Here is a 56,105-nt window from a genome sequence, read left to right on the forward strand (position 1 = left end):
TTGGAGCGCCAGATGGCACGCGGAAACTTGCCCGCGATGCGCTCGAGGTCGGCGAAGACACGATAGCGCCGCTCCGCGTGGAGCTGGTCGATCGCTTCTTCGAAGAACCGCTGGTAGTTCATGTCCGAACTCCTTTTCTGTGGAACGATCGCAGGTGTCGCCGCACCGGTTCCTCGCTCATTTGGCGGGGCTAGACGTAACCCCTTGCGGGAAGGGGCGACCTTGATTCAGGTCAACTTCAGGGGCGAAGGTGTTTTTGCTCAGTTCGATATGAGTCGATGCAGCGATCCGCTGCGCAGCACAGAATGCGTCACGCCGCCAAAGGCCATTTCACGGACACGGCTGTGGCCGTAACCGCCCGCAATGATCAGATCAGCCGTAAATCTGTCGACCAATCTGAAGGGCTGCCCACCCGGCAAAGGTCAAAGGGCTTGATCCTGATCAACGACCCCGAGGCGAATGGCATTAGCGTTGCGGCATCTCGCAACGGAGCAGCCGATCATGCACAGCTATCCAGGACCGCCGCGATCCGGCACGCAGCTGCTGCCAATGGCGGAAAATGGCCAGAAGGCGGTTCTTGCCGCCGTGTCACTCCAGGCGCACGCCTTCAAGGCGATGATGCGCTATCAGATCGAAACGCTTGCCTTTCTGAGGCATCGTTGCGAGCAGGATATCAAGCTGGCGGACGATCTCATCGGTGGTCCTGAATTCAATGATGCCTTCGAGGTCGTCTCCACCTTCCTGCAGAATGCAGCCTCGGACTATGTCACCGAAGCCGGCAAGGTTGCGACACTGACGTCCAAGCTTGCATCGGAATCGGCCGGGCTGGTGCGCAAGGAAGCCAGAACCGCGATTGAAGACATAGCGGCGAGGACAGTCGCTTGAGCGGAAATGCGGAGGCTGGCAGCCATGAACACCCGTATGGACAATAGCAGCCGCAGATATTGCGCGGCGATTTCCGTGTTGGTGGCGGTTTGGCTTGGCTGCGCACCGCCAGCCTTGGCAAATAGCTCGGTCGAACGCGGCAAGGTATTGGTTGAGTTCAATTGCGCCGGATGCCACGCGGTTGGCAGAACCGACAAGAGCAGCCATCCGGATGCGCCCGCCTTTCGCACCTTGTCGAAGCGCTATCCTATCGCGGATCTCGAGGAAGCTCTCGCGGAAGGCATCTCGACGGGACATCCGGACATGCCCGAGTGGGTTGCGAGCCCTGACCAGATCGAGGCGATCATCGCCTATATCAGCAGCCTGCAGCAACCGTGATCGAGACACCAGCAGAGTAGGCAGAGCTGGGGTGGATCCGATCAGGAGCGGCAAGAACGACCTCATTCCGACGGCAATCGGGGCGATTCCAGAAAATGATGCAGATCAAAGCGCGGCCCATCGTTTACGGACATCTTGATACGATGTGGAAGCCAATCCTAAACGCTCCGTTTGGTCGCGATCTCGAACTTGCCGTCCTTGACGAGGACGGCGCGCACGCGCTTGTATTTCCCTGCCAAAGGGTGGGGGAGGGTTGGAAGAACGTGACCACCGGCGCGCGTGTCGATATCCGACCGACCCATTGGCGCGACTGGGCGATGGAGAAAACGCTCAACGAGGAAGACGGACTTCAGCCTGGCCGATAAGTCTAGGATTTGGTCTCCACGATAAGTGCCATGCGCACGAGGTGTGACAGGCTGCCTGCCGCCATCTTGCTCATGACATTGGCCCGGTGGATTTCGACGGTGCGCGGGCTGATGCCCAGATCATATGCGATCGTCTTGTTCGGCAGGCCGGACACCAGCCCATCCAGCACCTGGCGCTCGCGCTCCGACAAGGTGGACAGGCGATCGCGGATATCCGCCGACCTGGGATGCGCCGCATGCGCCTGGTTGCGGTTGGCCAATGCGGAACGGATCGATTCGATCAGCATCTCGTCATCGAACGGCTTCTCGATGAAGTCGGCGGCTCCCTCCTTCATCGCCTGGACGGCGAGCGCCACATCGGCATGGCCTGTCATGACAATAACCGGAATCGTATGGCCGCCGGCTCTGAGCTGCCGCAGGAACTCGATACCGTCTATACCCGGCATGCGTACGTCGGTGACGATGCAGCCCTCGAGCCTGCCCGTTGCCGTTGACAGAAAAGCGGTGGCCGATTCGTACAGGCGCACCGCAAAATCCGCTGTCGCCAGAAGAAAACCGAGCGACTTGCGAACGTCCACATCGTCGTCGACCACATGCACCAGATCACTATCGGCCATTTGAGACCTCTTCCTTCTCCACGATACGCAAGGTGAACCGGAAAGCCGTCCCGCCGGTCGGCATTGCCTCGGCCCATATGTGACCGCCATGCGATTCAACGATGGTGCGGCAAATCGAAAGCCCGACGCCCATGCCGTGCTTCTTGGTGGTCACAAAGGGCTGGAAGAGTTGCGCCGAGACCTCCGGGGCAAGGCCTGGGCCAGTATCGATCACGCTCACTTCGGCCATTCCATCATCGCGGGCGACAGTTGTGACCTTCAATTCGCGGCGCGGCGAGCCTTGCATTGCCTCTACGGCATTGCGCATCAGGTTGAGCAGAACCTGCTGGATCTGGATGCGATCGGTCAACACCAGTTCGGCGGCACGGTCGAGCTTGTAGCTGACGAGGACGTTTATCTCCCGTGCTCCGACCAGTGCCAGGGACGAAGCTTCCTCGATCAGCGTCGGCAGTCGTTCGACCTGGCGCTCGCTTTCGCCTCTTGCAACGAAATCCCTCAGATGCCTGATGACGTTTCCCGCCCTCAGGGCCTGCTCGGCGGCTTTATCCACGGCATCCCGCAGCATTGGCGCATTTTCTTCCTTGCTGTTTTCGAGAAGTCGCCGGCTGCCTTTCAAATAGTTCGTGATCGCCGTAAGCGGCTGGTTGATCTCATGGGCCAAGGTGGAAGCCATTTCGCCGAGAGCGGTAAACCGCGCCATATGGAGAAGCTCCTGCTGCTGCTCCTGGATTCTCGCTTCCGCCCGGTGGCGTTCGGTCAGGTCGCGGCAGAAGCCCGTGAAGAAGCGTCCGGTTCCCGGGTGCATCTCGCCGACGGAAAGCTCCATCGGGAAAGTCGTGCCGTCCTTGCGTGCCCCGGTAACGGTGCGGCCGAGCCCGATGATCCGACGCTCTCCTGTCGTCAAATAGCGAAGCAGATAGGCATCATGCTCGTCGCGATAGGGCGAGGGCATCAGCAGATTGACGTTTTGCCCGATGACCTCGCTTGACTGGTAGCCGAACAGCGATTCGGCAGCGGTGCTGAAGGACTGGATCCGCCCCTGTTCGTCGATGACGACCATGGCGTCGGGCACCGTGGCCAGGATCGAACGCAAATGATCCTCACGCAACCGAAGGGCGGCGTTGGCAAAGGAGAGTTCGCTGACATCCGTGCCTTCAATGAAGATCGCGGTGATCCGCCCGTCATCGCCCTTGATCGGCTGATAGACGAAATCAAGGATGCGCTCTTCGATCGGCCCGTCTTCATGGTTGCGGAGGCCGACCTTCACACCTTGTCCCCTGTAGGGCACGCCGGTCTTGTGCACCTGATCCAGATGTTCGAAAAATTCGTGTCCCTCGAGTTCCGGAAAGGCATCGCGGATGGACTTTCCAACGACTTGCCGGTCTCCGATGAGCCTTTGGTAGGCCGCATTGGTCAGTTCGAAGACATGGTCTGGTCCTTGCAGCAGCGCCATGAAGCCCGGGGCCTGCTCGAACATCTGCGACAAGACGGATTTCAGCATCGTCCCGTCGGCCGACAAAATAAGCGCTTCGTCTTGGCTCACCTGCTGACGCCCCTGGATTCGAAAGACTTGCCGAAGGCGTAGTTATCACTTCTCGCCACACACGCAAAACGGATCGGGGCTTCCGCGTGGAATGCCAGCGTCGGGTCATTTGATGCGCATCAAGGTGCCGGGCGCCCGCGAATGCAATTCATCGCGCATTCCTGCGTTTCAGAAAAGAGGCCGGCAATGTGCTACAAGTCGATCATCGTAAACCTTGCGGTGGATGCACCTCCCGCACCGATCGTAAACGTTGGGGTCGAACTGGCGGAACGGTTTGGAGCCCGTCTCATCGGTCTGGCGGCAGCGGATGTTCCGCCCCTGGTCGCGACTGGCCAGGGCATGGTCTACGAAGGCGAGATCATGCAGATCCAACGGACGGAAATCGAAAAGCGGCTTGCAGAACTGCGAGCCGAGTTCGAAAGGCTGGTTCCGGCTTCGATCTTCAGCGAATGGGGGCAAGCTGTTTGCAGCCCGACCCGGTTCCTCTGTGTTTCCGCCAGAGCGGCCGACCTCGTCGTTACCGGCCAGGCAGGAGACAATGTGTTTCGCGCCGTGGATGTCGGCAGCCTGACACTGGGCACCGGGCGTCCGGTCCTGGTCGCCGCAACCAACGTCGAGCACGTCCTTGCAAAAACCGTTCTTGTCGCGTGGAAGGACACCAGGGAGGCGCGGCGGGCGATGGCTGATGCGTTGCCTTTCCTGGCCAAAGCCAGCGAAGTCGTGATTGCCACGATTGACACCGACCGCGACGAAAGCATTCGCGACAGCCTCGCCGATGTCGCGGTCTTTCTCGAGCACCATGGCATCAAGGCGCGAACCGAGCTGATCGCCGGTGAGGCTGATGGCGACCGGTTGCTGACATTCGCACGCTCGATCCAAACGGACCTCATCGTCTCGGGCGCCTATGGCCATAGTCGCTTGCGGGAATGGGCGTTCGGCGGCGTTACCCGCACGCTGATCGAAGAGAGCGGCATCAACCGCTTCATGTCGTATTGATGATAGGCGAGGCTGACCAGCGATCCGTCTCACCAGAGGACGGTGCCTATTGGTCGATCGAGACCAATGACCTCCTGCTACGCCTTGAGACCTCAGTCTCGGGGCTTGCTTCGTCCGAGGCGGCATCGAGGCTCGCAAAATTCGGCCGAAACACACCCGCGTCGACGTCAAGCGCGTCGGCCATGGCAGTGTTTGCCCGCCAGTTCCGCAGCCCGCTGGTCCTAATCCTCATTTTCGCGGCCTGCGTATCGGCCTTCGTCGGGGATGGCCAGGAGGCTGCGATCATCGGCGCGATCGTGCTGGCAAGCTGCGTCCTGAGCTTCACCCAAGAGTACGGTGCGTCGCGGGCGACCGAAGCACTGAAACAGCGTATTTCGCGCAAGGCTATTGTGTTGCGCGACGGCGCCGAGTGCTCGGTCGCCGCCGACGACATCGTGCCGGGCGACGTGATCCGGCTTTCGGCCGGAAACCTCATCCCAGTCGACGGTATCATTCTGGAAGCGCGCGATTTCAATGTCAGCGAGGCCGTGCTGACCGGCGAGACCTTTCCCGCCGTGAAGACACCGGGACGCTCGGCGCCGGATGCCGCGCTCACGCTGCGCACCAACGCGGTCTTTACGGGAACATCCGTCCGTAGCGGCACCGCAACCGTGCTTGCAGCAGCAACGGGCCCCCGCACGGAATTTGCGTCGATCGCCGCGGCCCTGGAGCGACAAATCCCCGAAACAGGGTTTGCCCGGGGCATCAGGCTGTTCGGCTATCTGATGACTGAGATCATGCTGGCGATTGTCATCCTGGTGTTCTTCGCGAACCTGATGCTGCATCGGCCGCTCATTGAATCGCTGCTGTTTTCGCTGGCACTGGCGGTTGGTCTTACGCCCGAACTTCTCCCGGCCATCATCAGCGTGACGCTGGCTCGAGGGGCTCGCGCGATGGCAGTCAATGGCGTCATCGTGCGCCGTCTCGATGCCATCGAGAACCTGGGCAGCATGGATTTGTTGTGCACCGACAAAACGGGGACGCTGACTGAAGGCGTTATCCACCTGGATGGATGGCTCGATGTCGACGGCAATCCATCAACCGATATCCTGCTCTGGGGACGTCTCAACGCGACCCTGCAGACCGGACTGAAGAATCCACTGGACGAAGCAATCGCCGGTGCGCCAGGCGAGGGCGCATCATTGGCGGCCTTCACGAAAGTCGACGAAATCCCCTACGATTTCATTCGCAAGCGACTATCGGTCGTGGTGCGGAACAAGGACGCCCAGGATCTTCTGATTACCAAAGGTGCCGTACAAAATGTCCTCGAAACCTGCAGCTTCGTCCGAACAGCCAAGGGGCTGGAACCTCTCAATGAAATGGACCGGGCGGCAATCGAGGAAAAATTCCGACGCTGGAGCGCGGACGGCTACCGCGTTCTGGGCTTGGCAATCCGTCGGTTTGAGCGCCAGAAAACGTTCAGCAGGAAAAACGAGATCGATCTCGCCTTCGCGGGCTTCCTGCTTTTCCTCGACCCGCCAAAGAGAGGCGTCAAGGAGACGCTTGCCGAACTCGCCCAGCGCGGCATCGCGGTAAAGGTCATTTCTGGCGACAACCGTTACGTTGCCGCGCATCTCGCCCAGGCGATCGGCTTGCGGGCCGACAGGATCATGACCGGCGAGGAGCTTTCGAAATTGACGAAGAGCGCGCTCTTCGCAGGCGTGCAGCACACCGACCTCTTCGTCGAGATCGACCCCAACCAGAAGGAGCGCATCGTTCAGGCGTTGCGGAGCAGGGGCCGTGTCGTTGGTTACCTGGGCGACGGCATCAATGATGCGCCCGCCCTTCATGAGGCAGACATAGGCATCTCGGTCGACAGCGCCGTCGATGTCGCGCGCGAGGCGGCCGATATCATCCTTCTCAAGCAGGATCTCGGCGTGCTGGTGCGCGGCGTCGACGATGGCCGCAAGACCTTCGCGAACACGATGAAGTACATTTCCATCACCACCAGCGCCAATTTCGGCAACATGATCAGCATGGCTGTCGCCTCACTGTTCCTGCCTTTCCTGCCGCTTCTGGCCAAGCAGATCCTGCTCAACAATTTCCTTTCCGACGTTCCTTCACTCGCCATTGCAAGTGACAACGTCGATCCCGACCAACTGCACAGACCTCGCCACTGGGATATCCGTTTTGTGCGGCGGTTCATGATTAGCTTTGGCTTGGTCAGTTCGCTGTTCGACTTCGCGACCTTCGCATTCCTTCTGTTCTTCGCGCATGCCACGGAGGCCGCATTCCAGACCGCCTGGTTTGTCGAGTCGTTGCTGACGGAGCTTGCCATCGTGCTCATTGTGCGCACGCACAGGGCTTTCTGGGCGAGCCGTCCAAGCCCGTTGCTTGCCTGGCTTACATTGGCTGTCGGGATTATCGCGATCATGATCCCCTATCTGCCGTTTGCGGCCTGGTTCGGCTTCGTGCCCTTGCCTCTGCCCGTACTTGCCGGACTTGTCGCAATTACCGCGCTCTATCTACTCGCCTCGGAGGCGACCAAGCGCTGGTTTTTCGGACAAGAGAGTCGGGCCCGCAAGAAGTTGCTTGCCCGTCAGCGGTCCTTTCTCGATCGCCTTGTGGCCAAGGTTTAGCGCCATGCTCCCTGTTGGGGGCTCAGGGATCGGCAACGATGCCGCCTGTTGATCGAGATCAACGCCGCCTGCCGCCAACATGCCAATGATGGCCAGTAGGCAGGAGTGATCACCATGACCTTTCTCGATTACCTGATTTCAATTGATGCCAGAACCACCTTGATGGACCGCATGATGCGGAAGCTGGGCGTCGACAGACAATTGAAGGTCGTGGCAGACCATACCGCCGTCACCAACCGGGCGGTGGACCGCTGCCAATCCTGCGGGCACCAGGACGAATGCTCGGTTTGGCTCGACGAACATCAGCAAGCCGATAACCCGCCAGACTATTGCCGCAACAGCGACCTGATCGCTCGGTTGCGGCATGCGGCCGGTCAACGGTAATCATTCGAATACTCAGCCTGGACGATGTCGTGCTGTCCGTGTTTTTGACGAGAGTCAACGCGAGCCACGTGTTGCAGTTGATAGGTTTACGTTCCACCGGGTGTGGCTTTTGCTGGGGCGGCGCTTCTGCGGAGGCAAAACACTGGCAGAAAAAGTTGCGGGCACGGCGCTTATTGCCTTTGCCCTGTTGCTCCTTCGACCATTGATACCCATGGTCGCGCCCTAGGCGCGGCGAAGCCTTGGGCGAGGACTGGCAACACAGAGGGCAATGGTGCCTTGCTGCGGATCAATGTCAGCTCCGCTACGAAACAAGGACGACCGACACGGGATCGGCGCAGAAGAGATTGTCCTTGACTGCATTGACGCCGGCGACGTTTTCGGCGGCGACTATTGCTGCCTGGCGCTCGCGTTCATCGAAGATGGCGCCGCTCAATGTCACCACGCCCTTGTCCACCATCACGTTGATCAAATCGTTGCCAGCCCATTTCTGCCTCGCAAGCTCGGTAGCGATGTTCTGCCGAATCTGTTCGTCATCGATGACCGTAGCGCCTCCATCCGGAAGGACGCCGAGCAATGCCCGCAGAAGATCAGAGCGGGTGATGATGCCAACGACTTTCCCAGCTTCTACGACGGGAATGCGTTTGACATGGTGACGCGTCATGAGCTCGACGACTTTCGCGAGTGATGCCGCAGGGGATGCCGTCACGACATCCTGCGACATCACCTCTTCAACCCGTCGACCATTGGCGCGGACATATTCGTCGGCGGCCTTTCCTGGGCTGACGAGAAATTCCAGCCAGCGCGAGCGCTTGCGCTCCGTACCCAGTTCCCCGCGTCGCAGGAAATCGCCCTCGCTGACGATCCCCACCAGCCTGCCGTCGTTGCGAATGACGGGGAGGCCGCTGAGCTTTTTGGAGAGCATCAACCCGGCGGCCTCGGCGATCGATGCTGACGGGTCTATGCCGACGACTGGCTTGCTCATTATGGCTTCGGCTTGCATGTTCGCTCTCCGGAGTTTCTCCAACGTCCGGCTTCTTTAGCTTTCATATGCACGAAGCGCCTTGATCTGAATCATTTGTCGGTGGAGGCAAATGGTCCAAGGCTGGAGCCGTGAATGACAGGGCGCGAACCGGTAGACCAGCTATCGCGGTCTTGGCGACGTTCACGCCAAGTTCGTAGACAAGCAGTCCACCGTGGTAGGCCGTCGCAGTGACCAGAAATGCACCGCAAATTTCGATCAGAGGAATGGCGATCGTTACAACCCGCGTGTCACGGTTCCGCGTCCAAAGCCAAGGCGCACAACCAGGCCGCCCTTGTGGCATTGCTGCGATCAAAGCCGGCCGGCACGTGGTTCACATCCCAAAGCGTGCTGCTTGGTCTTTGGAGATTGTGGACTCGATCTTCGACACGAAGTCCTCCACCAGAAGCGAATTGGCATAGGCCGTGACATGATCGCCGTCGAAGAACAACGGGTGTCCGTTCCTGAATGCCGAACATGTAACTTGTGGGCACAGCGTAGGCAAAGGGTCCCAGACGTGAACATTCGGCACAGCCGCTGATATCTCAGCGTAGCCCTTCAAAATTGGTGATCGAAGATTTTCTATCAGCTTTCGATCGATGTCGAATCCGTTGGTACAGGACGGGTTCATTGAATTGAACCAATCACTGCATCGAAAGGCCGGGGCCCTGAAGATTGGCTTTGGGCCTTCGAAAACAATCGACAGTCCCGCCTTGGTGAGGGGGGTAAGTTGATCGATAGCGTTTTTGACGGCTTGTTTCCTCTGCTGCTCGCTGCTCTGCGGGCTGCTGTCGGGGCCAGAAGCCCATTGAAGGCTAAGTCGAGTCAGCCGGAGCGAGGGCAGGAACAGCAGGTCGCGAGGCTTGGCAAGCTTGGCTATGTAGGCTGCACCGGCAGCCGTGGCATGAGCGCACGTCGGCTCAGTGTCGTGGCGAAGATCCAAGCTGACAAACGGGCAACCGGCGGTCGACACCACCACTGTTCGGATACCGGTTTCGAGCGTGAAGCGCTTCAGGAGAGGAATGTAGGCTCCCGCGTGAGAGTCGCCCAGCACGAACATGGTCTCGCTACGCCCTTCGGCCGGGCACCCACCTTTGGTGAAGAACAGTGCTTCTTCCACAGTTTCCGTGACGACGGCGCAACCAGGAGACTGGGGAGAGGTGTCTGGTGAGGTCGCATACCATTCGCCTCGATTCCTCATGACCGTGCTCAAGGCGATTTCATATCGATTGTCGCGCATCAGTTTGAAGCTAAAAAATGCAGCAACGATGACAGCCAGAAAGAGGGCGACAACGGCTATGTCGGGGGGCGGTTCTCAGAAGCCGCATTCGACGCGTGGGTGTTTCGATCCAGAAATACGAGCCGAGGCTGAACGCCACGGCGACCAGCAACGCCGCCAATTTTGTGGCGGTGGTTTCGGTGCCCATCGTCCATCTTGCGATCACGAAGACTGGCCAATGCCACAGGTAGAGAGAATAAGAGATCCATCCGACGAACCTGACGGGCTTTATTTCCAACACCGCAAAGTGTGGCGCACGGTCGCTTCCCAGGTAGTAGAGGCATCCGATCAAGACTGTTGTGCAGGCAACCGCAGCGATGTTCTCAAGCCCTTCGGAGCCCTGGCCAAAGTCGAGCGCGAACGTTGCCACGAGTCCTATCAGCGCGGTCGTGGCTGCAAGATTGCAATGCCTTTCGAAGCCCGTCCGTTCCCCTATCCGGCTGACAAGCTGAAAGCACAATATGCCGCATGCCAACTGCCAAAAGCGAGCATGGGGCATATAGAAGGCCTGAAGCGGATTCGCATCCAGTAGATGAAGCCATATCGCCACCGACGCGACGGCGAGCGCACCGTATACAAGCGCCGAGAATCTCTTCCCGCGCGGTCCCATGACCCAAGGAAAGAACAGCAGCGGGAAGACGACGTAGAATTGTTCCTCAACCCCAAGAGACCACGTGTGGGTGAATGGGTTAAACTCGGTCACGGGTGAAAAATAGTCGGTTCCCTTGGCCAGGAAGATGTTGCTCAGGCCGACGAAGGCCGAAGAAGCGGTTTTGCTGATTGATGTGCTCAGCCATGCGTCCGGAACAAACAGAAAGGTGGCGAGTGCACTGACCAATAAGCACAGCAACAGGGCCGGCATGATTCTTGTGAATCGGCGCGCATAGAATTCCAAGACAAAATGAAAAGCGGACTGGCCGCGGTAGCGCCTCGACACGGTATAGCTGACGACGAAACCAGAAATTACGAAGAAAACATCAACCCCTAAAAAACCATTGGGGAAGCGGTCGCCATACAGATGGTAGAACACTACTGACAGGATCGCGATGGCCCGGAGCCCGTCAAGGAAAGCCAGATAGTCCTTCGACGAGCGTTCCGACGTCGAACCAAAATTATCGGCCATTGGACGAAACACACGTTCTTGTAGGTAAGAAATCCGATCGGATAACGTTCCGGTTAAGGCCAGCCAGACGCCAGTTGAAGCGCGGCAGCCTGAACCTGCGGGCAATTACAGGATGTGCCGATCATGGGAAAGGCCGGACACAGGATTTGTTTCGTTCGAGGGCGTTGTGGGGCCGGTCCGTGGCTTTCGGCTGCAACCGAATGTCGCGAGGGAGGACATTCGCCTCGCTCGCAGGCCTCCGCAGCGCGTTGCGACCGACCGTTCAGCCGTTCCGCGACAAATGCACGTCCAGGACGGCAGCCTTCTTGGCGATCAGGCCTTCCAGATCCGCGTCCGATCGCTTGGTGCCGGTTCGTTCGCGCAGCAACGAGATCACTGCGCTCATTGAAAGCGGAGTAATTTGGGAAAGCGGGGTGTTTTGGGAAATCGGGGCGGTCTGGGTGGCCAGAATGGCATCCACCGCGCCGGCAACATCGGGAGTCTCCCTTGGTGCTCGCATGGTCGGTTCCTTTCTGCTCAGGTCGGCCACGGTGCCATCGGTCGGTGCTCTGACGCCACGATCGAAGACGACCGCAAGGCCGTTCTTGACGGCGACGGCGGCGACCATATCGTCGAGCTTACGGTCGGAGAGGGCTGGGTCCGCGGGTTTCAGGATCTTGCGGATCACCCTGGCGGCCAGATCCGTCGACACGAAGTCATAACTCCGTTTTCTGGCCTCGACATATTGTTCGATGATCATCCTCAGGCGGCGGGCTGCAATGTCCCTGGGTTCCTGCACATCCTTGGGTTCCACCGGAGCCTCCCTGGCCTGCCGTGCGCGCAAATTCGGCGGCCAAAAGGAAATAGGGCGGCTTGATCGGACATCAAACGTCCTTCGATCATTTCGTCGCACCCGCCAATGGGCCGGAACGATCCTGCGGCTGAAGCATTTCGTTCCATGACCAGTGCATTGAGGGAAGGCCGGGCCATGAAGGTCGCTCATGTCGCGCCGCTGTACGAATCCGTTCCGCCAAGGCTCTATGGCGGCACCGAGCGCATCATCTCCTACCTGACCGAAGCCCTCGTCGACCTCGGCCACGACGTGACGCTGTTCGCCAGCGGCGACACGAAGACCTCCGCCAAACTCGTGCCATGCCGCGAGCGGGCGCTTCGTCTCGATCCGCGCCCGCTGAAGTCCGAGATCGCGGCGCATCTGTCGATGCTCGACGAGGTGAGGAAACGCGCCGACGATTTTGACGTAATTCATTTCCACCTCAGCCATTTTCTGCATTTCCCGTTTTTCCGCGACATGCCGCAGCGCACGGTGACGACGCCGCATGGCAGGCTGGATTACGCGGATCTCGCGCAGGCCTATGACCGGTTCCCACGCTTCCCGATGGTTTCCATATCGCGCAGCCAGCGGGCGCGGTTTGCGTCCGCCAACTGGCTTGCCACGATCCATCACGGCCTGCCCGTCGATCTCTACGAACCCGATTTCGAGGCAGGTTCGGATGGCGGCTATCTTGCCTTTCTCGGCAGGATGTCGCGCGACAAGCGGCCGGACCGGGCGATCGACATCGCCCGCCGCACCGGGCTGAAACTCAAGCTAGCGGCCAAGATCGGCGATGGCGACCGCGCCTATTTCGAGGAAGTCGTGCAACCGATGATCGATGGCGACCGGGTCGAATATGTCGGCGAAATCGGCGAGGACCAGAAGAGCAGGTTTCTTGGCAATGCTGCCGCCCTGCTGTTTCCGATCGATTGGCCCGAACCCTTCGGTCTTGCCGTGATCGAAGCCATGGCCTGTGGAACTCCGGTCATGGCCTGGAGTTGCGGCGCCATGCCCGAAATCGTCGACTATGGGGTTACCGGCTTCGTCGTCGAGACCATCGAGGATGCGGTCGCCACGATGCCGGCTCTCCTGCAGCTCGACAGGCGGCGCATAAGGGCGGTGTTCGAAAGGCGGTTTTCAGCCGACAGAATGGCCAGGGACTACGTCGAGGCTTATTCCCGGCTGCGCAACGGCCATGAGCAAAGCAGAGCTTCGTAGGCCTTCACCCGTCCGAAAAACCCAGCACGGGACAATCCTGTTGACCATCACCCAACTCGACGAGCGCAAGCTTGATCCTGCCATAGCTCTGGCTTCCCTGGACGAAACCGCGCCGAGGGAGCCGCATCGGCTGTTCGCCCTCAAGCATGGCGATTGCTTTGCCGTAGCCGATGCCTATGGCGACATACGCGGTGTCGGCGATGGGTTCTTCCGCGACGACACGCGCGTGCTCTCCGAATTTCGCCTCACCGTCGGCGGGCGGTCGACGTCGTTGCTGGGCGCGTCGCTCAGCCAGGACAACGTGCTCTTCACCACCAACCTCACCAATCTGCCGATCGAGAGCGCCGCTGGCCGCCAGATTCCGCAAGGCGCTATGCATATCGAGCGCGTGCGGCTGTTGTGGGAGGAAAGGCTGTATGAGCGCATAACACTGTCCAACTACAGCCGCGAGCATTCGACGATCCTGCTATCGCTGCGTTTTGCCGCCGATTTCCGCGACATGTTCGAGGTCCGCGGTTCGACCCGCTCGAAGCGTGGAACCGCCCATACGGCCGAGATCACAGGGAATGCGGTCGTGCTTCGCTACGAAGGCCTGGACAAGGTCGTGCGGACATCGGCGATTTCCTTCTCACAGACGCCCGATCAACTGACTTCCGAGCGCGCCGATTTCGTCATCGCCGTCACCAAGCGCAGCAGCCAGACGCTTTATGTGGAAGTGGGCAACGCGACGGACGATCGCCCCGAAAGCCGCCGGTTTCGCGCGGCTGCCGCCCGCGCTCGCTTCGGCATGCGCGCCAAGCGCCGGCATGGCGCGACGCTGCACAGTTCCGGCCGCGTCTTCAACGACTGGATGGAGCGGGCGCGCGCCGATGTCGCGCTGCTCACCACGGAACTGGCGACCGGGCCCTATCCCTATGCCGGCATTCCCTGGTTCTCCACAGCCTTCGGCCGGGATGGTGTGATCTCCGCCTTGCAGATGCTTTGGCTCAATCCCGGCCTGGCGCGCGGCGTCCTGGCGTTTCTCGCTCAGCACCAGGCGACCGAAACCTCTCCGTTCAGCGATTCCGAACCTGGCAAGATCATGCACGAGACCCGCAAGGGCGAGATGGTGGCGCTGAGCGAGTTGCCGTTCGGCCGCTATTATGGCGGCGTCGACACGACGCCGCTCTATATCCATCTTGCCTGCGCCTATGCTGACCGCACGGGCGACACGGCCTTCCTTGATACGCTGTGGCCCTCACTGTGCGCCGCGGCCGAATGGATCGAAACGGCGAGCCGTTCGACTGGATTCCTCACCTACCAGCGCGCCGCGGAATCCGGCCTTGCCAACCAGGGATGGAAGGACAGTTTCGATTCCGTCTTCCACGCCGATGGCCGCATCCCGAAGGGGCCGATCGCGCTGGTCGAGGTGCAGGGCTACGTCTTCGCAGCGTTCCAGGGGTTGGCGAAGCTGGCACGGCTGCGTGGCGAGGCGGAACGCGCCGAGAGCTGGGAAATACGCGCCGACGCCATTCGCCAAGCAGTCGAGCGCCATTTCTGGATGGAAGACCTCGGCTACTATGCGCTCGCGCTGGACGGCGATGGTCAACCTTGCAAGGTGCGCACGTCCAATGCCGGTCACCTGCTCTATGTCGGCCTTCCCGACCCGAATCGCGCGCGCATGGTCGCCGACCAGCTGCTGTCGGCCTCGTTTCATTCCGGCTGGGGGCTGCGGACGCTGGCGGACGATGCGATCTTCTTCAATCCGATGTCCTATCACAACGGCTCCATCTGGCCGCACGATACAGCGATCTGCGCTGCCGGACTGGCGCGGTACGGCAGCCGCGACAGCGTCGTGCGGCTGATGAGCGGCACCTTCGAATCCGCCGTCCATTTCAACATGCGGTTACCGGAACTGTTTTGCGGTTTCACGCGCGCGGCCGGCGAAGCGCCGATCGCCTATCCGGTGGCTTGCCTGCCGCAAGCCTGGTCCGCCGGCTCGGCCTTCATGCTCATGCAATCGTGCCTCGGCCTGCAGATCGACGGCTGGACAGGCGAGATCCATGTGACCCGGCCGCGCCTGCCGATCGGCATCGACAACCTCGTCATCCGCCATCTTTCGGTGGGGCAGGCGGCAGTGGATCTGACGTTCCAGCGCGTGGGAGATCGCGTCGGCGCCTTCCTTGCCGAACCGCATGAGGGGCTGGTGCCACTCGTGGTCAGGAGCTGAAAAATCGGAACCATCCTGCACCGTGAGCGTTGGACCACCACGCCATGGGATGCCGAAACTCCAGTCCATAAAGCCGCAGCAGTATCCCATTGAAAGGTAATCGATTTCAATGCCCGACAACAGTTCGTATCTAGTCGTTCCCGTATTCGCATTGTGGCTCTTTGTTGTTGCAGCCCTCGGCGTCCTGGTTATTGTGCTGGTGACGATGGTGTTGCGGGCGCGCAAGGGCGGCAGGTTGGCCGCTGCGGAGGTTGACCCTGCTCGCGGCCCATTGCCGGAATTCGCGAAGAACGGGCAGTCGGCGGCCGCGGCACTGGTACAGTGGTCGCCCGAAACGCTGCGTCACATCCTGGCGACCGAACTTCCCGATGCCCAGGTGATCGTCGTCTCAAACCGTGAGCCGTATATCCACAACCGCGAGGGCGACGACATCCAACTGGTCGTACCCGCGAGCGGGCTCGTCTCGGCCCTGGAGCCGATCACGCGCGCCTGTGCGGGCACGTGGATCGCCTATGGCGGCGGTTCGGCCGACAAGCTGGTGGTCGACAAGAACGATCGGATCGAGGTGCCGCCGGACAATCCTTCCTACACGCTGCGCCGTGTCTGGCTGAGCGAGGAAGAACAGCAAGGCTATTATCTCGGCTTTGCCAATGAAGGACTCTGGCCGCTGTGCCATATCGCCTTCACCCGGCCGATATTCCGCGCCTCGGATTGGGAGGCCTACGAGGCGGTCAACCGCAAATTCGCCGACACCGTCATCGCGGAAGCCCGCAACGAGCGGCCGATCGTGCTGGTCCAGGATTATCATTTCGCGCTGCTGCCGCGAATGATCCGTGAGTGTCTGCCGGAGGCGATCATCATCACCTTCTGGCATATCCCGTGGCCGAATTCCGAAGTGTTCAGCATCTGCCCATGGCGCGAGAGGATTCTCGAGGGCCTGCTCGGCAGTTCGATCGTCGGTTTCCACACCCAGTTCCATTGCAACAACTTCATCGACAGCGTCGACCGTTTCCTGGAAAGCCGGATCGAGCGCGAGGATTCGGCCATTTCCTATGGTGGCCAGATCAGCCTGGTCCATGCCTATCCTATCTCAATCGAATGGCCGCCGGCGCAACTGGGCAAACTGCCTGACGTGGCGCAGTGCCGCCGGCAGGTTCAGGAGAAATTCGGCCTGGCCGAAGATGTCAAACTGTGCGTGGGCGTTGAACGTCTCGACTACACCAAAGGCATCCTCGATCGCTTCAATGCACTTGATGAACTGCTGACGCTTCATCCCGAATGGATCGGCAAGGTGGCGTTCCTGCAGATCGCTGCGCCCAGCCGGGGCACCTTGCCAGCCTATCAGCAACTCTACGAGGAGTGCCTGCGCCATGCCGAGGATCTCAACCGGCGCTATGGTCGCGACGGCTACACACCCATCCTGATGATAACGGAACATCACTCGCAGCAGCAGGTCTACGAAATCTACCGTGCCGCCGACGTTTGCATGGTCACCAGCCTGCATGACGGCATGAACCTGGTCGCCAAGGAGTTTGTCGCGGCGCGCGAGGACGAACAGGGCGTGCTGCTGCTCAGCATGTTCGCCGGCGCCTCCAAGGAGCTTTTGGACGCACTGATCGTCAATCCCTATGACGCGGCGATGATGGGCGATGCCTTGCTGCAGGCCTTGACCATGTCGCCGGAAGAGCAAAGCCAGCGCATGCGACGCATGCGCGAAATCGTGCGCGACAACAATGTCTATCGGTGGGCGGGCAGCATGCTTCTCGATGCGGCGCGCTTGCGCAAGCGCGACGCCGTCGATCGCGCCGTTGCCACCGCTCCAACGGCCCCAGGCAATGTGATATCGCTGCTCGATCGCAGACGCGTGGCGGCGCTATGATGTCGATCTCGCCGAATCTCGCCGTGCCTGTCGTTCCGCAAGGGCCATGGAGCCTGTTCCTCGATATCGATGGCACGCTTCTCGAACATGCCGCGCATCCCGATGCGGTGGTCGTCGGTGACGAATTGCGCACGCTGCTGGTGCGGCTCGAAGCGCAATTGGATGGAGCGCTGGCGTTCATCACGGGACGGTCGATCGCTGCCGTCGACCATCTCTTCCAGCCTCTCAGATTGCGCGCCGCGGGGCTTTATGGCCTCGAGCACAGGCTGGCGCGCGATGGTCCGGTCGAGGCGGCCGACGAACCGGCTGATATTGCCGCGCTCGCCAACGAAATCGCTACGGAACTGGACAATGCGGATGTCTATATCGAGCGCAAGGGACCAATCCTGGCCATTCATACGCGCGCGGCACCGCATCTGCTGCAGCGAGCGACCGAGTTGGTCGAACAGGCACTGGACAGATTGCCTGCGGGATATCGGATCCTGGCCGGAAATGCCGGTGTGGAACTGATGCCGCTGGAGGCGGCGAAGGGAGCGGCCATCCGGCGCTTCCTGCAAGTTCCGGCCTTCAGGGGACGGCGCCCGGTGTTCCTTGGGGACGATACATCCGACGAGAACGGGTTCGAGACCGTCAACGAATTGGACGGCATTTCGGTTCGCATAAAGCCGCAGGGATCGACAGCGGCGCCTTTTTCGCTGGCTGGCGTGGATGCGGCCCTGGCCTGGCTGAACGAGATGAGCAGACGCGAGACCGCGAAAGCGGCGACGCTTGCCGCAACGTCCAAATGAACCGGACTGCCCTAATTGCCGGTTCACGCGCATGGAAGAAGTTGCAATGACCCAACTGACCAGCCTCATCGAGGAAATCATGCCCGTCTGGCTCCGGCGGCAATCCAAGACGAACAGCCGAGATCGCCAGGCGACAGCTGAGCCGCTGCGTCCCGAAGATGCGGACGCAGTCTGGCGCAAGGCCGTAGAAAACGATCTGTTTGGAGCCAACACGCCGGATTATGCCGACACCGGGGAGAAGAAGCCTAACCGTCATTGACGGCCGTGCTCAGCCTTCCCCGAAAATCAGCGAAACATTACCGCCGGCATGGCGTTCGAGCCGGCCAGCGAGGTCGAGTTCCAGCAGAACCATGAAGACCTGGGCCGGGTGAAGGCCGGTGTGGCGGATGATGTCGTCGACTGGCACCGGTGTCGGGCCTAGCGCTTCGATGACCTTGGCGCGGTCGCTCTCGCCGGGTGGCGGTGTGGCCGAAAAGTCGGGCGGGTCCTCGAATGGTGGCACGGCAGGCGCCCGCATGCCGGTCAGCGGCGCGATCGCCCTGGAAATGTCCGATGCCTCGGTGACCAGCGTGGCGCCGTCCTTGAGCAGGCCGTTGGTGCCTGCGGCGCGCGGATCGAGCGGGGAGCCGGGCACGGCAAAAACCAGCCGGCCCATTTCGCCGGCAAGCCTGGCGCTGATCAGCGAGCCCGAACGCTGGGCGGCCTCGACCACCACCAGCCCGAGGGCCGCGCCAGCGACAAGACGGTTGCGGCGTGGAAAATCCTGGGCGCGCGGCTGCCAGCCGAATGGCATTTCGGAGATGATGGCGCCACGCTCGGCGATTTCCGCGCACAGGCCGGCATTTTCGGGCGGGTAGGGAAGGTCGAGGCCTCCGGCCAGCACACCGACTGTGCCGGTTTGCAGGCTGCCCTGATGCGCCGCCGTGTCGATGCCGCGCGCCAACCCCGAGATAATGCCATAGCCGTCGCCGCCAAGCTCGGCCGCCAACATGCGCGCCATCTTGATGCCGGCAAGCGATGCGTTGCGGGCGCCGACGATGGCGACCCCAGGTAGCCGGAACACAGCGGCATTGCCCTTGACCGCCAGAAGGGGCGGAGGATTGTCCATGCTTCTCAGCAGCGGGGGATAGTCGGGCTCGCCGATGCCGACAAAACGCGCGCCTACCCGGCGGGCCGCCTCGAGTTCGGACTCGGCCTCGGCGATTGACGGAATGCGGGCGATCCGGCTGGCGCCGCCCGAAATCATCAGTTCCGGCAGGATTTCCAGCGCCACTTCGGCCGAACCGAAGCGGTTGATCAGGTCGCGAAAGGAGGCGGGGCCGACATTCTGGGTGCGGATCAGCCGCAGCCAGCTCAGCCGCTGCCGGTCGCTGAGGCGCGGCCCGGCGGCCGGCTCGCTCATCCCTTGGCTCCGATCTTGCCCTCTGTGCCGGCAAGCAGCCGCGAAATGTTCGCCCTGTGCTTGATAAAGACGATGATGCTCATCACCACGAACAGAACGGCAATCTGCGGTGCGCTCATAAAGTAGAGGGCTATCGGCACGACGACGGCCGCTGCAAGTGCCGCAAGCGACGAGTAACGGAACAGGAATGCCATCGCCAGCCAGATGACGGCGAAGATCAGCGCCACCTGCCAGGCAAGGCCGATCAGCACCCCGAGATAGGTCGCGACGCCCTTGCCGCCCTTGAAGCCAAGCCAGACCGGGAAGAGATGCCCGAGAAAGGCGCCGAGGCCGGCCCAGACCGCCGTTTCCGGCGCGAAATGGCCTGATATCACCACGGCGGCGGTGCCCTTCAGCGCATCGAGCAGCAAGGTCGCGGCGGCCAGGCCCTTGTTGCCGGTGCGCAGCACGTTGGTGGCGCCGATATTGCCGGAGCCGATCTTGCGCACATCACCAAGGCCGGCGGCGCGGGTCAGCAGCAGCCCGAAGGGAATCGAGCCTAAGAGGTAGCCGAATACCAGCGCCAGGATCAGGCCGTAAGTCATTGTTTCCCCCGCATTTCCCCCAACTAAACCCGATCGGGCGCGACGCCCGTTGCCGGTCTATGCCGAGAACACTGTGCGGCCCGCCACCAGCGTTTGCAAGACCTTGCCTTGCAGGCGCGCGCCTTCGAAGCAGGTGTTCTTCGAGCGCGAGCGGATGCCGCCTTCACTGACGATCCAGGGTTCGTCGAGATCGACGAGCGCGAGGTCGGCGACTGAGCCCGGCTTCAGCGCGCCGCCGGGCAGTCCGAACAGCCTTGCCGGCGCGGTGGACAGCGCTTCGACCAGCCGCAGCAAGGGCACGTCGCCATTGTGGTAGAGCCGCAAGGCGGCACCCAGCAGCGTCTCCAGCCCGATCGCGCCGGCCGCGGCATCGGCGAAGGGCAGGCGCTTGGTGTCGACATCCTGCGGATCGTGCGAGGAGACGATGATGTCGACCGTGCCGTCCCTGACCGCCTCGATCATCGCCAGCCGGTCTTCCTCGGCGCGCAATGGCGGCGTCAGGCGGAAGAAGGTGCGGTACTCACCGACATCGTTTTCATTGAGCGACAGATTGTGGATCGACACGCCCGATGTCACATCAGCGCCATCGGCTTTGGCGCGCGTCACGGCGTTTGCGGCCATCGCCGTCGAAATCTTGGCCGCGTGATAGGAGCCGCGCGTCAGTCGCGCCAAAGCCAGATCGCGCTCGAGCGGGATCGACTCGGCTTCACGCGGAATGCCGGAAAGGCCGAGCCAACTGGCGTAGAGACCTTCATTCATCACGCCGGACGAACCGAGATCTGCATCCTGCGTCTCGTGCACGATGGTGGCGCCGAAATCGCGGGCATAGGTGAGCGCCCGGCGCATCACCAGCGAACTGGCGATGGTGTGGCGGCCATCGGTGAAGGCGACGGCGCCGGCCTCGCGCAGCAGGCCGAACTCGGTCATCTCGCGGCCGTCGAGCCCCTTGGTGATCGCCGCCGCCGGGAAGATGTTGACGATCGCCGTGTCCTTGGCGGTGCGCAGCACGAACTCGACCAGCGCGACATTGTCGATCACCGGATCGGTGTCAGGCATCATGACGACGGAAGTCACGCCGCCGGCGGCTGCGGCGACGCTTGCCGAGGCGATGGTTTCGCGATGTTCGCCGCCCGGCTCGCCGATAAAGACGCGGCCATCGATCAGTCCGGGAATGATCGCCTTGCCGGCGCAATCGATTGTCGTGGCGCCATCGGGCGCGCCCTGGTTCAACGCCGCTTTGCCGGCGGCAACGATCTTGCGGCCCTCGACGATGACGGAGCCGACTTCGTCGAGGCCGCGCGAGGGGTCGACGATGCGGGCGCGTTCAAAGACTGTCGTGCTCATGCGCCGCGACCCTCTTGATTGCGGCCCTCTTGGTTGCGACGGGGGTCGAGCAGTGCTTCCATCACCGCCATGCGCACGGCGACGCCCATCTCCACCTGCTCCTGGATCACGCTTTGCGGGCCGTCGGCTATTTCCGAGGCGATTTCGACGCCGCGGTTCATCGGGCCGGGATGCATCACCAGCGCGTCGTCCTTGGCTGCCTTCAGCTTTTCGGCGTCGAGGCCGAAATAGCGGAAATATTCGCGCACCGAAGGCACGAAGGCGCCTTCCATGCGCTCGCGCTGCAGGCGCAGCATCATCACCACGTCGGCGTCCTTGAGGCCTTCGGCCATCGAGCGCGTGACGATAACGCCCATCTTCTCGATGCCGGACGGCAGCAGCGTCGAAGGCGCCACCACGCGCACCTGCGCGCCAAGCGCGTTGAGCAGCATGATGTTGGAGCGCGCCACGCGCGAATGCAGGATGTCACCGCAGATCGCCACGATCAATTTCGACAGCGGCCCCTTGGCGCGGCGGATGGTCAGCGCATCGAGCAGCGCCTGGGTCGGGTGTTCATGCGCGCCGTCGCCGGCATTGACCACCGAACAGCCGACCTTCTGCGCCAGCAGGGCGGCGGCACCCGCCGACTGATGGCGGATGATCAAGATATCGGGCCGCATGGCGTTCAGCGTCATCGCCGTGTCGATGAGCGTTTCGCCCTTCTTCACCGAAGAACTCGCCACCGACATGTTCATGACATCGGCGCCGAGCCGCTTTCCAGCCAGCTCGAACGAGGACTGCGTGCGGGTCGAGGCCTCGTAGAAGAGATTGATCTGGGTGCGGCCGCGCAGCGTCGAGGTCTTTTTCTCGGACTGCCGCGAAATCGCGACGGCCCGATCAGCCCGGTCGAGCAACAGCTCGATGTCGGCGGGCGAAAGATCGCTGATGCCTAGAAGATGGCGGTGAGGGTAGAGTGGCAGGGACGAAGCGTCGGTCATCTCAAGGCGCTGCTATAGGGTGCGGATTTTGCGCCCGCAAGCACCAGCTTTGGATTGGCGCCTTTCTCCCCGGTATTTTCGTCGCGCACGCGGCAACGCTTGGCTATATCTAGCCGGTGGCCCCGGATTCGAGGCTTTCCGACGATAGGGACGAATTGTGACCGACGACGTGACGAACCAGCCGCCGCCGCTGACGGGCGGCAACGCCTGGCGAGGCGATCCGTTGCTGATCCAGCTTGCCGAGCGCTTTTCCGACCCGGTGCGCAAGGACCTCGACGGTCTCGGCCGTTTCGTCCTGACGCAGGAGGCGCAGGAGCTGGCGCGCCTGGCCAATGTCGAGACGCCGAAGCTCAGGACCCATGACCGCCAGGGACGGCGCATCGACCTCGTCGAGTTCCACCCCGCCTACCACGCCTTGATGCGCCGCTCGGTGGCGAACGGGTTGCATTCCTCGGTCTGGGAAAATGGCGACGCGGAGATCGGCCGCCGCCACCAGGTGCGCGCCGCCCGTTTCTACCTGACCGCCGAACTCGAGACCGGGCATCTCTGCCCCATCACCATGACCAGCGCCTCACTGGCGGCGTTGATGGCCAGCCCAAAGCTGTTTCGCGAATGGGCGCCGCGCGTGACGACGCGCAAATACGACCAGAGCCAGAAGCCGCCGGTCGAGAAGACCGGGCTGACGCTCGGCATGGGCATGACCGAAAAACAGGGCGGCACGGATGTGCGCGCCAATGTGACGAGGGCCGAGCGCGCCGGCAGCGGCTTCTATCGCCTGACCGGCCACAAATGGTTCATGTCGGCACCGATGTCGGACGCCTTCCTGGTGCTGGCGCAGGCGCCGGAGGGATTGTCGTGCTTCCTCGTGCCGCGCGTTCTCGGCGACGGGTCGGGCAACGGCTTCCGCTTCCAGCGGCTGAAGGACAAGCTCGGCAACCGCTCCAACGCCTCTTCCGAGGTCGAGTTCGTCAACGCCATCGGCGAGATGGTCGGCGAGCCCGGCGCCGGCGTGAAGACGATCATGGACATGGTGACCTTGACCCGGCTCGATTGCGCCGTGGCGTCCTCGGCGATCATGCGGGCAGGGCTGGCGGAAGCGGTTCATCATGCCCGCCATCGCCAGGTGTTCGGCTCCACCTTGATCGAACAGCCGCTGATGCAGCGCGTGCTGGCCGACATGGCGCTGGATGTTGCGGCCGCAACCGCTCTGTCGTTCCGGCTGGCGCGCTCGTTCGACGAGGCGGCGAGCGATCGCGGCGAAGCGGCGTTTGCCCGCGCCATGACACCGGTCGTCAAATACTGGGTGTGCAAGATCGCGCCGCCGCTGCTCTATGAGGCGATGGAGTGTCTCGGCGGCAATGGCTATGTCGAGGAGGCGCCGCTCGCCCGCTATTATCGCGAAGCGCCTGTCAACGCGATCTGGGAAGGGTCGGGCAATGTCATGGCGCTCGACGTGCTGCGCGTGCTTGGGCGCGCGCCCGGCCTGTTCGAAGAGGTGCTGGCCGGTATCGACCGCGACCTCGGGGCCGGTGGGCGCGGCACGATCGGCGTGTTGAAGGCGGCGATGCAGGTGGCATCGACCGACGAGGGCTCGGCACGGCTGCTGACCGAACAGCTGGCGTTGTCGGCCGCCGCTGCGGAGCTGCGCCGGCTGGGGGCAGGGCGGATTGCCGATGCCTTCGTCGAGACCCGCCTGGCCGGCCAGTGGCGTAACACCTACGGCATGATCGATTCGCGCCATGACGCGCGCATGATCATCGACACGCTCTATCCGCCGGTGACCTGAGCCGGGAGCGGCCGCATCGCCCGATTCTTCGATGAGTTGAGCGCATCTGAGAACAGGGGGTGCGTCCTGTGGATCGCCGTTAACCTTAACAAATGGTTTCCATTGCGGCGGCGGGCGGCAAAGCCCACTGTCATTCCTGCCGAAGCAGGAACCACGATGCGACACGTACTGACCTCCTTTCTGTCTGTGCACTGGGCGATCGTCTTCGCCCTGCTGGCGCTGATCTGCATCGATGGAGACCGCGGTGTGACGGCAGCCCTCGGCGTGCTTGGAGTGACCGTCGAGAGCGCCCGGTTCGTCGATCTGCAGAACGTCGTCGTGGTCGCGCCGCTGGCGATCGCCTTGCTGGTCGTGGCGGTGCTGTTCTTCTGGGCCTTTGTCGATACGTTGATCAACGATCCGGCCAGCCCGGGCGCCGACAGCGTCGTTCGCATCGCCTTCATTTCCGCGTCCGGCGTCCTGTCGATGATCCTGATCGGTGGCGCCGCGCAAGGCATCAACGGGCTGTTCATGGTCGTTGCGGTGCAATTGGCGGCGCTTCTGGCCTCCTATGTCGCGATGCTCGCCGAGCGGCGCTCCGCGGCCGCGTCTGATGACGCTGATTTTCGCGCCACGGCGCACGGCATGGCGAAGGCAGCGGCGCATAATTCGCTGCTTTCCCTTATATCGGGCCGGACCGGGCCGAACGGGAAGGGAGGCCGCTGATGCGCTATATCTTCGCATTGTGGGCGGCCCCGATGGCGCTGTTCTGGGGCTGGTTCTACCTGTCGCTCAACGACATGAATTTCGGCTATGTGATGCTGACCCGGCAGCTGCACGATTTCGTATTCCAGCTCTATGGCCAGATGCTCGGCATCGATCCGGCAATCATCCCGGGGATGGTGGCGAAGGCCTGCATCTTCGACGGTTTTTTGCTGATGGCGATATGGGCTTTTCGCCGTCGCCGCGAAATTCTGGACTGGGTCAGGCGGCGTCGGTCGGGCCCGGTCCCGCTTGACCGCCCAATTCCCTTCGATCGCCTGAATCGAGCGACTGAAGCCGGTCCAAGACTCCCTGCAGAATAAAGGCCGCGGCCGCCGAATCGATCTTGCCGGCACGTTTGGCGCGCGAGAAATCCATTTCGATCAGCGTCCGCTCCGCCGCCACAGTCGACAGCCGTTCGTCCCAGAACACGAAGGGCAGGTCACTCAGCTGCGCCATGTTGCGCACGAAGGCGCGCGATTTCTGCGCACGCGGACCTTCCGACCCATCCATGTTGATCGGCAGTCCGATCGCCACCGCGCCGACATTCTCCTTCTTCAGCAAGGCCAGAAGCACGGCGGCATCGAGCGAGAATTTCTTCCGCATGATGACCGGGCGCGGGTGAGCGAAGGCGAATCCCCGGTCGGAAACCGCGACGCCGATCGTCTTGTCGCCGAGATCGAGCCCCGCCAGCGTCCTGCCGTCGGCGAGCCATGCCGGCAATTGCTCAATCGTGATGATAGCCAACGGTTTTTCCTTGTCTTTTTCAGCAGCATGCGTCCTTCCGGATGCGCGGCGGACACTATACCCTTTGATATCGGGGTCATCGGCGTTTTAACCTCTGGCCCGGCAATAATCGAGGAATGCATTTCATGAAACTGACCTGGTACGGCCATTCGGCCTTCCGTATCGAAACCGGCGACGCCAAGATCCTCATCGACCCCTATCTGATCGGCAACCCGTCCTGGACGGGCGGCTGGGAAGGGCCGGCGGAAGGGATCACGCATGTCCTGCTGACGCATGGACACAGCGACCACATCAGCGGCGCGCTGGAAGTGCTCGGCAAGAGCGGCGCGCAGCTGGTCGCCAATTTCGAGATCTGCATGTATCTGGTCGGCAAGGGCGCCGACGGCAGCAAGATCAATCCCGGCAATATCGGCGGCACGGTCGATTGCGGCGGCTTCACCACCACTTTCGTCGAGGCGCTGCACTCTTCCTCGTTTGGCGAAGACGGCGGCAAGAACGTCTATCTCGGCAATCCGGGCGGGCTGGTCCTGCATTTCCCGGAAGACCCGACGCTCTACCATATGGGCGATACCGACATCTTTTCCGACATGGCGCTGATCAACGAATTGCATGAGCCGAAGATCGGCATCGTGCCGATCGGGGATCGTTTCACCATGGGCGGCGCGGTGGCGGCTCTTGCCTGTCGGCGCTTCTTCAAGTTCGACACGGTCGTCCCTTGCCATTTCGGCACGTTTCCGATGATCGATCCGACGTCCGAGAAATTCGAGGCCGGCCTCGAAGGGTCCGGTGTGAAGGTCGCGTTGCCGAAAATCGGTGAAACGATCACGATCTAGAAACAACCAAAGCGGAACAAATCCATGGTGTTGGGGCGATCTCTTTGTGTGTCGATGTTTGTCGCGGCATCGCCCGCGCTCGCCGCGGATGACTTCATCGAAGGCGTTTACCTGCAGTCCGAGGAGCTTTGCACGCAGGCCAGGAAGGACACGCTGCAGACGCTGATCGATGCCGGCAACGTCGTGCTTTCCGTGCATGGCCTGCAGGGCGTTGAATATAATTGCGAATTCGTTCAGGTCAGCAAGGCGACACGCTCGCCGAACTGGGCGGTGACGGCCATCTGCCAGGAACCGGGCTATGTCTTTCCCGATGTCCTGTCGGTGACGCGGATCAGCCCGACGCAGATCGATCTCGTATCGGTCCGGCCAATCGATGACGAAAGCGAAGCGAGCGGCAACAGCGGCAGCTATTATCTGTGCGAGGGCGTTGCCTTGCCATAGACCTGTCCTTGGACCGATGGCCGAGACCAGGCCGCCATCACGCCTGGTCTCTCGCATGATGCATGTTGCGCCGCGCGCGCGGCGCCGCTATAGCCCGGACTGGTTTTCCCCGAGGCAAATCTATGTCCGTTGATCTTCAGACTGTGAAGCGCGTCGCGCGTCTCGCCCGCATTGCGGTGAGCGAGGAAGATGCTGAACGCATGACCGGCGAACTGAACGCCATACTGGGCTTCGTCGAGCAACTGAACGAGGTCGATGTCTCCGGCGTCGAGCCGATGACCTCGGTGACGCCGATGGAGATGAAGAAGCGCCAGGACGTCGTCACCGACGGCAGCAAGGCGGCCGACATCGTCGCCAATGCGCCGGCGACCGAAGAGAATTTCTTCCTCGTGCCGAAGGTCGTGGAGTAACGCGTCGATGGCAATCGAGATCGCCATCGAGACACCGTTGCAGGACGATGTGCGCGGCCTGGTCAAGGAGCTCAACGAGACCTTGCTCGAATTGACGCCGCCGGAGCACTGCTATCATCTGACGGTGGAGCAGATGGCCGGCCAGGACACGACCGTTTTCATCGCCCGCGACAATGGCATCGCCATCGGTTGTGGCGCGTTGAAGCGCCATGGCGATGCCATTGGCGAGGTCAAGCGCATGTATACGCGGCCTTCGCATCGCGGCCAGAAAATCGGCGCCAGCATCGTTGAGCGCGTCGAGGCACTGGCGAGGCAGGAAGGACTGAAGCGGCTGGTGCTGGAGACGGGCGACCGCCACCCCGCCGCCTGGACCGTCTATGAACGTGCCGGATTTTCGCGCTGCGGCCCGGTGCTGGATTATCCCGATTCCAAGTGGTCGGTGTTTTACGAAAAGAGCCTTTGATGAGCGACCTGACCAGACTGACGATTTCGCAGGCCCGCGCCAAGCTGCGCGGCAAGGAAATCACCGCGACCGAGATCACCGAGGCCTATCTCTCGGCGATCGATCGCGCCAATCCGGCGCTCAATGCCTATGTCGCGGTGACCGGCGACAGAGCGCGTGACATGGCCAAGGCGTCCGACGCCAGGCTGGTCAAGGGCGAGGGCGGTGCGCTGGAAGGCATTCCGCTGGGCATCAAGGATTTGTTCGGCACCGAAGGCGTCCACACCCAGGCCTGCAGCCATGTGCTCGACGGCTTCAAGCCACGTTACGAATCGACCGTCACCGCCAATCTGTGGGCGGATGGCGCGGTCATGCTCGGCAAGCTCAACATGGATGAGTTCGCCATGGGCTCGTCCAACGAGACGTCCTATTATGGCCCGGTCATCAACCCGTGGCGGCGTTCGCGGCTCGACACGGTGGTGATGCCAACGACGCATCAGGGCGATGGCGGCTTCGTGACGGCCGGCGGTACGAAAACCCAGCGCACCCTGGACAATGCGCAGTTGGTGCCAGGCGGCTCTTCCGGCGGCTCGGCGACCGCCGTCTCGGCGTTCCTGTGCGCCGGCGCGACGGCGACTGATACGGGCGGCTCGATCCGCCAGCCGGCCGCCTTCACCGGCACCGTCGGCATCAAGCCGACCTATGGCCGCTGCTCGCGCTGGGGCATCGTCGCCTTCGCCTCGTCGCTCGACCAGGCCGGCCCGATCGCGCGCGACGTGCGCGACGCCGCGATCCTGCTCAGGTCGATGGCCTCGGTCGATCCGAAGGACACCACTTCCGTCGACCGGCCGGTGCCGGACTACGAGGCTGCGATCGGCAAGCCGATCAAGGGCATGAAGGTCGGCATTCCCAAGGAATACCGCGTCGACGGCATGCCGGAAGAGATCGAGGCGCTGTGGCAGAAGGGGATTGCCTGGCTCAGGGATGCCGGCGCCGAGATCGTCGACATTTCCCTGCCGCATACGAAGTACGCGCTGCCGGCCTACTACATCGTGGCGCCCGCCGAGGCTTCGTCCAACCTGGCGCGCTATGACGGCGTCCGCTACGGCCTGCGCGTGCCGGGCAAGGACATTGTCGAGATGTATGAAAAGACCCGCGCCGCCGGTTTCGGCCGCGAGGTCAAGCGCCGCATCATGATCGGCACCTATGTGCTGTCGGCAGGCTATTACGACGCCTACTACCTGCAGGCGCAGAAGGTGCGCAATTTGATCAAGCGCGACTTCGAAAATGTGTTCGCCGCCGGCGTCGATGTCATCCTGACCCCGGCGACGCCGTCCGCCGCCTTCGGCATCGCGGATGAGGACATGGCCGCCGATCCGGTGAAAATGTACCTCAACGACATTTTCACGGTCACCGTGAACATGGCCGGCCTGCCGGGCATCGCCGTGCCTGCCGGCCTGGACCCCAAGGGGCTGCCGCTCGGGCTGCAGCTCATCGGCCGGCCGTTCGAGGAAGAGACGCTGTTCCAGACTGCCGCCGTCATCGAGCAGGCGGCTGGCACATTTCAGCCTGAGAAGTGGTGGTAAGGGTATCGATCATCTGAAGGGGTGAGCGATGTTCTTTCTTCTTTCCAAGGTCTTCTGGTTCTTCATCCAGCCGCTCAACCTGACGATTTTCCTGCTTCTGGCCGGGTTGATCGCCGGGCTGATCGGCCGGCGGCGGCTGGCCGTCACCGGCAGTGTCCTGGCGTTTCTGATCCTGGCGCTCTCAACCTGGACGTCGCTTGGGGCGATGATGCTCAACCCGCTGGAGGAGCGCTTTGCGCGCCCGCCGCTGCCGCAAAAGGTTGACGGCATCGTCGTGCTCGGCGGCGGCTTCGAGGGCGCCATCAACTTCGCGCGTGGCGGCTATGAACTGAGCAGCAGTGGCGATCGCATGGTCGAGGCCGCAATCCTCGCCCGGCGCTTCCCACAGGCCAAGGTGGTTGTATCAGGCGGTCACGGCGCGTTTTTCATCGACGCCGAGGGGGACGCCGACACCGCGTCCCGCCTGCTCGTTCCGCTCGGTGTATCGGCCGATCGTCTTGTCCTGGAGGACAAGTCCCGCAACACCTATGAAAATGCCGTCTTCAGCCGCAAACTTGTCGACCCGAAGCCGGGCGAGACCTGGCTGCTGGTGACCTCCGCCTTCCATATGCCGCGGGCCAAGGCGCTGTTCGACAAGGCTGGTTTTCCAACCATCCCATGGCCGGTCGATTATCACACTTCCGGCAAGGAAGGTGTCGGCTTGTTTCGCGACAATGCGATTGATTCCGTGCAGAACACCACCATAGCGCTCCGCGAATGGATCGGGCTTTTCGCCTATTGGCTTTCCGGCCGCATCGATCAGCCTTTCCCAGGACCGGGCGGCTGACCGATGACGGCGCGCCGCGCCGCCGAGAAGAACTGGCGCCGCACCAGCACGGCAAGCAGCAGAAGCGTCGACAGGACGAACACCACCGGATCGACGAACCAGCCGAGATAGCCGATCGAGAAGAACACGCCGCGCAGGCCAGAGTTGAAATGCTTGCCGGCCAGCATGTTCATCTGCGCCGCGCGCCACACCGCGGTTTCCGTGACCGGATTGCGCGAGGCTTCGCCATGCGGGATCGGCACCGCGCCGATCAGGATCGAGCAATAGTTGAACAGCCGGTAGGCCCAGCCGAATTTGAAGAAGGCGAAGGCGAGGATCAGCACCAGTCCCAGCACCTTGATCTGAAAGGCCGGGCGCGATGGCGCCCCGCCGAGCGGCAGGTTGCTCAGCACTTCCAGCACCCGGTCGGACGCGCCGAGCAAGGCAAAGCAGCCGCCGAGCGCGATCAATGAACTGGAGGCAAAGAAGGCGGTTCCCTGCTGCAGACCGCTCATGATGGCGGTGTCGACGATGCGGATTTCACGCTCGGCCATGGTGCGCATCCAAGCCCCGCGTTGCGCATTCATCGCCGTCGTCAGCGACATGCGGCTGACCAGCTTGCCGTCCGAGGCGAGCGTGTGCAGCAGCCACGCGATCAGGAAGAAGGCCAGCGCCCCGAAATCAGCCATCGAAAGATAGAAGGAATCGCCCATGGGCTGAATTTATCACATCCAGCGTGGTTGCTTCGATGCCTGCTCCCGCGATCGGCAGCAATGTCGCTGCCGGAGCAAACAAGGTCGGCAGGTGCTGCGCCGCGACCGTCAAAAGAGCGGAAACATTCCGTGGAATTCCTATATGTAGGATCCTCGACGCGACTCCAGGAGACAGTGTGTTCCTTTCGGTTTTCGACCTGTTCAAGATCGGCATCGGCCCCTCGAGCTCGCACACGATGGGGCCGATGACGGCCGCGCGGCGGTTTCTCGACGAGGTCGCGGGCGACGACTGGCCGCGTCCCGCCGGCGCCAAGGTCGCCCGCATCGGCGCCAGCCTGCATGGCTCGCTCGCCTATACGGGCATCGGCCATGGCAGCGACCGCGCCGTCATCCTCGGCCTTGCCGGCCAGACCCCGCAGACGGTCGATCCGGACCAGGCCGACGGCATCATCGGCCGCATCACCGCCGACAAGATGATTTCACCGCCAGGTCACCCGTCCTATCATTTCGACCCGGCCACGGATCTGGTGCTCGACCGCAAGACACCGCTTGCCGGCCACGCCAACGGCATGGCGTTCCATGCCTATGACGCCGGCGGACGCCTGCTGCTCAAGCGCATCTACTATTCGATCGGCGGCGGCTTCGTGGTGTCGGAAGAAGAGCTGCAGCGCATGAAGGCCAAGGGGTCGGTGACATCGGAAGGCAAGAAAGTGCCTTATCCCTTCAAGAACGCCGTCGAGATGCTCAAGATGGCGGCCAAGAGCGGGCTTTCCATCGCCGAGATGAAGCGCGTCAACGAGGAAACGCAGATGTCGCGCGAGGACCTTGACGCCGGCCTCGACGCCATCTGGGGGGCGATGAAGAGCTGTATCGACCGTGGCCTGTCGCAGGACGGCATCATGCCGGGCGGGCTGAAGGTGCGGCGCCGGGCCCGGCAGTTGCACGACAAGCTGCAGGAACAGTGGCAGCAGAATCGTCCAAATCCGCTGCTCGCCAATGACTGGCTGTCGATCTACGCCATGGCGGTCAACGAGGAGAATGCCGCCGGCGGCCGCGTCGTCACCGCACCGACCAACGGGGCGGCCGGCACGCTGCCGGCAGTGCTGCGCTACTGGCTGCATTTCCATCCCGAGGCCGACCAGCCCAGCATTCGCGACTTCCTGCTGACGGCTGCCGCCGTCGGCGGCATCATCAAGACCAATGCGTCGATCTCGGGCGCCGAGGTCGGCTGTCAGGGCGAGGTCGGATCCGCCTCGGCGATGGCCGCGGCCGGCCTGTGCGCCGTCATGGGCGGCACGCCCGAGCAGGTCGAGAATGCCGCCGAAATCGCGCTCGAACACCATCTCGGCATGACTTGCGATCCGGTCGGCGGGCTGGTCCAGGTGCCGTGCATCGAGCGCAATGCGCTCGGCGCGGTCAAGGCGGTGACGGCCGCGTCGCTGGCGATCAAGGGCGACGGCGTCCATTTCGTGCCGCTCGACGCGGCGATCGAGACCATGCGCCAGACCGGGCTCGACATGAACGAGAAGTACAAGGAAACCAGCCTCGGCGGTCTCGCCGTCAATGTCGTGGAGTGCTGAGCAACGCTGGCCACTGTGGAGAAGCCCCTTCATGCCGTTGACGTCCCGGCGCTCCGGACTAACCTTAGCGAATGGCTCTCAATCTCCTAAAACTGTGCGTCGGCTGCGACAGCGTCGAGGATCTCGAGGAATGGATCGAGTTCCGTCTCGACGAACGGCGCCGGGCCGGCGAGCCGGCCGAACACTGGCACACCACCCGCATGGTGCCCACGCGTGGCGCCGAGATCACCGATGGCGGTTCGCTCTACTGGGTGATCAAGGGCAATGTGCAATGCCGGCAGCTGATCACCGAGATCCGGCCGTTCATTGACGACGAGGGCATCGGTCGCTGCCACCTTATGCTTGATCCGCATGTCGTGCGCACCGACTGGCAGCCGCGCCGGGCCTTCCAGGGTTGGCGCTATTTGAAACCGTCGGATGCACCACCTGATCTCGGCAAAGGCAAGGCGGGACTGGTCGAGATGCCGCCGAAACTCAGGCGCGAGCTTGCCGATCTCGGCTTGCTGTAGGCCGTCGCACGCAGGCGCTGCCTGTTTTGGCGCGGGCTTTTCTGGCCCTCCATCTTGCTTCGCACTGGACTTGCAAGCGGCGCGACAACGCCACATCTTGAAATTCATGCGCAATGAAAAGCTGACGAAGCCGACAAGGGCCAATGGGCTGGAGAGCCAGCCCGCGTGGCGGTTCTCGTCCTGTCCAGGTGAAAGCCATCATTCCGGCGCAGAAAAAGTGTTGGATGACATCACGCGGCTGTCCAGGCGGACAGGGCATCTGCGGGGCGGTGGGAAATGTTAGCAGCAATTATCGGTCTGGTCGCATTGCTGCTGGTGCTCCTGGGCATAGCCTCGGCCTTCCTGCGGGCCGATCCGGCCCGGCTGGCAACCGGCATGAGAACACTGGGACCGATCCTGCTGGCGCTGGTAGGCACCGCCGTGCTTCTGGTCGGCCGAAGCGGAATCGGCAGCATCATGCTGTTCGTGGCGATCGGCTGGTATGCCGCCACGCGCACGAACCGGCCTGATGCCAGGCCGGCGCCGGGAAAACGCTCAACGGTGCGGACGGCAGCGCTCGAAATGGAGCTGGATCACGATACCGGCGGCCTCGAAGGGCTGGTTCTGGCCGGCCGCCATGACGGCAAGATGCTTGGCGCTATGGGCCTTGCGGAGTTGCAGCATCTCTACCGCGAACTCTCCGCCGATGCGGAGAGCCGCCAGCTGCTAGAGGCGTATCTTGACGGCAGATTTCCCGTCTGGCGCAAAAACACTGAGACGAACGGTGGCGAAGGGCTGGGTGTTGCGCCAGGTCCGGGCGCCATGACTAAGGAGGAGGCCTACAAGGTCCTTGGTCTTGAAGCGGGGGCCGCCGCGGCGGATGTCCGCAAGGCGCACCGCCGCCTGATGCAGCGCCTGCACCCCGATATCGGCGGCACGTCTTTCCTGGCGGCGCGAATCAACGAAGCCAAGGACGTCTTGCTCTCCAATCACAACTAGTCTCCTTCGACGCAAAAAATTTTCCGGGAGATGCTTCCACGCCGCCCTACTGCTGGACGGCGTAGCACTCGATTTTCTTCTTCTTCAAAGCGGTACAGGCCTTCCAGGCGGCGTCTTTCGAGCCAAAGCCGCCGAAACGGGCGCGGTAGTATGTGACGCCGTCCTTGTCGAACGCGACGGTGAAGCCGGAAGCATCCGCCAGCGCTTTTGGTGCTTGCTTGCTGGTCTTGTCGAGGACGGCCTGGGCTTCCGACTGCTTCGGTGAAGAGGCGACTTGGATGGCCCAGCCCGACGGCACCGAAGCGGTGTTGACCGGATCGACGCTTGACGCCGGCTCGGCGGCCTGCGTCGGCTCGGCATAGGCGGCCACGACCTGCGCCGTGGCGACCTTGGGGGCGGAGACGATGACCGTCTTCACCTTCTTTGCCGGGGCGACCAGCGTGGGCGCTTCGGCCTGGGCATTGCTGTCGGCGGTGTCATCCTCGGCAACCGTTGCGTCGTCGGCGACGGCGTCATCGGCGCTGGCCACCGCGACCGGCTTCTCGTCCGGGGTCGGCGCGTCGTGCTTGGGCAGGAGAACCTTGGCAAGGGCCTTGATCGGGTTGCTGCCGTCGGCCTTGGCGACCAGGTCACCGCCGCCGCGGGTCGAGGCCCTCGGCAGGTAGGTGTTGATCAACGATGCCATCTGGTTGTCGCGGCTGCCGCCCGACGTGCCGCCCATGACAACGGCGACGAGGCGACGGTTGCCGTCGGCCACGGATGAAACGAGGTTGAAGCCGGAGGCGCGGGTGTAGCCGGTCTTGATGCCGTCGACGCCCTTGATGCGTCCGAGCAGACGGTTGTGGCCATTGATGCGCTGGCGGCCATAGAGAAAGGAACGCTGCGAGAAGTAGCCATAATACTGGGGGAAATGCTCCCTGAGCGCGATGCCGAGCGTCGCCATGTCGCGCGCGGTGGTGAACTGGCCAGGGTCGGGCAGGCCGTTGGCGTTGCGGAAGACGGTGCCGTTCATGCCGAGCTGCCGCGCCTTGGCGGTCATCATGCGGGCAAAAGTGGTTTCATCGCCGCCAATCATTTCACCAAGTGCGGTGGCCGAGTCGTTCGCGGACTTGGTGACGATCGACAGGATCGCGGTTTCGACCGAGACCGAACCGCCCGGCTTCACGCCGAGTTTCGTCGGCGCTTCGGCGGAGGCCTTGGCGGAAAACACGACAGGCGTGTTCCGGCTGATCTTGCCCTTCGCCATCGCTTCGAAGGTCAGATAAAGCGTCATCATCTTGGTCAGCGACGCCGGATAGCGCCTGCCGTTGGCATCCGCGGAGTAGAGCACCTTGCCCGTCTTGGCGTCCACGACGATGGCGGCCGGCCGTGCTGCCAGCGAGGAGGCAACGTCGGCGCAAACGAACGTCATCGCCAGGGCGAAGACCATCATCGCTTTGAGGGGGGAGGTGGATTTGGAAACGATGCCCAACAACGCCTTACGCACTGATATTTCCCTTGAATTCTTCGTTGCGTTGGAGGCGGCAAAGGGTCCTGCCTCACTTTCAGCCAAGCTAACGGGGCAGCGTTACCAATCCGTTTATGGTAACCGCCGCGTTCACCATTTTCTTCGGGCTTGAAACGCACTTTATTTGATTTTTAGCCATTGCCTGCGCAGGCGGCGCCGCTCGCCGGCGAAATATTGACTTTTGTGCGGCGCACAATATACTCTAGTGCATTGCACAAGGGCGCCCCGAAGAAGGACGCCTCAACCGTCAAGGGAATCGTGAAATGACCCAGACCTATGAGGACTTCAGCAAATACGGTAAGGAATTCGCCGACACCGGTTTGAAGAGCTTCGCTTCGCTCTCCAAGGGCGCTCAGGCGATCGCCACCGAAGCCGGTGAATACACCAAGAAGAGCTTCGAAGCCGGCAGCGCCGCCTTCGAGAAGCTGTTTTCGGCCAAGTCGCTGGACAAGGCGATCGAGATCCAGTCCGACTACGCCAAGCAGTCCTACGAGGCGTTCGTCGCCGAGGCCACCAAGATCGGCGATCTCTACGCCGAACTCGCCAAGGAAGCCTACAAGCCGTTCGAATCGATCGTTGCCAAGGCGAAGTAATTTCGGCCGATAGTTTCAGATCCGGCCCCCTTTGGGCCTGGGGCAAAACCCGGTCGCGGAAACGCGGCCGGGTTTTTTCGTGCTAATTTCCGGTTTGCGGCGGCGTGGCGCTTCACGATTGCGAAAATCCGCCAAGTTTGGTCACCTAGCCATATTGTCAGCTAACCAGAAGGGCTTAAAATCGTCCATCGAACACCTACATGTTGAACTCGCATGGGGATTCGAAAGAGGCAGGACTACGTGACGATCGGTTTGACTGCCATGAGACAAGTGGCGCGGATGCAAAACGGCGGCGGCGACGGCAATGAGGCCGGCCGCGGGACGGCCGTCATCACGCGCACCAAAACCAAGACCAAGAAGCCCAGCCTTTATCGGGTCCTCATCCTCAACGACGACTACACTCCAATGGAGTTCGTGGTTCACGTGCTGGAGCGTTTTTTCCAGAAGGACCGCGAAGCCGCCACACGCATCATGCTTCATGTTCACAATCATGGAGTGGGCGAGTGCGGGGTCTATACATTCGAGGTGGCCGAGACCAAAGTGTCTCAGGTCATGGATTTCGCCCGACAGAATCAGCATCCGCTGCAATGCGTGATGGAGAAGAAGTGAGGTAACATGCCGGCTTTCTCCCAAGGCCTGGAAAAGGCGCTTCACCAGGCGCTGACGCTCGCCAATGAGCGGCACCATGAATACGCAACCCTTGAACATCTGCTGCTCGCGTTGATCGACGACACCGAGGCGGCCGCCGTCATGCGCGCCTGCAACGTCGATCTCGACGAGCTGAAGCACACTGTTCTGACCTATATCGACACCGAGCTCGACAATCTGGTCACCGGCTACGACGAGGATTCCAAGCCGACCGCCGGCTTCCAGCGCGTCATCCAGCGCGCGGTGATCCATGTGCAGTCGTCCGGCCGCGAGGAAGTGTCGGGCGCCAACGTGCTCGTCGCCATCTTCGCCGAGCGCGAAAGCCACGCCGCCTATTTCCTGCAGGAACAGCAGATGACGCGCTACGACGCTGTCAACTACATCTCGCACGGCATCGCCAAGCGTCCGGGCGCATCGGAGACGCGCTCGCCGCGCGGTGCCGATGACGAGCAGGGCGGCCAGAACGGCGCCGAGCCGCAGGAGGAAGGCGGCAAGAAAAAGCAGCAGCAGGATGCGCTGACCGCTTATTGCGTCAACCTCAACAACAAGGCCAAGGCCGGCAAGATCGATCCGCTGATCGGCCGCGAGTCGGAGATCAACCGCACCATCCAGGTGCTGTGCCGCCGCTCCAAGAACAACCCGCTCTATGTCGGCGACCCGGGGGTCGGCAAGACGGCGATCGCCGAAGGTCTGGCCAAGCGCATCGTCGAGGGCGACGTTCCCGAAGTGCTGCACAACGCCACCATCTTCGCTCTCGACATGGGCACGTTGCTGGCCGGCACGCGCTACCGCGGCGATTTCGAGGAACGGCTGAAGCAGGTCGTCAAGGAGCTCGAGGATTATCCGGGCGCGGTGCTGTTCATCGACGAGATCCATACGGTGATCGGAGCAGGGGCCACCTCGGGCGGCGCCATGGACGCGTCGAACCTGTTGAAGCCGGCTCTGTCGTCGGGTGCGATCCGCTGCATCGGCTCGACCACCTACAAGGAGTTCCGCCAGTTCTTCGAGAAGGACCGTGCTCTGGTGCGGCGCTTCCAGAAGATCGACGTCAACGAACCGACCATCGAGGATGCCATCGAGATCATGAAGGGCCTGAAGCCCTATTTCGAGGAGTTCCACAAGGTCCGCTACACGAGCGAAGCGATCAAGGCCTCGGTCGAGTTGTCGGCGCGCTACATCAACGACCGCAAGCTGCCGGACAAGGCGATCGACGTGATCGACGAGACCGGTGCCTCGCAGATGCTGGTGCCGGAAGCCAAGCGCAAGAAGACCATCGGCATCAAGGAGATCGAAGCAACGATCGCCACTATGGCGCGCATCCCGCCGAAGACGGTTTCGGCCGATGACGAGAAGGTGCTGCAGGGCCTCGATATCGAGCTGAAGCGCGTTGTCTATGGTCAGGACACCGCCATCACGGCGCTGACCTCGGCGATCAAGCTGGCCCGTGCCGGCCTGCGCGAACCGGAAAAGCCGATCGGCTCGTATCTGTTCTCGGGTCCGACCGGCGTCGGCAAGACGGAAGTGGCCAAGCAACTCGCTGCCTCGCTCGGCGTCGAGCTGATCCGCTTCGACATGTCGGAATATATGGAACGCCACACCGTTTCGCGGTTGATCGGCGCGCCTCCCGGCTATGTCGGCTTCGACCAGGGCGGCCTGCTCACCGACGGCGTCGACCAGCATCCGCACTGCGTGCTGCTGCTCGACGAGGTCGAGAAGGCGCATCCGGACCTGTTCAACATCCTGTTGCAGGTGATGGACCACGGCAAGCTGACCGACCACAACGGCAAGCAGATCGACTTCCGCAATGTCATCCTGATCATGACCACCAATGCGGGCGCATCCGATGCGCAGCGTGCGGCGATCGGTTTCGGATCGACCAAGCGCGAAGGCGACGATGTCGAGGCGATCAACCGGCTGTTCACGCCGGAGTTCCGCAACCGTCTTGATGCGATCATCCCGTTCGGTTCGCTGCCGGTGCCGGTCATCCATCAGGTGGTGCAGAAGTTCGTCATGCAGCTCGAGGCGCAGCTCTCCGAGCGTGGCGTCACCTTCGACCTGTCGCCGGATGCGATCGCGTGGCTGGCCGACAAGGGCTATGACGAGCGCATGGGCGCGCGGCCGCTCGGCCGTGTGATCCAGGAGCACATCAAGAAGCCGCTGGCTGACGAGGTGCTGTTCGGCAAGCTCAAGAAGGGCGGCACGGTGCGCGTCACCGTCGAGAAGAAGGAAACCGGCGAGACCGGCCTGAAGCTCGAATCGCTGGCCGACGAGGCGCCTGTCAAGCCGAAGAAGGAAGAGCCGGAAGACGCGCCGAAGCCGCGCAAGGCCGCGGCCAAGAAGCCAGCCGCCAAGAAGGTCGTGGCGCAGAAGCCGGAGCCCAAGGGCAAGGATGGCGGCAAGCGCAGCTTGGTCCCGCAACTGCCCCGCAAGGGCTGATCGGCACGCACCCGAAAAAGCCCCGGCAACGGGGCTTTTTCATTTTGAGCAATGGGGTAGCTATGCCCGGCCAGATCGTCATCCTCAACGGCGCGCCGCGGTCGGGAAAATCGAGCATCGCTCGCGCCATTCAGGAAAGCTTCGAAGGCGCATGGATGAATCTGGGCGTCGACAGCTATGCCCAGATCATACCGCCGCGACTTCGCCCGGGAATAGGGCTGCGACCCGGCGGCGAACGCCCCGACCTCGAAGCGTTCGTGCCACGCCTTTATGCCGCCCTTTACGAATCGATCGGGGCGCATAGTCGGCTGGGGCTGAACGTCGTGACGGATGTCGGCCATCACGATGCCTATTCGAGGCCGCTCGATTGCCTGGCCGATTGCGCGCGCCGTCTCGCCGGCCTGCCGGTGCTGTTTGTCGGCGTTCTCTGTCCGATTGAAATCATCATGGAAAGGCGAGCCGCCAGCGAGGCGGGCAGGGGGTATGTCACCGGCTCTTCGGGCGATGCCACCCCTTTGCCCGTGCGTCTGTGGCAGGAAGCGGTGCATCGACCGGGCGTGTACGATCTTGAGGTCGACACCTCGGTCCTCAGCCCTGAACAGTGCGCCCAAGCGATCTGCCGGCGCCTGCGTGATGGCGCCCAGCCGGGCGCGATCGAGCGGTTGGCTCGAGCCGCCAGCTAGACTTTCTCCTGCCCGCGAAACGAGTTGCGGCTCAACTTCCCAGCGCCGCCCGTATTTTCTCGGCATTCCCGGCAAGCACTTCGGGTTTCTCCATCACGCCGCTATGCGGCTTCAACGGGATGCCGTCGAAACGCGGAATGACATGGACGTGCAGGTGATAGACGGTCTGGCCGGAGGCCGGCTCGTTGAACTGCAGGATGGTAACGCCGTCGGCATTATGCGCCTTCTTGACTGCCCGCGCCACTTTCTGGACGACGTTGAAGAGCGGGCCGAAGGTCGACGGGTTGGCGTCGAGCAGATTGCGCGACGGGGCTTTTGGCACCACCAGCGTATGGCCGGGCCCTTGCGGCATCACATCCATGAAGGCGACGACGGCGTCGTCTTCGTAGACGCGGTGCGAGGGAATTTCTCCACGCAGGATCCTGGCGAAGATGTTGTCGGTCTCATAGGCGGTTTCAGCCATGGCGAACACTCCGGATTGTGCCTCGCGTCCCGTGTAGCGAAGCTGTCCCGGACCGGCAAGACGATGGGACGGGCGATCGGGCGAGATCGGCCATGCCAGAAGGCCTGCTACTCCTCGATATCCTTGCGAAACGGCGTGTGTTCTTCGAGATAGCCGCTCATCCGCTCCACCTCGCGCCGCTCGCGCTGGAGATAGTCGGCCACCGCATTGCGCAAGCCGGGATGCGAAATGTAGTGGGCCGAATGCATCGTAACCGGCCGGTAGCCGCGCGTCAGCTTGTGCTCCCCCTGGGCGCCCGCCTCGACCACCTTCAGCTTGCGTTCGATGGCGAAGTCGATGGCCTGGTGATAACAGACCTCGAAATGCAGGAAGGGGTGATCCTCGATGCAGCCCCAGTTGCGGCCGTAGAGCGCGTCGGAGCCGATGAAATTGATGGCGCCGGCAATGTAGCGCCCGTTTCGCCTGGCCATCACCAGCAGGATGTCGTCGGCCATGCGTTCGCCGATCAGCGAGAAGAACTGGCGGTTCAGATAGGGGCGGCCCCATTTGCGGCTGCCGGTGTCCATGTAGAAGGCGAAGAAGTCGTCCCAGGCCTTTTCCGTCAGGTCCTTGCCGGTCAGCCAGTCGATGGTGATGCCATCGGCGAGCGCCTCGCGCCGTTCCTTCTTCATCGCCTTGCGCTTGCGCGAGGCAAGCGTGGCGAGAAAGTCGTCATAGGTCGAAAAGCCTTCGTTGAAGAAGTGGAATTGCTGGTCTGTACGGTGCAGGAAACCGGCGGCCCCGAGCGTTGCGACATCGCTCTCCCGCGCGAAGGTGACATGCGCCGAGGACACGCCGAGCTTGTCGGTCACCATTTTGAGGCCAGCGGCAAGCCCGGCCTTCACCGCATCCGGATCCTCGCCCTTGCCGACCAGCAGGCGAGGACCGGTGACCGGCGTGAACGGCACGGCGCATTGCAGTTTTGGATAATAGCGGCCGCCGGCGCGCTCGAAGGCGTCAGACCAGCCGTGGTCGAACACATATTCGCCCTGGCTGTGCGATTTGAGATAGCAGGGGACGGCGCCCAGCAGCCTGCCTTGCGCGGTCTCCAGCCGCAAATGATGCCCCTGCCAGCCGGTGCGTCGCACGGCGCAGCCGGAATCTTCCAGCGCGCTTAAAAAAGCGAATGAAACGAGCGGGTTATAACCATTTTCCGCATCGCCGCGCGTGGTGCCCGCAAAGCCGTTCCACTCATCGCAGGTGAACGCGCCGATGCCTGCGGCGATACGGATCGAATAGTCCGCATTTGCAGTTTGCCCGTCGCCATCGTCGCCCTGATCCATGAGGCTTATTTAAGCTCCATCCGGGCCGCTACAAGTCACATTTCAGACACCCCACTCACGCGACCTTGACCAGCTCGGGTTCGAACCCTTCGAATGTCATCTGATCAGCATATTTGAAGGTCAAGTCGATCGCGGGCTGATCATGCACCGTCCAGGTGATGACAGGCATTTTGAGCTTTTCACGCACGAAGCTGACGAACGGATTCGGCAGGTCGCCGGCGGCGTAGGAGGTGAAGGATAACTCATGCGCCAGCATCGAAAAATGCGCCTCGATCAGCTTGAGGTCCTTGCCGTAGGCGGTCAGGCCAGCGGGAATGCCGGCTGCATGTTTCGGGAAATCGCGGATCAGCCAGTGATCGAACGACATGATCGCCGCCTTGCCCTTGTAGCGCTTGAGCATTTTGCCGACGCGCGCCACCAGGCCTTCGTCGCGGCCTGGAACCCCTTTCAGCTCGACGACCATGGGCACGCGGCCGTCGACGAGGTCGAGCGCTTCCTGCAGCGTCGGCACACGGTCGGATGTGCCGCCAACCTTGAGCGCGGTCAGTTCGGCCGCGCTGCGCTGCCAGACGAAACCGTCCTCTCCGGTCAGCCTTTTCAGGTCGTCATCATGGATGATGACGGGAACGCCATCAGACGACAGATGCACGTCGCATTCGATGGCGTAGCCGCGTTCGGCCGCGGCGGTGAAAGCGGACAGCGTGTTCTCCCAGCGCGTCTTGTTCATGTCGTGGAAGCCGCGATGGGCAACGGGCCGGGCAGTCAGCCAGGATAGGTCGGTCATGTCAGGCCTTCGTTCATTCGACTTCGAAGATGGCTTCGATTTCCACTGCGGCATTAAGCGGCAGGGAGGCAGTGCCGACGGCGGAGCGGGCATGCTTGCCGCGCTCGCCAAGGGCGGCGACCAGGAAATCGGAAGCGCCGTTGGCAACCAGATGCTGCTCGACAAAGTCGGGGGCAGAGGCAACGAAGACGGTGATCTTCACCAGCCGGCGGATCTTCTCCAGGTCGCCGAGCGCGGCCTTGGCCTGCGCCAGAATGTTGATCGCGCAGTATTTCGCCGCGTCCTTGCCGCCTGCCGTGTCGACGTCGCGGCCGAGCAGGCCGCTCGCCTGCAGCTTGCCGTCCTTGAGCGGCAATTGCCCGGCGGTGAACAGCAGAGTGCCCGACCTGCAATAGGGGACGTAGTTGGCGGCAGGTGCGGCGGCGACAGGAAGCGTCACGCCGAGATCGCTTAGCCGCTTTTCGATTGTTTCACTCATTGCTTTTCCCTATTGCTGGAAGGCGCCGCGCTGGCGGGGCCGAAATTGCTATTTTTGCCTCGCTTCCGCCACGACTTTTTTTAAGCTGGACCATCTTTCCCTGCGGCCTGCCATCAGCCGCGACGATCGGAGTACCCCATGCGCGCAGCGCGCCTTGCATTCCATGCCGTTCTGTTGTCGGCGGTGTTCCCGATAGTTCCCGCCTTCGCCGTACCGGCGCTGCAGGCGCATCGCGCCGTGTATGACCTTACCCTCAAAAAGGCCTCAGACCGCTCCGGCATAACAGGCATATCCGGTCGCATGGTCTACGAATTCAACGGTTCGGCCTGCGAAGGCTATACGGTGAAATTCCGGTTCGTCACCCAGATCGTCACCAACGACAATACGCGATTGACCGACCAGCAGACGACGACTTTCGAGGATGCCGAAGGCAAGACCTTCTCATTTGTGACCAAATCCTTTGTCGACCAGAACCTCGACAAGGAGGTCAAGGGTATCGCCACGAAAGATCAGAAGGGGCTCAAGGTCGATATCGACAAGCCCGAGAAGAGCAGTCTGGAACTCGCCGCGACCCAGTTTCCGACCCAGCATTTGGTCGAACTGATCGGCAAGGCCGAAAAAGGCGAGAATTTCTACCAGACGAACCTGTTCGACGGGTCGGAGGACGCCAACAAGGTAATGGCGACCACCGTCGTCGTCGGCAAGAAGACCGAAGCCGACAAGGCCGATCCGGAGGCTCCGGCGCTGGCCAAGCTCGCCACCGACAAATACTGGCCGGTCGACATCGCCTATTTCGACGACAGCGCCCAGAACGGCGAAGAAGTGCCGGAATACCGGATCAGCTTCAAGCTGCACGACAACGGCATCACCCGCGATCTCACCATGGACTATGGCGACTTCTCGATGACCGGCAAGCTGGTCAACCTGTCGCTGTTCGACCAGACCAAGCCTTGCCCGGTCTCGAAATAGCAGGGTTGCTCAATTGAACTGGCCGCGGCGGGCTTGATGGCGGTCTACGTCGATGCGGCGATCTGGAAATGGGCCGGCCATCGCTGGTGCCACCTGATGGCCGACGACACTGACGAACTGCATCGTTTCGCCGCCGCGCTTGGCGTCAAGCGTTCATCCTACCAGGGGCCGCCCAAGACATCGGCTCCGCATTATGACATAACCGGCTTGGAGCGCGACCGCGCGGTGCGGCTCGGCGCCATCGAATGCAGCCGCGAGGAGATCGTCGCGATCTTCCGGCGGGTGCGGGTGCCCAATGGAAAGGCCAAACGATGACACCAACAGCATTTCTCGCCTATTGCGCCGCCGTCACACTCGCTGCCGCCACGCCTGGGCCTGCTATGTTCACGGTCATCACCAATGGTGTGTCACGCGGTTTCCTGCGTGCCTTCATGGCCGGCGTCGGGGTCGCCGCCGGCGATGCCGTGCTGGTCACCCTGGCGCTGCTCGGCCTGGTGGCGCTGGCGCAAACCTTCGAATGGATCTTTCTCCTGCTAAAATATGCCGGCGCCGCCTACCTGATCTTTCTCGGCATCAGGATGTGGCGCGCCTCGACCGCGCAATCGAATGGGCCGCGGACGGCCGAGGCGAGATTGTCCCGGTCTTTTTTCCTTGGCGCGTCCATTGCGCTGGGCAACCCCAAGGCGATCCTGTTCCACGCCTCGATCATGCCGCTGATCCTCAACCTCGACACGCTGACATTTGTCGACGGCCTGCTGGTGGTGGCCACCGTCATCAGCGTCAATATCCTGACCATGGGGGTCTATGCGGCGCTTGCCGGCCGGGCGTCTAGCTGGTTCAGGACACCGAAGCGCATGCGGCTGATGAACCGGTTTGCCGGCAGCGCGATGATCGGCACCGGAGCGCTGATTGCCGCACGTTGAGCGGTAAAACGCCGCCCCGCTTGCGTTTGTCGCGCTTCCCCTCTATATGCGCGCTCATTCCACACACGGACTTTGGTGTCTGCCCGGGAGAAATCCGGCTGAAACCTCCGGTGGCGTTAGAGGACATCGTCCAAAAATGCCTGTGTCCGTGGAGGCTAACCGGAAAGGAAAATGAGAATGGCTCTGCCTGATTTCAGCATGCGCCAGCTTTTGGAAGCTGGCATTCACTTCGGCCACCAGACCCACCGCTGGAACCCGAAAATGGCGCCCTACATCTACGGCGCCCGCAACAACATCCACATCATCGACCTCTCGCAGACGGTGCCTTTGCTGCACCAGGCGCTGAAGCAGGTTTCCGACACCGTTGCCAAGGGCGGCCGCGTGCTGTTCGTCGGCACCAAGCGCCAGGCGTCCGACATCGTTGCCGATGCGGCGCAGCGTTCGGCCCAGTACTATGTCAATTCGCGTTGGCTCGGCGGCATGCTGACCAACTGGAAGACAATCTCGAATTCGATCCAGCGCCTGCGCAAGCTCGACGAGATGCTGGCCGGCGAGGCCCAGGGCCTCACCAAGAAGGAGCGCCTGAACCTCGACCGCGAGCGCGAGAAGCTCGACAAGGCTCTGGGCGGCATCAAGGACATGGGCTCGACGCCTGACCTGATGTTCGTGATCGACACCAACAAGGAAGCGATCGCCATCCTCGAGGCCAAGCGTCTCGGCATCCCGGTCGTCGCCATCATCGATTCGAACTGCGATCCGGACAAGATCGACTTCCCGATCCCTGGCAATGACGACGCGGCCCGCGCCATCCAGCTCTATTGCGACCTGATCGCCAAGGCTGCGATCGACGGCATCGCCCGTCAGCAGGGCGCGCTCGGCGTTGATATCGGCGCTTCGGTCGAAGCCCCGGTCGAGCCGGCGCTCGATCCGGCTCCGTCGACCGAGACCCCTCAGGCGTAAAACGGCGAGGGCCGGTTCCGGCCTTCATCTTTCTAATATTTTGGCACGCTAAACGGACGCATCATCGAGTAGCGGTGGTGCGTCGGTGCATTTAAAACAAAGAGGCGACAATGAGCATTTCGGCTGCACAGGTCAAAGAACTCCGCGACTTGACCGGCGCGGGCATGATGGACTGCAAGGCGGCGTTGAACGAGACCAACGGCAACATGGAAGAAGCCGTCGACTGGCTGCGCAAGAAGGGCATTTCCAAGGCTGACAAGAAGGCCGGCCGCACCGCGGCCGAGGGGCTGATCGGCGTCGATGCCGGCGTGCGCGAAGCTGCCGTCGTCGAGGTCAATTCCGAGACCGACTTCGTCGCCCGCAACGCCGCGTTCCAGGAGATCGTCGCCAACGTTGCCAAGGTTGCTCTCGCCTACGGCACGACGGAAGCCGTGGCTGCCGCGAAGTATCCGGGTTCGGACAAGTCGGTCACCGACACCATCAAGGATGCGGTCGGCACCATTGGCGAGAATCTGGGCTTCCGCCGCTCGGCCAAGCTGACGGTTCCGCACGGCGCGGTTGCGACCTATGTCCACAACGCGGTCGCCGACGGCCTCGGCAAGCTCGGCGTGCTGGTTGCGATCGAAACCACCGGCAACGAGCATGCCGCCAATGCTTTCGGCCGTCAGGTCGCCATGCATGTCGCCGCCACCAACCCGATGGCGTTGACGGCGGAGCAGATCGATCCGGCAGCGGTCGAGCGTGAGAAGGCGATCTTCTCCGATCAGGCGCGCCAGTCCGGCAAGCCGGAAGCGATCATCGAAAAGATGGTCGAGGGCCGCATGCGCAAGTTCTACGAGGAAGTCGTGCTCTTGAAGCAGGCCTTCGTGCTCAATCCCGACATCACCGTCGAGAAGGCGCTGAAGGATGCCGAGAAGGAAATCGGCGCGCCGGCCAAGATCACGGCCTATTTGCGCTTCGCGCTCGGCGAGGGCATCGAGAAGGAAGAGACCGACTTCGCGGCGGAAGTCGCGGCGGCGGTCAAGAAGTAAACTTCCTACCGCTTTATGCCGAAAGCGTTTTTCGGCCGGATGTCCGCAGGGATGTCCGGCCGATTTCTTGTGCGGTGTCGATAAAGGCCCGTAGTTTCGGCGCCATCGCCGCACGGCGCGGGAAATAGAGGAAAAGGCCGGGTTCCTCGATTGCCGTTTGCGACAGGACCTGCACCAGGCGGCCGGCCGCAAGATCGGCGCGCGCCAGCGGTTCGAACATATAGGCAAGGCCCACTCCGGCTAGCGCCAGGTCAATCGCCGCGAGCGAATCCGTGACGACGACCGTACCGCCGGTCTGCATCACGACATCCTTGCCGTCTTCGGTCAAATCCCAGCGATAGAGGGCACCGGAGCGGACAAGCCGGTAGCCGATGCAATTGTGGTTGGCGAGATCGGCGACGCTGCGCGGACGGCCGCGGCGCCCGATATAGGCGGGAGAAGCGACGATGACGGTTTTGAACGGAGGCGTGAGCCGCACGGCCACCATGTCCTGCGCGATCATCTCGCCCAGCCGGATGCCGGCGTCAAAGCCTTCGCCGACGATGTCGACCAGCCCCTGATCGGCGAAAATCTCCACCGTAACGTCCGGATAGCGCTCGGCCATCGCCGCGACGACAGGCGTCACCGCCAATGGAATCGCGATGGTGGAGGCGTTGATCCTGAGCAGGCCGGAGGGCCTGCCCTTGACGCTGCGGATTCGATCGATCCGCTCGCCAATATCCTGAAGGGCAGGAGCCGCGGTCTCCACCAGCGCCTTGCCGGCTTCGGTCAGTGAGACGCTGCGCGTCGTGCGCGCGAACAAGGGCTGGCCGATGCGCTCCTCGACCAGCCGCACCGCATGGCTGACCGCTGACGGGCTCATGCCAAGTTCGGCGGCGGCAAGCGCGAAGCCGCCACGCCGGGCAACGGCCACGATGACAGGCAGATGCGTGAGGAGATCCCGATCCATTCATGCACGATATCGCATGGTGTTTGCAGACAATGCAATCTTATCGATGCCGACGCGGTGATCCACATTGTCGCCAACACGTCGGCGCCCCCACACATCGGCAATCGGCCGATGGCATCAAGGAGAAGAGACATGAATGCATTGAAGCACGTAACGTTCGCGGCAGGCATGGCGCTGGCGCCGATCGATGCCGGCGGGGCCGAACCTTCCGGCTGGCAGGCGCTCGCGGACGAACGCGCGGTCATCCGCATTGCGGACGCCATCGACCGCGCCGTCGACGCGCAGGACTGGAAACTGGCGCGCAGCTACTTCGCGGATCGGGTTATCGCTGATTTCAGCAGCCTGTCCGGGCAGCCTGCGGCCAACATCGCCTCCGACGAGCTGATCGGCACCTGGGCCGGCAATCTCAAGGGCTCGAAGAGGAGCCTGCATTTGCGCACCAATCACCAGGTCGTTCTCAAGGCGGACACGGCGACCGTCTGTTCGAATGGCTATGCCTGGAACCGGATGGAAGGCAATGGCGACCCGCTTTGGGAAGTCTGGGGCACCTATGAGCATCACCTGACGCGCTCCTCCTCCGGCTGGAAAGTCGACGGCTTCACGTTCCGCATGACGCATGAGCGCGGCAATCCTTGGGTCAAGGCGACCCCAGGCCTGTGAGGCCACAGCTTTCACCAGCAAGTATTGGAAAACGATCATGACCATGACCTATTACACCCTCGGCAATAGCGGCCTCAGGGTCAGCCGGCTGGCGCTCGGCACGATGACTTTCGGCAAGGAATGGGGCTGGGGAGCTGACAGGGAGACAGCCCGCGCGATGTTCGACGCCTATGTCGAGGCGGGCGGCAATTTCTTCGACACGGCGGACCTCTACACCGGTGGCACGGCCGAAGCCTGGCTTGGCGAATTCATCGCCGAGCGGGGCTTGCGCGACACCGCGGTAATCGCCAGCAAGTTCACCATGAACATGCAGCCGGGCAATCCGAATGCCGGCGGCAACGGCCGCAAGAACATCATGCGGGCGGTCGATGCCTCGCTGAAGCGGCTGGGCACCGACTATATAGATCTCTATCTCATGCATGTGTGGGACAGGCTGACGCCGGCCGAGGAGGTCATGCGCTCGCTGGACGATCTCGTGCGCGCGGGGAAAATTCGCCATGTCGGCCTGTCCGATGTGCCGGCCTGGTATGCGGGACGGGCACAGGCGATCGCCGAGCTGCGCGGGTATGAGCCGGTTTCTGCCCTGCAGCTCGAATACTCCCTGGCCGAGCGCTCGATCGAGAACGAGTTCGTGCCTTTCGGCACGCGCCATGGCGCCGGCATCATGGTCTGGAGCCCGCTCGCCAGTGGGCTGCTCAGCGGCAAGTATCGGCCGGCCCAGGCCGGAAATGCCGGCCGGCTCGACGGTTTCCGCAATTCGGCTCATCCGGGATTCCAGAAATTCACGGAGCGCAACTGGGCCATCGTGGCCGAACTCGAAAAGGTCGCATCCGAACTCGGCCGCAGCATGCCGCAGGTCGCGCTCAACTGGGTGGCGACGCAGCCGGGGATCGCCACGGTCATCCTCGGTGCGACGACGCTTGCCCAGATCAAGGACAATCTTGGCGCGCTGGATTTCGAGATTCCGCTAGGGCTTCGCGACCGGCTGGATGCGGTCAGCAGAACGCCGGCGCCGTTCCCTTATTCCTATTTCGGATCGCTGATACAGGCGCGCGTCACCGGTGGTGCAGCAACCGGCGACAAGCCCTCCAGCTACGCAACGCCGGTGCTTGTCGAGGGCGAGCCGGCCAGCGTGTCGACCGACTGATCGATCCCGCAGCTTGCCACCAATTTGCCGGTCGGGCGCCGCGTGACATCGCGGCGCCCTTCGTGTATCGGAACTCGGCATCATGCCAATGTTCGGGCGCGGCGCCTGCGCGAGGGCGGCCAGCCCAGGCGCGACCACATGAAAAATGACGAGGACCAGATGACGGTGAAGCCCCTCTACCGACGTGTCTTGCTGAAAGCGTCGGGCGAAGCGTTGATGGGCGAACAGCATTTCGGCATCGATGTCTCCGTCGTGGATCGCATCGCCGCTGACATCGCCGAGGCCCGAGCGCTTGGCATCGAGGTCGGCGTCGTCATCGGCGGCGGCAATATCTTCCGTGGTGTGGCTGTCGCCTCCAAGGGCGGAGACCGCGTTACCGGCGACCACATGGGCATGCTTGCCACGGTCATCAACTCGCTGGCGCTGCGCACCTCGCTGAACAAGATCGGCGTCGACGCCGTGGTGCTGTCCGCGATCGCCATGCCGGAGTTGTGCGAAAGCTTTTCGCAGCGCCAGGCCACCGCCTACATGAACCAGGGCAAGGTGGTGATCTTTGCCGGCGGCACCGGCAATCCGTTCTTCACCACTGATTCGGCGGCGGCGCTGCGCGCGGCCGAAATCGGCGCCGATGCGCTGTTCAAGGGCACGCAGGTCGATGGCGTCTATTCGGCCGACCCAAAAAAGGATCCGAATGCGACGCGTTTCGAGCGCATCAGCCATGCCGAAGTCATAAATCGAGGCCTTTCCATCATGGATACGGCTGCGATTGCACTTGCGCGCGAAAACAACATTCCGATAATCGTCTATTCGATCCACGAAAAAGGTGGTTTCGGCGATATTCTGAGGGGCGGCGGCCGCTGCACGGTCGTCGCGGACGGTTGATCCGGAGCCTGATCCCTGGAAAGGGAGACCGGCTTTTCGAAAATCAGGCTCGAACAGGGCCTTGCCCCGAGGCAGTGAACCCGCGGCAGACGGGTCGAGGAGACTAAGATGAGTGGTGAGTACGACGATCTCAAGCGGCGCATGGATGGGGCAATCGCCGCGTTCAAGCATGATTTGGCTTCGCTGCGGACCGGCCGCGCCTCCAGCAATCTGCTCGATGCCATCCAGGTGCAGGCCTATGGCACCACCATGCCGATCAACCAGGTGGCCAACGTCACGGTGCCGGAGCCGCGCATGATCTCGGTGTCGATCTGGGACAAGTCGATGGTCGGCGCCGTCGATCGCGCCATCCGCGAATCCAACCTGGGCTTCAATCCCATCGTCGACGGCACCAATCTGAGGATTCCGCTGCCGGAGCTCAACGAGCAGCGCCGCAAGGAACTGGTCAAGATCTCGCACGGCTATGCCGAGAATGCGCGTGTCGCCGCGCGCCATGTGCGCCGCGACGGCATGGACTTCCTGAAGAAGGCCGAGAAGGACGGCGTTATCAGCGAGGATGATCAGCGCAAGCGTTCGGATCAGGTCCAGAAGCTTACAGACGAAACGATCAGCACCATCGATCATCTGCTTTCCGACAAGGAAGCTGAAATCATGCAGGTTTAGGGTTGGCGGCCGGCTGACCCGAAAGCGAGATCATGACAACGCCCGCGCATGTCGCGATCATCATGGATGGAAATGGACGCTGGGCCAAGGCGCGCGGCATGCCGAGGCTTGCCGGTCATCGCGCCGGCGTCGAGGCATTGCGCAAAACGGTGCGCGCGGCGCCCGATCTCGGCATCTCCTACCTGACCGTCTATGCGTTCTCGTCGGAAAACTGGTCGCGGCCGAAGGCCGAGGTCAGCGACCTGATGGGACTGTTGAAGCTGTTCATCCGCCGTGATCTCGCCGAACTGCACCAGAGCGGCGTGCGGGTCAGGATCATCGGCGACAGGGCAGGGCTGCAGGCCGACATCCGAGGGTTGCTCGAAGAGGCCGAATCGCTGACCGCGCGTAACGAGTCCCTGACGCTGGTGATCGCCTTCAACTATGGCGGGCGCGACGAGATCGTCCGCACGGCGCGCAAGCTTGCCTTGGCCGCGGCGCGCGGCGAAATCGACGCCGAATCGATCACAGCAGAGAGCTTTGCCGGCTGTCTCGACACGCAAGGCATTCCCGATCCGGAACTGGTCATACGCACCAGCGGCGAGCTTCGCCTGTCCAACTTCCTCTTGTGGCAGGCCGCTTACAGCGAGCTCGTCTTCCTGCCTTGCTATTGGCCTGACTTCAGCCGCGAACACCTTGCCGAGGCGTTGCGCGAATTTGCCGGCCGCGAGCGCCGTTTCGGCGGAGTGGGCCCGCAAGACGTCGCTTCGCGACCGGCCGCGGGATGAGCAACCTTCAGCTCCGCGTCATTTCAGCGGTCGTGCTTGCCGTCATCGCCCTCGGCCTGACCTGGCTTGGTGGCCTGCCATTCCGACTGCTGTGCGCGGCCATGTCGGCGATGATCTTCTACGAGTGGACACGCATGTCGCGGCCAGCCGCGGCCCATGGGCTGGGCTTCCTGCCCGAGGCGCTGGCCGTCGTTTTCATCAGTGCCTTGATTGCCGGGCTTGCCGCATGGTGGCTGCTGCTGCTCGTCGCGATTCTGATCGCCGTTACGGCGACTGCCGCCCTGGTTCGCAAGGCCGGGCAGTGGGAGGCAAGCGGTCTTGCCTATGCCAGCGTGTCCGGCCTGTCGCTTGCGTTGTTGCGTGATGGCGACCTTCCGGGCCTCGTCGCCATCCTGTTCCTGTTCGCGGTCGTCTGGGCGACCGACATTTTTGCCTATTTCGTCGGGCGCGCCGTCGGTGGTCCCAAGCTGGCGCCGTCGATTTCGCCCGGCAAGACGCGCAGCGGCGCGGTCGGCGGCGCGGTTGGCGGCGTTGTCGCCGGGGTCGTGCTGGCAGCAGCCGCCGGTGCCGGCAATCTGGCCTTGCTTGGCCTCGTGGCGCTTGTGCTTTCGATTATCGCTCAGGCTGGAGACCTGTTCGAATCCTGGGTCAAGCGGCGGCATGGCCGCAAGGATTCGGGCGTGCTCATTCCAGGCCATGGCGGTGTCATGGACCGTGTCGACGGGCTTGTCGCGGCGGCTCTTGCCCTATACGTCATTGGCTGGATTTCGGCGGGCGCCGATCATCCGGCGCAGGGGCTATTTCCGATTTGAACGGTGTCGTTTCACGATCTGGTGCGGGCGTGCCTTGGATTCGCCTGGATTGATGTCACAGTCACCGCGACAGCGGAAGAATTTGAGGGCATGAGTTGAACGGGATTCTTCACGCGATTTTCAGCACCGAAGGCTTTTTTCTCGGCACGCTCGTGCCGTTTCTCTTCGTGCTGACCGTGGTCGTGTTCGTCCACGAGATGGGCCACTACCTCGTCGGTCGCTGGTGCGGCATCGGAGTCAGGGCCTTCTCGATCGGCTTCGGTCCCGAACTCATCGGCTTCAACGACCGGCATGGCACGCGCTGGAAGCTTTGCGCCATACCGCTTGGCGGCTATGTCAAATTTGTCGGCGACATGAACGCCACCTCCAGCCAGCCCACCTCGCAAGAGCTCGAAACGCTGACCGACGAGGAGCGCAAGGTTGCCTTCCACACCCAGGCCATCTGGAAGCGTGCGGCGACCGTGGTGGCTGGACCCCTGTTCAATTTCCTTCTGGCGATCGTCGTCTTCTCCGTGCTGTTTGCGTCCTATGGGCGTTATGTCGCAGAGCCCATGGTGGCGGAAGTCACAGCGGACAGTCCGGCGGCAAAGGCCGGCATCCAGCCTGGCGATCGATTCGTCAGTGTCGACGGCAGCAAGGTCGAAACCTTTGGCGATGTGCAGCGGCTGGTCTCGGGCCGCGCCGGCGATACCATCACCTTTGTCATGCTGCGCGGCGGCAAGGAAATCACGGTGACCGCGACGCCGCAGTTGATGGAGCAGCAAGACGCGCTCGGCAACAAGGTCAAGGTCGCAGTGATCGGCGTTGTCAACAACAAGGAACTCGGTCAGCCGCGTCTCATCACCTACACACCGGTCGGGGCGGTTGCGGCGGCAGTTGAGGAAACGGGCCACGTCATCGAACGCACCGGCCAGTTCTTGCAGCGTTTCGCCGTCGGGCGCGAGGACAAGTGCCAATTGGGCGGTCCCGTCAAGATCGCGGACATGGCCGGCAAGGCGGCGAAACTCGGTTTCGAATGGCTCGTGCAGCTCGTCGCGCTGCTCTCCGTTGGCATAGGTATTCTAAACCTTTTGCCGATTCCCCCCCTCGACGGCGGCCATCTGTTGTTCTACGGGGTGGAGGCCGTCATTCGCCGGCCGGTGTCGGAACGGATGATGGAAATGGCCTATCGGGCCGGTCTGCTCCTGGTCTTGTGCTTCATGGGTTTCGTATTCTGGAACGATCTGTTTGGGTGCTGAAATCATGAAGAAATTTGGCTTTGGCATGGTCGATGTTGAGACGCCGTTTACCATGCACGGGGATATGAGTGACGCGAAAGCCACGCACCAGGGTTAAGTAAATACAAATTAACCAGAAGCCTTGCGTGTAGGGAAAATCCGGTTAATACGGTAGGGGAAATTACCGCACGTCCGGTTTTCTCGCCGTGGGGACTACGAGAAAAGGTTATTAAGCCCGATGAAGGCAGCATCCAAGTTTCTGAGCGCCGCGTCAGCGGCGGCACTGTCCGCCGCTCTGGTCGTGCCAGGTGCGCTCGCAGTACAATTCGTTGCCACATCGGCGGCTGAAGCCGCTGTCGTCAGCAGGGTCGAGGTGAGCGGCAACCAGCGTGTCGACGCCGATACCATCCGCAACTACATCACCATCAAGCCCGGCAAGGCCTTCTCCAGTTCCGATGTGGACGCGGCCGTCAAGGCGCTGTTTGGCACTGGCCTGTTCTCGGACGTGCAGATCAATCAGGTCGGCTCGACGCTGGTGGTCAAGGTTGCCGAATACAAGGTCGTCAACCAGGTGCTGTTCCAGGGCAACAAGAAGCTCAAGGACAACGCGCTCCAGGCGGCGGTCCAGCTGAAGCCGCGTGGCACATTCTCGCAGGCGACGCTCGATTCCGACGTCGAGGCCGTGAAAGCCGCTTATAGGCGCATAGGCCGCGATGATGCAGGCGTGACCACGCAGATCATGGAACTCGGCGACAACCGCGTGAACGTGGTGTTCCACATCACCGAAGGCGACCGTACGCAGATCGCGGCGATCAATTTCGTCGGCAACAGCGCCTATTCGAGCCGCCGTCTGTCGGACGTGATCAACACCAAGCGTTCGTCCTGGGTGTCGTTCATCCTGCGCGACGACGTCTATGACGAGGACAAGCTGCGCGCCGACCAGGAGCTGCTGCGCCGCTTCTATTACAACCACGGCTACGCCGATTTCCAGGTCGTGTCGGCCGTCGGCGAACTCGACAATGCGACGAACAAATACACGGTCACCATCACCGTCCAGGAAGGCGAGCGCTACAATTTCGGCGATATCAGCGTCGAAAGCACGATCCCGGAAGTCGACTCCAAGTCGCTAGAATCGGTGGTCGAGACCCACAAGGGCGATGTCTACAACGCCAAGGATGTCGAGGACTCCATCATCGCTCTCACCGAGAAGGTGGCCGGTTCAGGCTATGCCTTCGCGCAGGTAACGCCGCGCGGCGATCGCAATTTCGAGAACCATACGATTTCGGTGGTCTATACGGTCGACCAGGGCACCAAGGCCTATATCGAGCGCATCGAGATCCGCGGCAATGACCGCACGCGTGACTATGTCATCCGCCGCGAATTCGATGTCAGCGAAGGCGATGCGTTTAACCAGGTGCTCATCCAGCGCGCGAAGAAACGCCTGGAAGACCTGAATTATTTTGACAAAGTCGAAATCTCGACGGTGCCCGGCTCGCAGCCCGATCAGGTCGTGCTTGTGGTCGACGTGGTCGAAAAGTCGACGGGTGAATTCTCCGTTGGCGCCGGCTATTCGACCGGCGGTGACTCGGCAGGCCCGTCCGTCGAAGGATCGATCACCGAGCGCAACTTCCTCGGCCGCGGCCAGTTCATCAAGCTGTCGGCGGGCGGCGGCAAGAATTCGCGCGACTACAGCGTGTCATTTACCGAGCCGTATTTCCTCGGACGGCGCATCGCCGCCGGCTTCGACATCTACAAGTCGACGAGGCAATACAACGACAACTATGACAGCGATACCGTAGGTGCGACGGTTCGCTTCGGGCTGCCGATCACCAACAGCATCACGACCCAGCTGGCGTATAATATCTCTCAGGAGAAGTATAAGGTCGACGACAGTTGCGGTCCTACCAGTGTCGGAGACCCAGACGGCGCCTGTACGATTTCGCCAGCCATCCTGGATGGCATCGCAGAAAGCCCCTGGATCAAGTCTTCGGTCAGCCTGGGATTGGTCTACAACACCATCGACGACATGAAGAACCCGCATGAGGGTATCTATGCCAACACGACGGTGGAGGTCGCGGGTCTCGGCGGCGATGCCAAGTTCGTGAAGATCACCGGTCGCGGCAGCGTCTATCAGACTCTGTCCGAACAGCTCGACCTTGTCGGCCTCATTTCAGGTGGCGCTGGCCACGTCGAGGGTTACGGCAACGAAGGTGGTCTGCGCA

The 56,105-nt window shown here is 62.3% G+C and carries 58 protein-coding genes (1 of these 58 running past the window's edge); 40 read left to right on the forward strand and 18 right to left on the reverse strand.

All coding sequences use genetic code 11. The annotated features are described in order from the left end of the window. Window positions 1-501: 501 nt before the first annotated feature. The 3 genes from CK226_RS21210 (at window position 502) to CK226_RS21220 (ending at window position 1,628) form a co-directional block, all read left to right on the forward strand. A complete protein-coding gene (locus CK226_RS21210; protein WP_245318203.1) occupies window positions 502-885 on the forward strand; it encodes a phasin family protein in 384 nt (127 codons plus the stop codon). Window positions 886-909: 24 nt separating this feature from the next. Then, window positions 910-1,263, forward strand: coding sequence for a cytochrome c (locus CK226_RS21215; protein ID WP_095793114.1), 354 nt, complete (start codon window positions 910-912; stop codon window positions 1,261-1,263). Between the two features lie 95 nt (window positions 1,264-1,358). Continuing rightward, window positions 1,359-1,628 (forward strand): hypothetical protein, encoded by a 270-nt coding sequence (locus CK226_RS21220; protein WP_245318204.1) that lies wholly within the window; start codon window positions 1,359-1,361, stop codon window positions 1,626-1,628. A gap of 2 nt (window positions 1,629-1,630) precedes the next feature. On the opposite strand, the gene fixJ is transcribed toward CK226_RS21220, so the two are convergent. Both fixJ and CK226_RS21230 read right to left on the reverse strand, forming a co-directional pair. After that, the gene (fixJ, locus tag CK226_RS21225) at window positions 1,631-2,245 is read right to left on the reverse strand and encodes a response regulator FixJ (RefSeq protein ID WP_095774298.1); all 615 of its coding nucleotides are present in this window, start codon (window positions 2,243-2,245) and stop codon (window positions 1,631-1,633) included. Continuing rightward, a complete protein-coding gene (locus tag CK226_RS21230) occupies window positions 2,235-3,788 on the reverse strand; it encodes a PAS domain S-box protein (protein ID WP_095792998.1) in 1,554 nt (517 codons plus the stop codon). Before CK226_RS21230 ends, fixJ begins: the two co-directional genes overlap by 11 nt. A gap of 186 nt (window positions 3,789-3,974) precedes the next feature. On the opposite strand from CK226_RS21230, the gene CK226_RS21235 reads away from it, so the two are divergent. The 3 genes from CK226_RS21235 (at window position 3,975) to CK226_RS21245 (ending at window position 7,786) form a co-directional block, all read left to right on the forward strand. Further along, window positions 3,975-4,784 carry a universal stress protein gene (locus tag CK226_RS21235; RefSeq protein ID WP_179301109.1) on the forward strand — a complete coding sequence of 270 codons (810 nt, stop codon included), beginning with the start codon at window positions 3,975-3,977 and terminating at the stop codon, window positions 4,782-4,784. Next, complete coding sequence (gene mgtA / locus CK226_RS21240) at window positions 4,784-7,402, forward strand: magnesium-translocating P-type ATPase (protein WP_245437818.1); 2,619 nt, start codon at window positions 4,784-4,786, stop codon at window positions 7,400-7,402. Before CK226_RS21235 ends, mgtA begins: the two co-directional genes overlap by 1 nt. 114 nt (window positions 7,403-7,516) lie before the next feature. Continuing rightward, window positions 7,517-7,786 (forward strand): DUF6455 family protein, encoded by a 270-nt coding sequence (locus tag CK226_RS21245; protein WP_095774464.1) that lies wholly within the window; start codon window positions 7,517-7,519, stop codon window positions 7,784-7,786. A gap of 301 nt (window positions 7,787-8,087) precedes the next feature. Here CK226_RS21245 and CK226_RS21250 read toward each other — a convergent pair whose 3' ends face one another. The 4 genes from CK226_RS21250 to CK226_RS21265 all read right to left on the reverse strand — a co-directional run bounded on the left by CK226_RS21250 (window position 8,088) and on the right by CK226_RS21265 (window position 11,999). Then, a complete protein-coding gene (locus CK226_RS21250) occupies window positions 8,088-8,786 on the reverse strand; it encodes a CBS domain-containing protein (protein WP_095793001.1) in 699 nt (232 codons plus the stop codon). Between the two features lie 352 nt (window positions 8,787-9,138). After that, on the reverse strand, window positions 9,139-10,044 hold the full coding sequence (locus CK226_RS35600) for an SGNH hydrolase domain-containing protein (protein WP_245437804.1): 906 nt from the start codon (window positions 10,042-10,044) through the stop codon (window positions 9,139-9,141). Window positions 10,045-10,054: 10 nt separating this feature from the next. After that, a complete protein-coding gene (locus CK226_RS35605) occupies window positions 10,055-11,206 on the reverse strand; it encodes an acyltransferase (protein WP_245437805.1) in 1,152 nt (383 codons plus the stop codon). 262 nt (window positions 11,207-11,468) lie between these two features. After that, entirely contained in the window at window positions 11,469-11,999 is a 531-nt protein-coding gene (locus CK226_RS21265) for a hypothetical protein (RefSeq protein ID WP_245437806.1), read from the reverse strand. Between the two features lie 174 nt (window positions 12,000-12,173). On the opposite strand from CK226_RS21265, the gene CK226_RS21270 reads away from it, so the two are divergent. The 5 genes from CK226_RS21270 (at window position 12,174) to CK226_RS21290 (ending at window position 18,370) form a co-directional block, all read left to right on the forward strand. Beyond that, a complete protein-coding gene (locus tag CK226_RS21270; protein ID WP_095793003.1) occupies window positions 12,174-13,235 on the forward strand; it encodes a glycosyltransferase family 4 protein in 1,062 nt (353 codons plus the stop codon). 46 nt (window positions 13,236-13,281) lie between these two features. Then, window positions 13,282-15,444: an amylo-alpha-1,6-glucosidase gene (locus tag CK226_RS21275; protein WP_095793116.1), complete on the forward strand. Its 2,163-nt coding sequence runs from the start codon at window positions 13,282-13,284 to the stop codon at window positions 15,442-15,444. A gap of 109 nt (window positions 15,445-15,553) precedes the next feature. Further along, window positions 15,554-17,323 carry a trehalose-6-phosphate synthase gene (locus tag CK226_RS21280; protein WP_095793004.1) on the forward strand — a complete coding sequence of 590 codons (1,770 nt, stop codon included), beginning with the start codon at window positions 15,554-15,556 and terminating at the stop codon, window positions 17,321-17,323. Continuing rightward, complete coding sequence (gene otsB, locus CK226_RS21285; protein ID WP_095788833.1) at window positions 17,320-18,111, forward strand: trehalose-phosphatase; 792 nt, start codon at window positions 17,320-17,322, stop codon at window positions 18,109-18,111. Before CK226_RS21280 ends, otsB begins: the two co-directional genes overlap by 4 nt. A gap of 46 nt (window positions 18,112-18,157) precedes the next feature. Next, window positions 18,158-18,370 (forward strand): hypothetical protein, encoded by a 213-nt coding sequence (locus CK226_RS21290; RefSeq protein ID WP_095788862.1) that lies wholly within the window; start codon window positions 18,158-18,160, stop codon window positions 18,368-18,370. Window positions 18,371-18,379: 9 nt separating this feature from the next. On the opposite strand, the gene dprA is transcribed toward CK226_RS21290, so the two are convergent. From dprA to CK226_RS21310, 4 genes are read right to left on the reverse strand one after another with little or no spacing between them, the layout of a single operon-like run. Further along, the gene (dprA, locus tag CK226_RS21295) at window positions 18,380-19,513 is read right to left on the reverse strand and encodes a DNA-processing protein DprA (protein ID WP_095793005.1); all 1,134 of its coding nucleotides are present in this window, start codon (window positions 19,511-19,513) and stop codon (window positions 18,380-18,382) included. Beyond that, the gene (gene plsY, locus CK226_RS21300; RefSeq protein WP_095774308.1) at window positions 19,510-20,097 is read right to left on the reverse strand and encodes a glycerol-3-phosphate 1-O-acyltransferase PlsY; all 588 of its coding nucleotides are present in this window, start codon (window positions 20,095-20,097) and stop codon (window positions 19,510-19,512) included. Before plsY ends, dprA begins: the two co-directional genes overlap by 4 nt. Before the next feature lie 57 nt (window positions 20,098-20,154). Next, the gene (locus CK226_RS21305; RefSeq protein ID WP_095774309.1) at window positions 20,155-21,441 is read right to left on the reverse strand and encodes a dihydroorotase; all 1,287 of its coding nucleotides are present in this window, start codon (window positions 21,439-21,441) and stop codon (window positions 20,155-20,157) included. Beyond that, window positions 21,438-22,418 (reverse strand): aspartate carbamoyltransferase catalytic subunit, encoded by a 981-nt coding sequence (locus tag CK226_RS21310; RefSeq protein WP_019858236.1) that lies wholly within the window; start codon window positions 22,416-22,418, stop codon window positions 21,438-21,440. Before CK226_RS21310 ends, CK226_RS21305 begins: the two co-directional genes overlap by 4 nt. A gap of 157 nt (window positions 22,419-22,575) precedes the next feature. Here CK226_RS21310 and CK226_RS21315 point away from each other — a divergent pair, with 157 nt between their 5' ends. The 3 genes from CK226_RS21315 (at window position 22,576) to CK226_RS21325 (ending at window position 25,268) form a co-directional block, all read left to right on the forward strand. After that, window positions 22,576-24,204 carry a DNA alkylation response protein gene (locus CK226_RS21315; RefSeq protein WP_095774310.1) on the forward strand — a complete coding sequence of 543 codons (1,629 nt, stop codon included), beginning with the start codon at window positions 22,576-22,578 and terminating at the stop codon, window positions 24,202-24,204. A gap of 156 nt (window positions 24,205-24,360) precedes the next feature. Continuing rightward, the gene (locus CK226_RS21320; protein WP_095774311.1) at window positions 24,361-24,909 is read left to right on the forward strand and encodes a hypothetical protein; all 549 of its coding nucleotides are present in this window, start codon (window positions 24,361-24,363) and stop codon (window positions 24,907-24,909) included. Further along, entirely contained in the window at window positions 24,909-25,268 is a 360-nt protein-coding gene (locus tag CK226_RS21325) for a DUF6105 family protein (RefSeq protein ID WP_095774312.1), read from the forward strand. Before CK226_RS21320 ends, CK226_RS21325 begins: the two co-directional genes overlap by 1 nt. On the opposite strand, the gene ruvX is transcribed toward CK226_RS21325, so the two are convergent. Beyond that, the gene (ruvX, locus tag CK226_RS21330; RefSeq protein WP_095774313.1) at window positions 25,168-25,692 is read right to left on the reverse strand and encodes a Holliday junction resolvase RuvX; all 525 of its coding nucleotides are present in this window, start codon (window positions 25,690-25,692) and stop codon (window positions 25,168-25,170) included. The genes CK226_RS21325 and ruvX overlap by 101 nt on opposite strands. Before the next feature lie 125 nt (window positions 25,693-25,817). Here ruvX and CK226_RS21335 point away from each other — a divergent pair, with 125 nt between their 5' ends. From CK226_RS21335 to CK226_RS21360, 6 genes are all read left to right on the forward strand, one after another. After that, entirely contained in the window at window positions 25,818-26,525 is a 708-nt protein-coding gene (locus tag CK226_RS21335) for a metal-dependent hydrolase (protein ID WP_095793117.1), read from the forward strand. A 24-nt stretch (window positions 26,526-26,549) separates the two neighbouring features. Continuing rightward, window positions 26,550-26,966 (forward strand): hypothetical protein, encoded by a 417-nt coding sequence (locus CK226_RS21340; protein ID WP_095793006.1) that lies wholly within the window; start codon window positions 26,550-26,552, stop codon window positions 26,964-26,966. A 122-nt stretch (window positions 26,967-27,088) separates the two neighbouring features. Beyond that, the gene (gatC, locus tag CK226_RS21345; protein WP_095793007.1) at window positions 27,089-27,376 is read left to right on the forward strand and encodes an Asp-tRNA(Asn)/Glu-tRNA(Gln) amidotransferase subunit GatC; all 288 of its coding nucleotides are present in this window, start codon (window positions 27,089-27,091) and stop codon (window positions 27,374-27,376) included. Window positions 27,377-27,383: 7 nt separating this feature from the next. Next, window positions 27,384-27,839 (forward strand): GNAT family N-acetyltransferase, encoded by a 456-nt coding sequence (locus CK226_RS21350; RefSeq protein ID WP_095793008.1) that lies wholly within the window; start codon window positions 27,384-27,386, stop codon window positions 27,837-27,839. Further along, window positions 27,839-29,404, forward strand: coding sequence for an amidase family protein (locus CK226_RS21355; RefSeq protein WP_095793009.1), 1,566 nt, complete (start codon window positions 27,839-27,841; stop codon window positions 29,402-29,404). Before CK226_RS21350 ends, CK226_RS21355 begins: the two co-directional genes overlap by 1 nt. A gap of 28 nt (window positions 29,405-29,432) precedes the next feature. Then, window positions 29,433-30,230, forward strand: a complete 798-nt coding sequence (locus CK226_RS21360; protein WP_095793010.1) for a YdcF family protein — start codon at window positions 29,433-29,435, stop codon at window positions 30,228-30,230. Here the strand turns inward: CK226_RS21360 and CK226_RS21365 are convergent. Next, window positions 30,203-30,922 (reverse strand): DUF599 domain-containing protein, encoded by a 720-nt coding sequence (locus CK226_RS21365; RefSeq protein ID WP_095793011.1) that lies wholly within the window; start codon window positions 30,920-30,922, stop codon window positions 30,203-30,205. The genes CK226_RS21360 and CK226_RS21365 overlap by 28 nt on opposite strands. Before the next feature lie 176 nt (window positions 30,923-31,098). On the opposite strand from CK226_RS21365, the gene CK226_RS21370 reads away from it, so the two are divergent. The 3 genes from CK226_RS21370 (at window position 31,099) to CK226_RS21380 (ending at window position 33,989) form a co-directional block, all read left to right on the forward strand. Then, window positions 31,099-32,502, forward strand: coding sequence for an L-serine ammonia-lyase (locus CK226_RS21370; protein WP_095793012.1), 1,404 nt, complete (start codon window positions 31,099-31,101; stop codon window positions 32,500-32,502). A gap of 71 nt (window positions 32,503-32,573) precedes the next feature. Then, window positions 32,574-33,011, forward strand: a complete 438-nt coding sequence (locus CK226_RS21375) for a DUF1489 family protein (protein WP_095774321.1) — start codon at window positions 32,574-32,576, stop codon at window positions 33,009-33,011. Between the two features lie 276 nt (window positions 33,012-33,287). Beyond that, complete coding sequence (locus tag CK226_RS21380) at window positions 33,288-33,989, forward strand: DnaJ domain-containing protein (protein ID WP_095793013.1); 702 nt, start codon at window positions 33,288-33,290, stop codon at window positions 33,987-33,989. 46 nt (window positions 33,990-34,035) lie between these two features. On the opposite strand, the gene CK226_RS21385 is transcribed toward CK226_RS21380, so the two are convergent. Then, entirely contained in the window at window positions 34,036-35,475 is a 1,440-nt protein-coding gene (locus tag CK226_RS21385) for a D-alanyl-D-alanine carboxypeptidase (protein WP_095793014.1), read from the reverse strand. Window positions 35,476-35,759: 284 nt separating this feature from the next. On the opposite strand from CK226_RS21385, the gene CK226_RS21390 reads away from it, so the two are divergent. From CK226_RS21390 to CK226_RS21405, 4 genes are all read left to right on the forward strand, one after another. Next, entirely contained in the window at window positions 35,760-36,089 is a 330-nt protein-coding gene (locus CK226_RS21390) for a phasin family protein (RefSeq protein ID WP_095774324.1), read from the forward strand. A 279-nt stretch (window positions 36,090-36,368) separates the two neighbouring features. Beyond that, the gene (gene clpS, locus CK226_RS21395; RefSeq protein WP_010909565.1) at window positions 36,369-36,698 is read left to right on the forward strand and encodes an ATP-dependent Clp protease adapter ClpS; all 330 of its coding nucleotides are present in this window, start codon (window positions 36,369-36,371) and stop codon (window positions 36,696-36,698) included. Window positions 36,699-36,704: 6 nt separating this feature from the next. Beyond that, window positions 36,705-39,173, forward strand: a complete 2,469-nt coding sequence (gene clpA / locus CK226_RS21400; protein ID WP_095774326.1) for an ATP-dependent Clp protease ATP-binding subunit ClpA — start codon at window positions 36,705-36,707, stop codon at window positions 39,171-39,173. Between the two features lie 62 nt (window positions 39,174-39,235). After that, complete coding sequence (locus tag CK226_RS21405; protein ID WP_095793015.1) at window positions 39,236-39,856, forward strand: chloramphenicol phosphotransferase; 621 nt, start codon at window positions 39,236-39,238, stop codon at window positions 39,854-39,856. Window positions 39,857-39,887: 31 nt separating this feature from the next. Here CK226_RS21405 and CK226_RS21410 read toward each other — a convergent pair whose 3' ends face one another. The 4 genes from CK226_RS21410 to CK226_RS21425 form a co-directional block, all read right to left on the reverse strand. Further along, entirely contained in the window at window positions 39,888-40,319 is a 432-nt protein-coding gene (locus CK226_RS21410) for an HIT family protein (protein WP_095793118.1), read from the reverse strand. Between the two features lie 107 nt (window positions 40,320-40,426). Then, window positions 40,427-41,641, reverse strand: coding sequence for a GNAT family N-acetyltransferase (locus CK226_RS21415; protein WP_095793016.1), 1,215 nt, complete (start codon window positions 41,639-41,641; stop codon window positions 40,427-40,429). Window positions 41,642-41,696: 55 nt separating this feature from the next. Further along, window positions 41,697-42,425, reverse strand: a complete 729-nt coding sequence (locus tag CK226_RS21420) for a glycerophosphodiester phosphodiesterase (protein ID WP_095793017.1) — start codon at window positions 42,423-42,425, stop codon at window positions 41,697-41,699. A gap of 13 nt (window positions 42,426-42,438) precedes the next feature. Next, entirely contained in the window at window positions 42,439-42,903 is a 465-nt protein-coding gene (locus CK226_RS21425; protein ID WP_095774330.1) for a RidA family protein, read from the reverse strand. 138 nt (window positions 42,904-43,041) lie between these two features. Between CK226_RS21425 and CK226_RS21430 the strand changes: the two genes are divergently transcribed. The 5 genes from CK226_RS21430 to tsf all read left to right on the forward strand — a co-directional run bounded on the left by CK226_RS21430 (window position 43,042) and on the right by tsf (window position 46,786). After that, the gene (locus tag CK226_RS21430; RefSeq protein ID WP_095774331.1) at window positions 43,042-43,872 is read left to right on the forward strand and encodes a cell envelope integrity EipB family protein; all 831 of its coding nucleotides are present in this window, start codon (window positions 43,042-43,044) and stop codon (window positions 43,870-43,872) included. 36 nt (window positions 43,873-43,908) lie between these two features. Next, window positions 43,909-44,187 (forward strand): DUF4031 domain-containing protein, encoded by a 279-nt coding sequence (locus tag CK226_RS21435; RefSeq protein ID WP_095774332.1) that lies wholly within the window; start codon window positions 43,909-43,911, stop codon window positions 44,185-44,187. Continuing rightward, window positions 44,184-44,795, forward strand: coding sequence for a LysE family translocator (locus CK226_RS21440; protein WP_095788821.1), 612 nt, complete (start codon window positions 44,184-44,186; stop codon window positions 44,793-44,795). The genes CK226_RS21435 and CK226_RS21440 overlap by 4 nt, the downstream gene beginning before the upstream one ends. A 177-nt stretch (window positions 44,796-44,972) precedes the next feature. Continuing rightward, on the forward strand, window positions 44,973-45,755 hold the full coding sequence (rpsB, locus tag CK226_RS21445; protein ID WP_019858207.1) for a 30S ribosomal protein S2: 783 nt from the start codon (window positions 44,973-44,975) through the stop codon (window positions 45,753-45,755). 110 nt (window positions 45,756-45,865) lie between these two features. After that, window positions 45,866-46,786 (forward strand): translation elongation factor Ts, encoded by a 921-nt coding sequence (gene tsf / locus CK226_RS21450; protein ID WP_010909555.1) that lies wholly within the window; start codon window positions 45,866-45,868, stop codon window positions 46,784-46,786. Window positions 46,787-46,799: 13 nt separating this feature from the next. Here tsf and CK226_RS21455 read toward each other — a convergent pair whose 3' ends face one another. Beyond that, a complete protein-coding gene (locus CK226_RS21455) occupies window positions 46,800-47,735 on the reverse strand; it encodes a LysR family transcriptional regulator (RefSeq protein WP_095793018.1) in 936 nt (311 codons plus the stop codon). A gap of 132 nt (window positions 47,736-47,867) precedes the next feature. On the opposite strand from CK226_RS21455, the gene CK226_RS21460 reads away from it, so the two are divergent. From CK226_RS21460 to bamA, 8 genes are all read left to right on the forward strand, one after another. Then, a complete protein-coding gene (locus CK226_RS21460) occupies window positions 47,868-48,395 on the forward strand; it encodes a nuclear transport factor 2 family protein (RefSeq protein ID WP_095788819.1) in 528 nt (175 codons plus the stop codon). A gap of 37 nt (window positions 48,396-48,432) precedes the next feature. Further along, window positions 48,433-49,542, forward strand: coding sequence for an aldo/keto reductase (locus CK226_RS21465; RefSeq protein WP_095793019.1), 1,110 nt, complete (start codon window positions 48,433-48,435; stop codon window positions 49,540-49,542). Between the two features lie 159 nt (window positions 49,543-49,701). Beyond that, complete coding sequence (pyrH, locus tag CK226_RS21470; protein WP_095774470.1) at window positions 49,702-50,424, forward strand: UMP kinase; 723 nt, start codon at window positions 49,702-49,704, stop codon at window positions 50,422-50,424. Between the two features lie 108 nt (window positions 50,425-50,532). Then, on the forward strand, window positions 50,533-51,087 hold the full coding sequence (gene frr, locus CK226_RS21475; RefSeq protein WP_010909550.1) for a ribosome recycling factor: 555 nt from the start codon (window positions 50,533-50,535) through the stop codon (window positions 51,085-51,087). Between the two features lie 32 nt (window positions 51,088-51,119). After that, window positions 51,120-51,854, forward strand: a complete 735-nt coding sequence (locus tag CK226_RS21480) for an isoprenyl transferase (protein WP_095774337.1) — start codon at window positions 51,120-51,122, stop codon at window positions 51,852-51,854. Next, the gene (locus CK226_RS21485; RefSeq protein WP_095793020.1) at window positions 51,851-52,666 is read left to right on the forward strand and encodes a phosphatidate cytidylyltransferase; all 816 of its coding nucleotides are present in this window, start codon (window positions 51,851-51,853) and stop codon (window positions 52,664-52,666) included. The genes CK226_RS21480 and CK226_RS21485 overlap by 4 nt, the downstream gene beginning before the upstream one ends. A gap of 95 nt (window positions 52,667-52,761) precedes the next feature. Continuing rightward, the gene (gene rseP, locus CK226_RS21490) at window positions 52,762-53,904 is read left to right on the forward strand and encodes an RIP metalloprotease RseP (RefSeq protein WP_095774339.1); all 1,143 of its coding nucleotides are present in this window, start codon (window positions 52,762-52,764) and stop codon (window positions 53,902-53,904) included. 217 nt (window positions 53,905-54,121) lie between these two features. Then, window positions 54,122-56,105, forward strand: the 5' portion of a protein-coding gene (gene bamA, locus CK226_RS21495) for an outer membrane protein assembly factor BamA (protein WP_095774340.1). It continues 398 nt past the right edge of the window; only the first 1,984 of its 2,382 coding nucleotides appear in the window; its start codon is at window positions 54,122-54,124; the stop codon falls past the right edge of the window.

The sequence above is a fragment of the Mesorhizobium sp. WSM4311 genome (assembly GCF_002295115.1).
Taxonomy (GTDB): domain Bacteria; phylum Pseudomonadota; class Alphaproteobacteria; order Rhizobiales; family Rhizobiaceae; genus Mesorhizobium.

Coding starts and splice junctions, on each gene's coding strand:
- CK226_RS21210 (WP_245318203.1), top strand. CDS start 502: ATGCACAGCTATCCAGGACCGCCGCGATCCGGCACGCAGCTGCTGCCA.
- CK226_RS21215 (WP_095793114.1), top strand. CDS start 910: ATGAACACCCGTATGGACAATAGCAGCCGCAGATATTGCGCGGCGATT.
- CK226_RS21220 (WP_245318204.1), top strand. CDS start 1,359: ATGATGCAGATCAAAGCGCGGCCCATCGTTTACGGACATCTTGATACG.
- fixJ (WP_095774298.1), bottom strand. CDS start 2,245: ATGGCCGATAGTGATCTGGTGCATGTGGTCGACGACGATGTGGACGTT.
- CK226_RS21235 (WP_179301109.1), top strand. CDS start 3,975: ATGTGCTACAAGTCGATCATCGTAAACCTTGCGGTGGATGCACCTCCC.
- mgtA (WP_245437818.1), top strand. CDS start 4,784: ATGATAGGCGAGGCTGACCAGCGATCCGTCTCACCAGAGGACGGTGCC.
- CK226_RS21245 (WP_095774464.1), top strand. CDS start 7,517: ATGACCTTTCTCGATTACCTGATTTCAATTGATGCCAGAACCACCTTG.
- CK226_RS21250 (WP_095793001.1), bottom strand. CDS start 8,786: ATGCAAGCCGAAGCCATAATGAGCAAGCCAGTCGTCGGCATAGACCCG.
- CK226_RS35600 (WP_245437804.1), bottom strand. CDS start 10,044: ATGCGCGACAATCGATATGAAATCGCCTTGAGCACGGTCATGAGGAAT.
- CK226_RS35605 (WP_245437805.1), bottom strand. CDS start 11,206: ATGGCCGATAATTTTGGTTCGACGTCGGAACGCTCGTCGAAGGACTAT.
- CK226_RS21270 (WP_095793003.1), top strand. CDS start 12,174: ATGAAGGTCGCTCATGTCGCGCCGCTGTACGAATCCGTTCCGCCAAGG.
- CK226_RS21280 (WP_095793004.1), top strand. CDS start 15,554: ATGCCCGACAACAGTTCGTATCTAGTCGTTCCCGTATTCGCATTGTGG.
- otsB (WP_095788833.1), top strand. CDS start 17,320: ATGATGTCGATCTCGCCGAATCTCGCCGTGCCTGTCGTTCCGCAAGGG.
- CK226_RS21290 (WP_095788862.1), top strand. CDS start 18,158: ATGACCCAACTGACCAGCCTCATCGAGGAAATCATGCCCGTCTGGCTC.
- dprA (WP_095793005.1), bottom strand. CDS start 19,513: ATGAGCGAGCCGGCCGCCGGGCCGCGCCTCAGCGACCGGCAGCGGCTG.
- plsY (WP_095774308.1), bottom strand. CDS start 20,097: ATGACTTACGGCCTGATCCTGGCGCTGGTATTCGGCTACCTCTTAGGC.
- CK226_RS21305 (WP_095774309.1), bottom strand. CDS start 21,441: ATGAGCACGACAGTCTTTGAACGCGCCCGCATCGTCGACCCCTCGCGC.
- CK226_RS21310 (WP_019858236.1), bottom strand. CDS start 22,418: ATGACCGACGCTTCGTCCCTGCCACTCTACCCTCACCGCCATCTTCTA.
- CK226_RS21320 (WP_095774311.1), top strand. CDS start 24,361: ATGCGACACGTACTGACCTCCTTTCTGTCTGTGCACTGGGCGATCGTC.
- CK226_RS21325 (WP_095774312.1), top strand. CDS start 24,909: ATGCGCTATATCTTCGCATTGTGGGCGGCCCCGATGGCGCTGTTCTGG.
- CK226_RS21335 (WP_095793117.1), top strand. CDS start 25,818: ATGAAACTGACCTGGTACGGCCATTCGGCCTTCCGTATCGAAACCGGC.
- CK226_RS21340 (WP_095793006.1), top strand. CDS start 26,550: ATGGTGTTGGGGCGATCTCTTTGTGTGTCGATGTTTGTCGCGGCATCG.
- gatC (WP_095793007.1), top strand. CDS start 27,089: ATGTCCGTTGATCTTCAGACTGTGAAGCGCGTCGCGCGTCTCGCCCGC.
- CK226_RS21350 (WP_095793008.1), top strand. CDS start 27,384: ATGGCAATCGAGATCGCCATCGAGACACCGTTGCAGGACGATGTGCGC.
- CK226_RS21355 (WP_095793009.1), top strand. CDS start 27,839: ATGAGCGACCTGACCAGACTGACGATTTCGCAGGCCCGCGCCAAGCTG.
- CK226_RS21360 (WP_095793010.1), top strand. CDS start 29,433: ATGTTCTTTCTTCTTTCCAAGGTCTTCTGGTTCTTCATCCAGCCGCTC.
- CK226_RS21365 (WP_095793011.1), bottom strand. CDS start 30,922: ATGGGCGATTCCTTCTATCTTTCGATGGCTGATTTCGGGGCGCTGGCC.
- CK226_RS21375 (WP_095774321.1), top strand. CDS start 32,574: ATGGCTCTCAATCTCCTAAAACTGTGCGTCGGCTGCGACAGCGTCGAG.
- CK226_RS21380 (WP_095793013.1), top strand. CDS start 33,288: ATGTTAGCAGCAATTATCGGTCTGGTCGCATTGCTGCTGGTGCTCCTG.
- CK226_RS21390 (WP_095774324.1), top strand. CDS start 35,760: ATGACCCAGACCTATGAGGACTTCAGCAAATACGGTAAGGAATTCGCC.
- clpS (WP_010909565.1), top strand. CDS start 36,369: ATGCAAAACGGCGGCGGCGACGGCAATGAGGCCGGCCGCGGGACGGCC.
- clpA (WP_095774326.1), top strand. CDS start 36,705: ATGCCGGCTTTCTCCCAAGGCCTGGAAAAGGCGCTTCACCAGGCGCTG.
- CK226_RS21405 (WP_095793015.1), top strand. CDS start 39,236: ATGCCCGGCCAGATCGTCATCCTCAACGGCGCGCCGCGGTCGGGAAAA.
- CK226_RS21410 (WP_095793118.1), bottom strand. CDS start 40,319: ATGGCTGAAACCGCCTATGAGACCGACAACATCTTCGCCAGGATCCTG.
- CK226_RS21415 (WP_095793016.1), bottom strand. CDS start 41,641: ATGGATCAGGGCGACGATGGCGACGGGCAAACTGCAAATGCGGACTAT.
- CK226_RS21420 (WP_095793017.1), bottom strand. CDS start 42,425: ATGACCGACCTATCCTGGCTGACTGCCCGGCCCGTTGCCCATCGCGGC.
- CK226_RS21425 (WP_095774330.1), bottom strand. CDS start 42,903: ATGAGTGAAACAATCGAAAAGCGGCTAAGCGATCTCGGCGTGACGCTT.
- CK226_RS21430 (WP_095774331.1), top strand. CDS start 43,042: ATGCGCGCAGCGCGCCTTGCATTCCATGCCGTTCTGTTGTCGGCGGTG.
- CK226_RS21435 (WP_095774332.1), top strand. CDS start 43,909: ATGGCGGTCTACGTCGATGCGGCGATCTGGAAATGGGCCGGCCATCGC.
- CK226_RS21440 (WP_095788821.1), top strand. CDS start 44,184: ATGACACCAACAGCATTTCTCGCCTATTGCGCCGCCGTCACACTCGCT.
- rpsB (WP_019858207.1), top strand. CDS start 44,973: ATGGCTCTGCCTGATTTCAGCATGCGCCAGCTTTTGGAAGCTGGCATT.
- tsf (WP_010909555.1), top strand. CDS start 45,866: ATGAGCATTTCGGCTGCACAGGTCAAAGAACTCCGCGACTTGACCGGC.
- CK226_RS21455 (WP_095793018.1), bottom strand. CDS start 47,735: ATGGATCGGGATCTCCTCACGCATCTGCCTGTCATCGTGGCCGTTGCC.
- CK226_RS21460 (WP_095788819.1), top strand. CDS start 47,868: ATGAATGCATTGAAGCACGTAACGTTCGCGGCAGGCATGGCGCTGGCG.
- CK226_RS21465 (WP_095793019.1), top strand. CDS start 48,433: ATGACCATGACCTATTACACCCTCGGCAATAGCGGCCTCAGGGTCAGC.
- pyrH (WP_095774470.1), top strand. CDS start 49,702: ATGACGGTGAAGCCCCTCTACCGACGTGTCTTGCTGAAAGCGTCGGGC.
- frr (WP_010909550.1), top strand. CDS start 50,533: ATGAGTGGTGAGTACGACGATCTCAAGCGGCGCATGGATGGGGCAATC.
- CK226_RS21480 (WP_095774337.1), top strand. CDS start 51,120: ATGACAACGCCCGCGCATGTCGCGATCATCATGGATGGAAATGGACGC.
- CK226_RS21485 (WP_095793020.1), top strand. CDS start 51,851: ATGAGCAACCTTCAGCTCCGCGTCATTTCAGCGGTCGTGCTTGCCGTC.